The sequence below is a fragment of the Rhodohalobacter barkolensis genome (assembly GCF_002834295.1).
Lineage (GTDB): Bacteria > Bacteroidota > Rhodothermia > Balneolales > Balneolaceae > Rhodohalobacter > Rhodohalobacter barkolensis.
Window position 1 is genome coordinate 1,672,472 of record NZ_PISP01000001.1, and the last position, 57,671, is coordinate 1,730,142.

Consider the following 57,671-nt stretch of genomic DNA (forward strand, 5'->3'; position numbering starts at 1 on the left):
CAACGTATATTTTTTAAAAAAAACTGATCCAACAATGTCTCGAAATCTGCTCTCTCTCCTTTTCATCTTTTTATTTACATTTTTCTCTTCTCATGTGGTCTACGCTCAGGTAGGACAACCCGAAAGTTTTAAAAACGGTGTTGTCACTTCTGCCGACCAATACGCCTCAGAAGCCGGACTCGAAATTCTCCAGAAAGGCGGTAATGCTATTGATGCAGCCGTTGCCGTACAATTTGCATTAGCGGTCACACTTCCCAGGGCAGGAAACATCGGCGGTGGTGGCTTTATGGTGCTTCACACTCAGAACGGAGAAGTCAATACGTTAGACTTTCGGGAGAAAGCACCTTCCAGGGCATCCAGAGATATGTACCTGGACGAGGACGGAAACTATCTCAGTGAAAAAAGTAAAATCGGAGGCCTCGCCTCAGGAGTGCCGGGTACAGTTGATGGCATGATTACCGCCCTAGAAAGATACGGCACCTTTGCTCTCGAAGTTGTGATGGAACCGGCCATTCGGTTAGCTGAAGAAGGCTACACATTGACGCATTCTCAGGCCAGGTCGTTAAACAGTGCAGCGGATCGATTGCGTGAATTTGAGGGCTCCAGAGAGATCTTTATTAAACCTGACGGATCACCCTGGAATGCCGGAGATCAATTTGTACAAAGAGACCTTGCCGAAACATTGAAAAGAATCGCTAATATGGGAAGGCGGGGATTCTACTCAGGTTTAACGGGAAGAATGATTGTGGATGAAATGAGGCGTGCCGGTGGTATTATAACCCTGAGAGATCTGCGCGACTACAAAAGTGTATGGCGGGATCCCATTAAAGCTGAGTTCATGGATTATGAACTCTTTATGATGCCTCCGCCCAGCAGCGGTGGTATTGTGTTCAAACAGGTTCTGGAGATGCTTCACGAATTAAATATCGAAGAGTACAGCCTCAATTCTGCCGACTATGTTCACCGCTTGGCCGAATCATTCAGAAGATCATTTGCAGATAGAAATTATTGGCTTGGAGATCCTGATTATGCAAACGTTCCTATGGAAGAACTTCAAAACAACCGGTATCTGACCAACCGAATTTCAAACTTTGACCCAAAAAATGCCTCTTCCAGTGAAGATATTTCCCATGGAGAATTCAACGAATATGAAGAAAGTGATGAAACCACTCACTTTAATGTAGCCGATCAATATGGAAATGTTGTAGCTGTGAATACCACGCTTAACGGTTCATTTGGAAGTTTTGTTACCGTTAGCGGGGCCGGTTTTTTGATGAATAATGAAATGGATGATTTTTCTGCCAAACCGGGCGAACCCAATATGTTTGGCCTGATTGGTGCTGAAGCCAACTCAATTGAGCCCGGTAAACGAATGCTCAGCAGTATGAGCCCGACTATCGCAATCAAGGATGGCAAGCCTGTTTTTGCGGGTGGAGGTGCAGGCGGACCCCGAATCATTACGGCAACCCTTCAAAACTTCCTGAATATTGCCCTTTTTGATATGAATGCTCTTGAAGCCATTTCAGCACCCCGAATACATCACCAGTGGCTGCCCGATCAACTGTATGTAGAAGGGCTCTACTTCTCTGAAGATACCATACATAATTTGACTGAATATGGACATCAGGTGCAAAAGATTGGGAACATTGCCCTTACCCATTTAATCCTGATCGACCCCGAAGGCCTGATGCAAGGTGCAGCAGACAGCCGGAGCTACGGAAGTGTAGCAGGTTATTAACCCGGAGATTTATGATGTCTCAGTTTCTACTTTCTGCTTCTTCAGTTCCGGACTTGCAGCATTAGTAGCTTCCAAAGGGTGAATTGGAAACAGGATCGCTATGGAGTTTTTCTGATCATCCAGAATCATTTCTCCCTTGATCTGCTTGGTTAAAGAACGAACCAGTTTCATGCTCAATTCCGTTTTGTTCTCCCAATCAAAAAGATAAGGTGGAAGCTGTCCATTTTCGCGTACCACAATATAGAACTGCTCATCATCAGCATAGAGATCAATACTGATAACGCCTTCTACATCTGATACATGAACGTGTTCGTACACCTGGCTTAGTATTTCATTGATTACCATACAGACCGGTACTGCACGCTCCAGATCCATCAGCAGGTCACCGGCATAGAGTGAGATATCCGCTCCTGTACTTTCATGTCTGTAATCCTGCTCTAACCTGTTCGACAGTTTGATGACGTATGACTTAAGATTCAAAGAGTTATGATTTCCAGACTGAGAGAGTAGTTCGTGCAGAAGTGAAATAGCCCGAATCCTGGATTTTGACCCTCTCAGGGTTTCAACCATAGATTCATCACCGGTCCGTTTCAGCTGCAGTTCAAAAAGTGCAAGTATAATCCCAAGATTGTTCTGAACCCGTCCGTGAATTTCGTTTAGCAGCAGGTCTCTTTCAGAGAGAGCTTTTTTAAGATCTTTCTCCCGTTTCTTTAATGCTGATGTCTGTTTATCAACTTCATCACTGAGGCTGTTATTCCAGGACGAGACGAGATAAATTCCGGTTAGTCCAACTGTCAGAATTATTCCAATAGATATCCAGAATATCAGCTGATAGGATTCCGTTGCCAGGAATATTTTTTCCACGGCTATGGTTTCAGAATTCACTACGGCTTCAGCTATACCCCGGTTTCCTAAAATTCTTCCTCCCACTACAAACATCAAAACTACCACTACCACAGAAGAAATTGCACCATAAATCCAACCGAGCGTTACCTGCTCTTTGGGTGCTGCTTTCATCAGTTTGTTGCGGTGTCGCAGTACGAATGGTGAGAAAAGAAATAGTAAGGGACCCACTATCAGAATTGATTGAAAAAATGCGCCGGTCCACCACCCGTTCCAAATTTTTACAGTCAAAACTGCATTCAATCCCTGATCCAAACTCCACACAAATGAACCCAGCGAACTGGCCATTGCAGCAACAAGTGACACAACTGTAAAAAAGGCAACGCTCTTTATACTTCTTAAATCAATTGAAACCGGTACACAATGGTAAGCAAGGGCGTAAATACCGAGCCCCAGTACAAATGAAAAAGCAAACAGCAGAGACCACTGGATAGGCATTTGAGTAGAAAAAGCGATCACAAAGGAAGAAAGAAATACTGGGATAAATCCCCATTCAAAACCCATCCAAAAAAGTAAAAGGGACCCAATAATTAACGGAGGATAGATTAGAAAGAATTTGATGATGTTGACTTGATCAACATTGGCAGAAACCCAGCTTTCCGGAACCATAGCCAATACAGAATAGATGGAGAGTCCGATTAATACGACCCACCCTAAAATGGAAATGATTACTTTTAATTTGTTCTCCTGGAGCTTGCCCAGTAACTGATCCAATGCAAGCGGACTCCAATAACGGTTCTCATTTTCCGGTCTCTGTACATCCATGTGGTCCCTTAATCTTAATTACGTAATATTAGAATGTTCTAATATAGAGATTAATTCTCTTTCCCTAATGAGGGTCTCGAAAATTCTAATTTTACAGCCCAACTAAAAATCTGGCTTGAAGGAGGTAACGTAAAAGCTTGCTGTACAGACCTATATGAGATGGGTCGGCAAAAAAAGGGCTATCAAATAAGCTTAGCAATCATAGATATGGCGATGGCAATGACCAGAATTGAAAAACCCAACTGTACCCTGTCGGCCGAGGCTTTTTTATTTAGCTTCACTCCAAAAAATCCGCCTACGAATGCTCCCATCACAAGTGGCAAGCTTGTCCCAAAATCTACATAACCCAGGGTAAATGATGTGATTCCTTCAGGAGCATTTGAGGCCAATGCATATTGTAACCATCCGGAAAGTGAAATCAATACAATGGCCAGCGAGGAGATACTCACCGCTTTCGCAATGGATAAACGGTACCACAGGTTCATAATGGGAACAAGTACAATGCCTCCACCCACACCTGCAAGGGCAGCTATCAATCCTCCCAAACCCCCGGCTCCCAACTGCTTTAACCACCCTGTTTTTTTTGCTTTCAGCTGAAGAGTTACATTAGACTTACTTCTTCTGTAAAACAGAATGGATACAAAGACCAACAGAATTACAAAAAATGAAACAAAGACATCTTCTGTGTAATAACTGCTCGTAACGATTTCTTTACCAAAATAGACGCCCAGAGAACCGAACAACCCGATAATAATTCCCTCTCTCCAATAGGAATTTTTATTGTTCTTCTGCTGAATACTACTGCTTACCGCAGCCGTAAACGTACAGAAAAGTGAGCTACCTACTGTCCAGGATACAGGAGAACTTACTCCCAATGATGTAAATAGAAAGAATAGAATTGGAGAGAATAGCAATCCGCCGCCTACTCCAAAAAAACCGGCCATCACACCGGCAACCAAACCCAGTAGCAGTAGTAGAATAAACATTTACAGCTCTATTTTACCAGTCATATAGGTCACAGCTGAACCCCCAATTTCAACTCTGTCACCTAACATTTTACACTGAATTGCACCGCCTCGTTTAGACAGTTGCCGGGCTTTCAAATTGTTCTTAGATAAACGTTTTGCCCAAAATGGAGTGAGTACGGTATGTGCGGAGCCTGTCACCGGGTCTTCGGGCACTCCAACGGCAGGTGCAAAAAACCGGCTTACAAAATCTTCGTTTTCTCCGGGTGCAGTTACAATAATCCCCCTCGCTTCCATCCTTTCCAGAATCAGCAGGTCCGGCTTCATTTTGGCTACCGTCTCCTCATCGTTCACCAAAATCAGGAGATCCACATTCATACCGGTATAGATCGGAATGGTACCGAGGGCATCCGGTATAAGTTTAGGAACCGGAATTGGTTTAGGAGGCTGAGAAGGGAAATTCATCCAATAGAGTCCCTCTCTTTTTTCTACAGTTAGTAAACCACTTTTTGACGCAAACCGAATTGTTTTCTCTTTAAACCCCTGATGATTAAACAGAACGTGAGCTGTTGCGAGTGTAGCATGTCCGCACAGGTCCACTTCGGTAGTGGGTGTAAACCAACGTATTTTAAAAGACCCATCACTCTCAGGAGTATAAAATGCTGTTTCTGATAAGTTATTTTCTGACGCTATGGCCTGCATTGTATCAACACCCGGCCATTTTTCAAGCGGAACAACGGCTGCAGGGTTACCGGAAAATACTTGATCTGTAAAGGCGTCAATCTGAAAAATTTTCATCTGTAGACTAATTTTTTAGAAAATGTACAAAATTGATCTGAGTAATCCATTTAACAGATCCTTTGGAATTTTACATTCAGATTGCCAAAATCCCCTACTGAAGTGCCTCTAAACGTTTTTTTGCCCGTTTTTTAGCCTCTTCGCTATTATCATGATTTAACACAATTTCATAAAAGTGTTCAGCTTGTGACACATCATTCAGTCTTTCGCTCGTTCTGCCCGCATGATATGCTGAAAGTGCCTGAATGGGGCGCTTATCTGGATTTGGCAGTTGCTGGCCAATCCGGTAAGATTGAGTAAACGATTCAATGGCATTCTGCATATCACCTGTCTGATATTGAGAAATTCCCTTCCAATAGTAAATCTCTTCGAGTAAAATCATGTTTTCCGGGAGGGAGTCATCATTCATGTACTCAATCGATTCCGTAGAAAAAACAATGAGCTCCTCATACCGTTTCAACTCGTGTAATGTTCGTACATAAAGTCGGCGGAAATAGCTGTTACTCGGATATTGATCCACCAGTTGTCTGAAATAGAGAAGTGCCTTTTCATAATCACCTTCATAGTTTAACAGTATGTTGCCTAAAAAATAGGTCGCTTCCGGTCTTGCAAAAACTCCCTCTTCAGAGGCAACTTGCAGAAGCTCCAGGCCCTCCTCTCGATTACCATCCGGCAAGAACCAGGATACAGCCCTGACAGCAGGATAATTCTCGGGTATATAAGCAGCGTAGTATCGCTTCATTCCTTCTGCAAAATCGTTATCAGGCAGTGATGGTAAAACTTCCATAAGCCGGGAGTAGGCCTGATAAGCCCTTCTTCCAATATTTGCGGCGGTAAGCCACTCTTCTCGATTTGAGTGGTGACGCGCAGTGTATCCATTGGCAATTGCCCGGATAATTAGCGCATCGGGATGATCCCGATGGTTTCGAAGAAGTTGAGAAGCTTCATAATCTGCCCGCCTCATCACATGAAAAAATTCATCATCATACTGCTCATTGTGCAGGTCGTTTAAAACCGACCACCAGAGCTCCATCCCGTTCCACAAAGTCCAGAGCGGATGGTCGGGGAACTGCTCCATCCATGGATTTAAAATCTCTCTTGCACTATCGGGGTTCCGATTATAAAGGGAATCAATTGCAGTCTGGGCATCCCCTTTAAATTCTTCATTTTCAATTAAGATGGGAGTCTGTGCCTCTATTATATGTGGACTTATCCCAACCAGGAGGAAGGTCACGGCTACAAAACAGTGGCGACAATTCATACGCATAGAGAAGATCGTTACAGCTATTTAAGGGTCTCTAAAAACCACCCTTCTGTTAAATCCAGCGCTTCATTAAATGCATCCGGAAAGTTCTCTTCTTCAAACGGATGCGATACATTAAACGTATGGCCTGCTTTTTCTATTAAGCGTACTTCCTTCTCATCCGATGGACATGCACGATACAACTTCTCGGAGTCGCTGAAAGGAACAGCTTCATCCTCTTTGCCCGCGATAAATAGCGCAGGAATGTGAATTTCCTCCACCCTCTTGATAGCCATCAATCTGTCGGCATTTGCCAGTGCATCTTCGTACACCACCTTACCAATTTTCATGATTTGATTAGTGCGAGAATTTTTAATCTCCGTATATCCACGGCTTTTCCAATCCTCTATCATCTGATCACTCCAGCGCGCATTGTAATCGGCAACTGCACTCCAAGTTACAAGACTCATAATTTCGCTGTACTCTGCAGCTGCAGCTATAGCTGTATGCCCGCCGCGTGAGTGCCCGAAAATCCCCATCCGATCAGAATCGAGCTGTGCTTTATCCGATGCAATCTCTTTACTTTTTACGGCTTCAATAACTCGTCCTATGTCGTCCAAATCCTGACTCAGAGTCTCTCTTTCAAAGAGATCTAACTGATCGAAATCGAGCATGTTCTCTCCCACTCCGTTCAGGGAAAAATTCATAGCTAGTACAGCAAACCCGGCTCTCGAAAGTTCCTCGCATGCATCAGGAAATGCGCCCCAGTCCTTAAATCCCTTGAAACCGTGTACAAATATGATAAGCGGCTGCACTGTAGCCACCGATACTGAGGGCGTGTAAAGATCGTAGTAAATCGGCAGATTTTCACTGGATGGTATAGATCCCGATTCTTTTATCACGCTGTTCGTTTTCACGCTCCCTCTCTGTTAAAGTCGAGCGTATCCAGCTTAACCAGTCTTCGAAGGTCATTAATCTCTTTCTGTTTCAAATATCGCCAGCGACCAATTCTCATGTCTTTATCATTCAAGCCGGCATATCTGATTCGTTTCAGTCTAACTACATCCGCTCCAAAAAATGAAATCATTCTGCGGATCAGGTGATTTCTTCCCTCAAATACCGTGATGGTTATAATGTTAGGTTTATAGTTACTTCTTTTGATCTGATGCGGTTTGATAAAACCATCCTCCAGCTCAATTCCATTAACCATCTGCGTCAACTCATCATCTGTCAGTATCCGGTCGCTTTCTACTTCGTAGGTTTTCTTTACCTGATAGCTTGGATGCATCAGGCGATGAGCCAGATCACCATCATTGGTCAGTATAATAAGCCCCATGGTATTCCTGTCTAAGCGGCCTACCGGGTACACACGATATCCTGTGGCATCTTCTACTGCATCCAGTACGGTATTTCGATCTTTCTCATCATCCGTAGTGCTGATGGTATCTTTTCCTTTATTCAGGAGAATGTAAACAAAAGGTTCAAGTGATACTCTCTGGCCTTCTACTTCTATTTTGTCGTCCGTAGAAACTTTTGTCCCCAGCTCAGTTACCACTTTACCGTTGATCTTCACTTTACCATTTTCGATATATTCATCAGCATCTCTTCTGGAACAGAATCCGGCGTGTGCTATGTATTTATTCAGCCGAATCTCATCCCTCAGGTATTTTCCCTGATTGGCGCGATTCGACATTTCCGGGGAAGAATCGGCTTTTTGGGCCTTGCGTGGTTTTCTAGGCTTTCTGTTACGGTTCGTGTCCCGATTTGAATCTCGGCTTTTTTTATCGGGTCTTGATGGACGTTTCTTCTTCATTTTGCTCTAATTATAAATTAATCTGCATCTAAAAATCTCTTAGACTTGAATGTATTTTTATGACAATCTAATTGTGTGAAAACGGTTATGTGCTAAATATACTTATCTCCTCTGACTACTTTCACTGGGTTCGCATATACGATAACTGCATAGTTTTCGAAATAGTGCTCAGCAATTTGATCAATAATTTTATTACCCACTTCTCTACTTACCACAGTCTCGATTTTAACATTTTTACCCTCAAAGTCACTTACTCGTGTTCCACGTGATCCTTCCCCTTCAACATCGGTAATTGTATATCCTTTGCCACCATTATCCCTGATCAGATCTACTAAATCATCTCTTAAAATTCTCTCCGTTACAATTGTAACCAGAAACAGTTCTGTTAACTTCATATTAACCTCCAAACCAAGTTGCGATTAAGTAGTAAAGTGGAATACCCAGGGTAATGTTAAAAGGAAAAGTTATTCCAAGTGATGCTGTAAGGTAAAGCGTAGGACTTGCTTTTGGTAACGCAATTCTGACAGCAGCCGGCGCAGCAATGTAGCTTCCGCTTGAAACCATTGCAGCAAAAACAGAACTGCCGGCTATGCTTAAGCCCGACCAAAGGCCTACAATGATTGCTAAAATTCCAAATAGGATAGGTACCACTATACCAAATCCCAACAAGAATAATCCCGCTTTCTTCAGATCTCCGAGCCTGCGAGCTGTAATCATTCCCAATTCTAATAGAAACAGTACTAAAGCCCCTTGAAAACCACCCACAAAAAATGGGGCCACCGGCTCAAAACTAACCGGACCGGCAAGATACCCAATAACCAATCCTCCCAAAAGTAAGATAATACTACTTCCGGTAACCACTTCATGAAGTGCTTTTTTAATAGATCCGGATCCTGAATTGATAATTTGAGGTATCATCAAAGCTACAATAATACCCGGAACCTCTAAAAGTGCCACCAAAGCGGGAAGAAAACCTTCCGGTGATTCCCCTAAACTTTCGGCATAACTAATGGCGGCAATGAAGGTTACGGCCGATACAGATCCGTAGTGAGCAGCGATTCCGGCCGCATTTGAGATATCGAACTTACCCATATATCTCAAAACTGCAAAAGCTATAAGCGGAGTTATAATACCTAAGGCAATTGTTGCTACAACCGGCCAGATAAAATCCGAAAATGCCGTTGTACTAAGTTCTACCCCTCCTTTTAAACCGATCGCTAGCAGCAAATAAATCGATAATGCCTTGTAAATAGGTTGGGGAAATTCTAAATCACTTTTTACGACTTTTGCAATAATTCCCAAAACAAAAGCCATCACAATAGGTGATGTGAAATTTGATAGCAGAGATTCCATTAACAGTCAGTAGTTATTTTAATTTCAAAAGAGTCGAATCTAAATAAAATAACAGGAAATATTAAGTGATTTGTGATCTCCCGTGTAAAATGAAGATATAACATATCTAACCTATGATTGCGTGGATATCTTTCGTTTTTGAGAATTGTATAAAACTTCTGGCCACCGGGCTCAGTTTTTTACCTTTGGGATATACCAATTTCCAGTTATTTACATAGGGCAGTCCTTCGACGTCGAGCACGGAAATTTTGCCCATCTTTTCTTCGTTTATCAGGCTGTATCGCGAAACTAATGAGATTCCGATTCCTGCCATAATTGCCTGTTTTACAGCTTCGTTAGTACTCAGCTCCATCACAATTTCTGGGTTAATATTTTCCTGATTAAACAGGTTTTCCATTACCAACCGTGTTCCGGATCCAGTTTCACGAATCAAAAAATCAAACTCTTCGAGCTCTTTCCATTGAATATTTTTTTTGTTGGCAATATCATGTTTAGGTGAGGCTGCCAGCACCAAAGGATTTGACAGAAATTCGACATACTCAAGAGACATTTCATCGGGGAGCTGAGAAAAAACAGCCAGATCGCAACTATTTTCTTTTAGTAGAGATGTAACCTCAATTCTATCTGTTACTTTTAATGAGATTTGAACTTGCGGAAACTCATTTCTAAACTCTCCAAGAATATACGGCATGAAATATTTTGCCGTCGATACTGCCACAATACTCAATTTACCTTTCATCACCCCTTTCAACTCCGTTAGAGCCATATCTAAATTTTTTAGCTCATTTGTGATTTTCTTATGCGAGTTGTAGAGTTCAATGCCTGCCTCGGTCAAATGGAGCTGTTTGCCAATAACCTCAACAAGGTCAATTTCGAAATGCTCCTGTAATTTTTTCACCTGTATTGAAACGGCCGGTTGACTCATAAATAACTCTTTTGCCGCTTTGGTGAAGCTCCGATTTTTTGCCACGGATGCAAAAACGTCCAACTGGTGAAGCGTGTAAGACATAAACAATAGATTATGATTATTATCATTTATGTTAATTATTATTTATGAAAAAAGCACTCTATTTTTTCACCGCAAATCTAACAATCGAACAAAAAATAATGAGCACGACAAAAACAATTACTGTTGCACACGGAGACGGTATTGGCCCTGAAATAATGGAGGCTACCTTAAAAATTCTGGATGCTGCTAATGCCAATTTAGATTACGAATCAATTGAGATTGGTGAAAAGGTTTACAGAAAAGGCATAAAATCGGGCATTGAAGATCAAAACTGGGATATCATCTCAAAGAATAATGTTCTACTCAAAGCCCCCATTACTACTCCCCAGGGAGGCGGTGTGAAAAGCCTAAATGTTACTTTACGAAAAACACTCGGTCTATTTGCAAATGTGAGGCCTTGCAGGGCATATCATCCATTTGTTAAAACCAAACATCCGGATATGGATGTTGTAGTTATTCGTGAAAATGAAGAGGACACCTACGGAGGTATTGAGCACAGGCAAACATATGAAGTGTATCAATGCCTGAAATTAATCACCCTTCCCGGCACAGAAAGAATTGTCCGTTACGCATTTGAGTATGCGAAATCGAATGGCCGACGCAAAATAACCTGTTTCACAAAAGACAACATTATGAAATTGACAGATGGTCTGTTTCACGATGTGTTTAAAACAGTTGCCCAAGAGTATCCCGACATCGAGTCTGAAAATTTAATCATTGATATTGGAACAGCCAGGCTTGCAGACACTCCCGAAAAGTTTGACGTGGTGGTGATGCCAAACTTATATGGGGATATTGTATCAGACATTACAGCACAGATTTCCGGATCAGTGGGCATGGTAGGGTCAGCTAACATTGGAACAAAAACAGCTATGTTTGAAGCCATTCACGGGTCAGCGCCGGACATTGCCGGCCAAAATATTGCAAATCCATCAGCGCTTATTCAGGCCGCAGTAATGATGCTAAGACATATTGGCCGGTTTTCTCAAGCTGATAATATTCATAATGCCTGGCTTAGAACTCTTGAAGATGGAGTACACACACCGGATATTTATAGTGCTGAGAGTAAAAAGAAAGTAACAACACAGGAATTTACTCAGGCTGTTATTGACAGATTAGACCAAAAACCGGTTACCCTTGCCAGTGTTTCCACATCAGGGGACGTTAAAGTTAAGATGCCGGAATTAAAAATCAGCAGATCTGAAAACAGGCCTTCGGCAACTCAAAAGAGAACTCTTTCAGGAGTGGATGTTTTTGTTTATTGGGAACCGGATAATGTCAATTTACTAGCGCAAAGGCTTAAAGGTGTAGTTGGTAACGAATTTGAGCTGACGATGATTACAAATCGAGGTACGAAAGTATGGCCTAATGCTAACCCGGAAACATTTTGCACTGACCACTGGCGATGCAGGTTTAAATCTAAAAATGGCAAAACAACTCAGTTTAAAGTTGTTGATCTCCAAAAAAGATTGACAAAGCATGCCGTTGATATCATCAAAACTGAAAACCTCTATCTATTCGACAATGAACCGGCCTTCTCATCCGGACAGGGTGAGTCATAACTGGTAGTTAACAATTAGTCTGCCATCTCTTTTGATACAGGATCGATTTCCACTTTCAGTTCCATGAAACTGACTAAAGATTTGATTAAATTTGAAGTCTAGTTATTCATTAATAAGTAAAGATGGCAGACAACTTTTATCCCAACGCAGTATCCATTTCCCACCTCCAGAACATTGTATCAGAAAAGCTCTCCGAGAAAAATCTAAACTCAAAAAATACATTATGGGCAACCTCGGTTTGCAGTGATGAAGTTAATCAGAGCCTTCATCGGTTAGACGAAAATTTTGAAACCTTCGGACCATTTATTCTGGGAGGCATTTCAGGTATTCCTTTTGCCGGTAAAACCGGGTTTAAAGCTTTTTCAAGCCACATTCCTGATAGTGGAGGTGCTCTGATCATTTATGGCCCACATGTTGGAATTTCTCAGGAAGGAGAAATTGGCAAGGTACACCGTGCCGGCCAGAGACTGAATACTTCCAGTTGCGGCTCTATTATCGGGGCGCTTAAAAGCCTAAAAAATGATGATGATGAGCAGCAAACACCACAGTATGATTATCAACAAGAGGAGGTGAAAAATCTACTTCGGAAACATTGGGACAAGGTTTCCAGATCCGAGAATCCCGTCATAACCGCTACTGAAATTACTTATGATGAGATTAAACATGAAATCACAGAGATTATAACGTCCTGTACTTCCTGTTTGGAAGGAAAACCGCTACTTGCTATTGGCGGGATATTGATCAATACCGACCCATCCGAAGATGATCTTTTCGATATCAGGGATATCGATTGGTTTTAACTATTTACGGATCATCGAAAAGTTCAAAAGAAAACCTGCTAAAAAGCTAAAAATGAAATTTTAGCTTTCTCCCTCTTCGTTCTTTTTTTTCGGAACCGGATCATATCCGGAAGTTCCCCATGGATGACATCTCGAAATACGTTTCAGTCCCAGCCAAAAACCTTTCAGCGCACCCCACTCTTCAATCGCTTCAATTGTGTACGATGAACAAGTAGGCATATGCCTGCAGCTGGGCCCAAGAAATGGTGATAAAATAGCCTGATATAGTTTAATTAGACCAATCAGAACCCATTTAATCGCTTTTTTAATATTATGAAGCATCAATTTCGTAGGTGGTATTTCCGCTTTTATCATCTTTTAAGCGGATGCCTATTTCAAGCAGATCATCACGGATCTTATCTGAAGTTGCAAAATCTTTCTTTTCTCTTGCTTCAGCACGAATTTCAATCAGCAATTGTACCAATTCGTCAGTTCGGCCACTATCGGATGATTGAGCAGCCTTTAACCCCATCACTTGATAAACGAACTCATTCATTGTTTTAGAGAGAGTGGTAAAAGCTGTTAGGGATATTTCAGATTTATCAATCTGTCCGTTATGCAGGGCGTTCACCTTACTGCTTAAATCAAATAGAGCAGCCAGTGCCAATGCGGTATTAAAATCATCGTCCATGGATGAATGACAACGCTTGCAGGCATCTAAAATTTCTTGATCAATTTTACCGTCGGTACCATTCTTTGGCGGCTCCATTTTGTTTAACAGATCCATTGAGTTCATCAACCTGTGATAGCCTTTTTCGGCTGCAGCAAGTGCCTCATTGGAAAAATCAATTTTACTTCGATAGTGACTCTGCAACATCAAAAAGCGAACTACCATGGGATCGTACGCTTTCTCCAGCTTTTCGTGCTCTCCATTAAATAGCTGCTCCAGATTGATAAAATTTCCCGCGCTCTTACTCATTTTGGCGCCATCTATTGTCACCATATTGTTATGCATCCAGTAGTTCACCGGATCGTGTCCGTGAGCCCCCCGGCACTGCGCAATCTCTGCTTCATGATGTGGAAACTGTAAGTCAAGCCCTCCTCCATGGATATCAAATTTCTCGCCCAGATACTTAGTACTCATGGTTGTACACTCCAGATGCCACCCAGGGAAACCAACACTCCACGGTGAACGCCATCTCATGATATGCTCCGGAGTCGCTTTTTTCCAAAGCGCAAAATCGTGCGGACTTTTCTTTTCATCCATCCCTTCCGTATCTCTGCTGCCGGACTGAAGATCCTCTAATACTTTACCGGAAAGTGTTCCATAGTCATTGCTCTCTCTGTACTTCTCGAGATCAAAATAGACGCTTCCGTTTACCTCATAGGCTAACCCATTATCCAGTATTTTCTCGATCAGTTCTATCTGTTCAATGATATGTCCCGATGCAGTCGGTTCGATACTTGGACGAATACAGTTCAAAGCCGTCATCCCTTCGTGATAGCGAATGGTATAGGTCTGTACCACCTCCATCGGTTCAATCTCTTCTAACCTAGCCTTTTTGGCAATTTTATCCTCACCCTGTTCAGCCTCTTCATTCTCCAGGTGTCCCACATCCGTAATATTGCGAACATACCTCACTTTATATCCCAGATACTTGAGGTATCGATAAACTACATCGAACGTAATCGCTGCACGTGCATGCCCCAAATGCGGGTCGCCGTATACTGTGGGTCCGCAAACGTACAACCCGACAAAAGGAGGATTAATAGGTTCAAACAGCTCCTTTTTTCGGGATAAACTGTTGTACAGATGCAGATTTGATTGCTCCTTTTGTGCCATTGTAATATTCTGAATTCCTGAATTTGTTGATTTATCCGAGAACATAAACTGAACCTGAAAAATCAGGCCAGTTCTGTCTGAGTTTTGATATAATCAATAAATCGCTGCTGGATCATCTCTTTTTTAAACTGACCTCTGTACTCGGTCGTAACTGTACTGCTCTCTCTGTCCTGAATACCACGTGTAGAAACACAAAAGTGCTTGCTTTCAATAAAAACCGCTACATCTTTTGACTCCAACGCAGTTTCAAGTTCATCTGCAATTTGCAGAGTCAGCCTTTCCTGTACCTGAGGACGCCGGGCGTAGTAATCTACAATTCGATTAATTTTGGAGAGCCCAATCACTTTACCGGTACTGTGGTATGCTACATGAGCTTTTCCGATGAAGGGCAAAAAGTGGTGTTCACAAAAAGAGGTTACATTTATATTCTTCACCACAACCATATCACCATACTCATACTTATTGCCAAACTTTCTGGCTTCAGGACGATTTTTGGGATTTAAACCCTGAAAAATTTCTTTAACGTACATTTTTGCAACCCGATGTGGTGTACCGCTCAGGCTTTCATCATTCAGGTCTAAACCCAAAGCGTGCATAATGTGAGCGAAGTGCTTTTCAATCTCTTCAATTTTTTCGCTATCCGTTAAATCAAAAGCGCCTTCTCTAAGTGGAGTTTTTACAGAAGTTGAAATATGATCATCTCCTATTTCGTCTGCTTCTGCGTGATTCAATTCCAATGAATCAACTACATTTTTTTCTTTACTCATTGATTAAAAATCTGTGTATAAAATATGTTTTTAAGAGCATTAAAGTTACGGGATCCTGCTTCAATATCATAATAGATGAATGGATTGGAAGCCATAGCCAAAAGCTATCTTACCTATTCAAATCAAGCCTTTTCTTTCTTAAAGGTATTGATAATCGCACCGTCAAGCAGAGATTTTAGTTGTCGCCCGCTTAACGAGTGATGAACCGTAAATTGGTTACCCTTGGTTTCATTTTGAACCGTTATAGTCTTACCTGACTTCAGCTGATCTCTGAAATTCTCAATTTTAAGTATATCCCCCTGATCAATGGAGTCGTAATCTTCATCATTTTCGAACTCCAGGGGTGCAATCCCAAAGTTTGCGAGATTCTGCCAGCCAATACGCGCATAGCTTTTTGCAATCACTGCGCGCTGACCCAGATATCTAGGTGCAATCGCAGCATGTTCGCGACTGGAACCCTGGGCGTAATTTTCTCCGGCAATAACTACATGCCCTCCATATTCGTCATTTGCCTCTATCGCCCGATCATAAAACGTCTCATCTACAACCGTAAACGAAAACTTACTGATCTCCGGAATATTGCTTCTATAAGGCAATACTTCAGCGCCGGCCTTCAGAATTTCATCCGTTGAAATATCATCTTCCATCTTCAGTAGAACAGGCACTACAAAATCAGATAGTTCATCAAAGTCAGGCATTGTTGAAATATTTGGCCCTTTCTTCAATTCTTTCTTCTCACCATTACCCGAAGGACCCATCAACATTTCTTTGTTTATGATATAATCTTCAGGATCACTATATGCAGGCCACTTCATATCATACAGCTTCTCAAGTTTTCTGGGATCGGTAATTTTTCCGGTTAAAGCGGAGGCCGCCGCCGTTTCCGGGCTTACCAGAAATACTGAATCCTCTTTGGTACCGGATCGATCCGGAAAGTTACGCGGAACGGTCCTCAAACTGTTTTGTCCGCTTGCAGGAGCCTGTCCCATCCCGATACAGCCGTTACACCCTGCCTGGTGGATCCTTGCTCCCGACTGAACCAAATGGAGCATCACACCGGTTTTAACCATATTTTCTATAATCTGCCGTGATGTGGGATTTACGTCCAGGCTTACATCTTCATGAACACGCTTTCCTTTAACAATTTCAGAAGTGATCCAAAAATCACGAAATCCCGGATTTGCTGAAGAGCCGATATAGGATTGATAAATCGGTTTGCCTTCCACTTCAGTTACCGGCACAACATTTCCGGGGCTGCTCGGCAGGGCTATCATGGGTTGCAGTTCATCCATAATAAGTTCTTCGTACTCATCATAGGTCGCACCTTCATCAGCTTTCAATTCGGTCCATTGATCTTCCCTGTTATTTTGCTTCATAAATCGTCGAACTTCTTCATCTGATGGAAATACAGACGTTGTAGCTCCCATTTCCGTACCCATATTCGCAATTACATGACGATCCATTGTGCTGAGTTCTTTAAGACCCTCTCCAAAATATTCAATCACAAATCCACGCGCACCTTTCACATCATATCGTCTCAGCAATTCAAGAACCAGATCTTTAGCACTTACCCAGTTGGGCATCTTCCCTTTCAATTCTACGCCCAACACTTTCGGCATTTTTAAGTACATCGGTTCACCTGCAATGGCAAAGGCTACATCCAGTCCACCGGCCCCCAGCGCAAACATTCCCATACACCCCGATGCCGGAGTGTGACTATCTGATCCGGCCAGAGTTTTTCCGGGTGTTGCAAAATGCTCTGTATGCACAGGATGGCTTACCCCGTTTCCCGGACGGGAGTACCAGATACCGAATCTGTCTGCTGCAGATTTCAGAAAAACATGATCATCAGGATTTTTATTATCTGTCTGAAGTAAATTGTGATCTACATATTGGCACGATAGTTCTGTTTTAGCCTTATCCAATCCCATGGCTTCCAGTTCAAGCATCACCAAAGTACCGGTTGCATCCTGCGTCAGCGTTTGATCAATTTTTATTCCAATCTCCGTCCCCGGCGTTAACTCGCCCTCTACCAGGTGAGATTTGATCAGCTTTTGTGTGACATTGAGTGCTTCAGACATAAAAAAGTGTTTTTAATTAACCGTTTGCATACTATAAGGTTATCAGCGAAAATTTCGTTCAAAGAGCTGTTTTCCAAACTCTTAGCAGTCATCTGATCCATAAAAAACTGTTAACTCTGATTTTATGAGTTTGTTAGGAATTTTCGGCATTTTTTCCGTTTATTGAATAAACTGATCATCTGCAGATATGACGTATCGTGAACTCATAGACCAACTTGCCGAATCTACCGGCCAGTCTAAAGCTCAGACCAAGAAGCTTCTTGAAGATGCTATCTCTGTATTGTCCGACCAATTATCCAAAGACAAAGGTGTATCAATACCCGAATTAGGAACCTTTAGTACCAAAGTTAAAGAGGTACAGAAGGTGTATAGCCCCCACTACAAAAAGTATATGCTCGTCCCCCCAAAGAGAGTTGTTGAATTTAGTCCCTCTGCAGGTCTTAAAGATGAACTAAAGTTCTCGGGCCAAGACAATGAGTGAAAAAATCACCTTTCGGGAGCTGGTAGAACTTATCGCGGAGCAGTCTAAGCAGAGTCAAACATCTACCAACAGTTTTATTGGCGAACTGGTTAATATTATTGAATCCGGTCTCAGGCAGAGCGGTTCAGTCAGTATATCCGGTTTTGGTAAGTTTGAACTGCGTTGGATGAATGAACGGCCGGGAGTTAATCCTCAAACCGGGGAAGAAATTACAATTCCGGGTCAAAATAAAGTCGTTTTCAAGCCTTATAAAGCTCTTAGGGAGGACGTGAATCGACCCTATGCCAAGATGGAACCTCAGGTACTGGATGAATCTCCGGAAGATTCTGAGGAAAAGGATGAGTCCGGCAAAGATAAAACGTCTGATGTTGATTCACCATCTGCCAAAGCGTCGTCAGAAGATGGGGATGATTTTTTGATAGAGCGGCCCAATCCGTCTAAGAATAAATCTGAAATTGAGCCGGTAGATAAAGAGGAAGAAAAAAAATCTGAACAGGAGAAATTCAACCCTTTTCCTGTCGGAACCGGTAGCCAAACATCTGAAACGGCGGGTTCTGAAAAAAAAGATACCGTTAAAAGTAAGTTACCGGCCAATCAAAAAACTCCGGCGTTAACGCCCGGTCAAAGAACGAATTTATCTAAGAAAGTTCAGGACTCCGGAAATTTCAACTGGACCTATGCAGCCGCAGCCGTAATCGTTGCACTTGCTATTTTTATTATTTTCTTACTCTCCCGACAAGTAACAACAAACGATTCTCCTGAATTGGCATCTCAACCTGAACAGATCACGGCCCCGGTTACTCCGGAACAGGATCAAAGCGTTGAAGAGTCGGAGCCACCACCTGTTGAAACTGAATCTGAGTCTGAGTCTGAACCTGATCCGACAACAGAAACGGAACTTTATTCTGTTGATCAGGGAGAGTCGTTATGGAGTATAGCCGAAGGTGAGCTGGGCAATCCTTATTTGTGGCCGATGATTTATGGCCTCAACCTCGAAGAAATTGAAAATCCTAATATTATACCCGCATCGGCAGAACTGACCGTACCGGTTATTTCTGACCCCGACAACCTATCAGAATCACAGCTTGAACAGGTTGCTGAGGGATATTTGTCGGTCTATCAATGGACCAAAGCCAATAATCCGGATGAAGCAAAATATTTTCTCTGGGCGGTTGGTGTCTTCTCTCCGGATAAGCTCGATCTCGCAGCTTCAAGCGTTGATCAGGCAGATCTCAATTTTGCAAAAACGAGATAAACCAAATTAACAATCCTAAATTTGAGGAAACTATGATACGTCATATCGTAATGTGGAAACTACAAGATGAAGCAGCTGGCGCTACTAAAGAAAAGAACGCTGAAAAGATGAAACTCATCCTGGAAGGCCTTCGAACCAATATCGATGAAATTAAAGATGTTGAAGTAGGCATTCAGATTAACCAGGATGACCCGGATGCACTTGATGTGGTTCTGATCTGTGATTTTGAAACGGATTTAGACTTTCAGATGTACACCAGAAATGCGCACCATAAAAAAGCTGTGGATTTCATAAAAAAAGTGGCCGAAAGCCGGTATACTGTCGACTATAAGGTGGATCTGTAGGTTCTACAAAATTGTGGACACCAAGCCATTTGTAATACCCGACATCCCTCTTAAAAAGCATCTTAAAAGAGAACTCTTACATGCAACAGAGTTAATAAGGGCTGAATTACTGTGTTCTGTCCGGAAACATCGAACAGATATTGTTGAATCCACTCACCTTACACGAAAACGCCTGAAGCTTTTTCGGGCGTTTTTCAAACTACTGAAAGAGTGTGGTGATCGTAAGGAGTTAAAAGAACTGAATACGACATTCAGAAAATGGGGTCAATCCTTATCAGAATTACGGGATGTTCATGTTCACAAGCTGTTCATTGAAGAGGTTATTGCAAACCCATCAGAAGTAATCTCCACAAATTTACTCCAGGAGATTCGAGAGATAGCTCGCCAACAAGTTGACCAAATGGAGCAGCGGTTAGTGGCAGAGGGAGATCTTTTCAAAAATATGGAACGGCAAATTGACAACTATTCATTGATCCATACGTTTATTGAATCCAATCAATTTGATGCTGCGTGTATTTTGAAAGGATTTAAAGTTTCATTTCAGAAAAGCCATCAAGCATTTATTGAAGCCGAATCATCCAAACTTTCTGAGCCTTTTCACGAATGGAGGAAACGGTTAAAAGATGTACAATATCAGCTGGATCTGCTGCGATCTCATCAGAAACATATAAATGTATCCGTTTCAGATGTTGAGCAAATTTGTGAAATTCTTGGGAAGGATCAGGATCTGAATAATTTTATTCATTGGATGGATAAACTGAACCTGAATACCAAATCAGTAAAAGATTGGGTTCTTTCTCTGAGAAAATCTCAGCATGGTTTAAAGCATCAGCTTATTGCTGAAGGCAACAGATTTTATAAACACTCATCCATTTAATTCTTTTACATGATGGATTCTGATGAACCTCATAAAATCCCCATCAATGGCGTTCTGGATCTGCACTATTTTGCCCCTGAAGATCTATCCACTCTCATTGATGAATATATTCGTGCATGTCTTGAAAAACAGATCTACGAAGTTCGTTTTATTCACGGAAAAGGAATAGGAAATATCAGACGCAGCGTTCACGCCTTGTTGGAGAGAAATCCTCATGTAACCGATTATCAGCTTGCCAATGAATCCGGTGGCGGCTGGGGTGCCACAATTGCGAATTTGGAGCCTTGATTTGCGGGAATTCACAAATGAGGTGTCGTCTCTGCGGGACTTGCCAGACTTTTCTGATTCATTTTTCTACCCATGTTTTGTCCCTGACGGGACAAGGGATTGGTAATTAAATTCACACTCGGTAGTAAATTTCTCGACTTCCAAAGCAGAACTAAGCTGTTATTTTTAAGGATGGTCATTAGATCAAAACCCAGATTTAACGTCCCTTTGGGGACGTAACATGGGTAGAAAAGAATAACCCCACCCTTTAATCAGTGCCGTAAGGCACGACACATTGCACCGGATGTAATTAAGCACAGAAAACACAAAACAAAAAAAGAGGCCCGAAGGCCTCTTTTTGTAAACATAGATTGTCTCTGAACCCTTAGTTTAGGAATTGATCAAAAGTAAGTGAGATGTAGTAGATCGCTCCCAAATTCGGCCCGCCGTAGTTCAGGAAGTGGCGGTTATTGAAGATGTTGGAACCGCCGGCTTTTACTACAGTTTTCATGTCCGGAATTCTGTAAGAAACCTGAGCGTCAAATGTGCTTACATCCGGTACATGACCGCTGGCAAATGATGATGTCCAATCAAATGCTTCCTGCCATCTCCAGGTCAGATTAAATCCTAACTGCTCGGTTAATCTTCGGTTACCAAACGAAACATTTACTTTATGCTCCGGAGTATTGTAATCAAAGATAAACTCATCTTCACGGGCCGTAATCAACTCGTTCCAGTTGTAGTTACCGGTAAGCAGGAAACTGTTTGGCAGATTTAAATCAAAACCAAAAACTGCACCCTGCGATTTTACAGTCTCATCTACATTTGTATAGAGCTGGAATGTATTTGAAGCATCACCAGATAGCAGTGATGGCGCATAAATCTGATTATCAGGGTTTGTTGGATTTTGCAGATCAATTGGGCCCGCAGCTCTTCTTACTCTAAATTGAGCAATAAAATCCTCGTAAATATTGTAGTAGTAAGCTGCATCAATGAGTAGACGATTTCCAATCAAACCTTTATATCCAATTTCGTAAGACTGAATTTGTTCAGGCTTAACCGGGTCGAAGGTTGTGTATGGCTCCAGTTCCAACAGTGCTGCCGGATTTCCTGACAACAGACCATCGGTAAATCGCTCCACAGACTCGAGTGTGAAAGCATTGTTTGTAACATCATACTTGTCAGCCAGATAAGGGAGACCGCCTAATAATCTGGCAGTCAATACATTGAGGTCAATATACTGTCCCTGGGTGGTTGGATTTCTGAAACCTGTCTGAAAAGAAGCACGCACATTATGGCCGTCAGCTACTTTAATCACTGAAGAAATTCGAGGGTTGAACTGTCCATCGAAGTTCTCATTTTTGTCGTAACGAAGAGAACCGGTCAATCTCAGGCGATCTTCAAACAGAGACTTTGCGGCTTGAACATACCCGCCATATTCACTGATATCTACCCCTCCGTCACCGTCATCAAAAATGGTTCCATTCGATCGAAGCTGATATTGACGGTAACTGAATCCAATCTGAACATCCGCAAAATCGATCTCGTTTTTGAAGTCGTACTGTCCTTCTGCATGGAGAAATCTTGATTTGTCATCAAATCGAGCTCCATCCGGAACTGTACCTTCTAAAGCTGCATCTCGGGCCGCTTCAAACTGTTGTGTGCCCGGCATGAATCGGTTTGCGTCCACGGCATTTCTTGCCGAACTATGCAAGCTTGCTAAAATATTTGGATCTGATAATAAAGCTTGCACTACTGCAGGATCATAACTTGTGTTTTGCTGAGTTACAGCATACGTTTGTGCTAGGCCTTGTATAAAAGCTCCACCATAGTTAGCATACCAGTCTTGAGTTCCCAGATATGCATCGTTAACAGAAAAACCGACAAAATCTGCAATATAGGAATCACCTGAGTCTTCAAAGGTTCCGTATGCTCGAACCATAAAATTATCTCCGTCCAGCTGAAGTTTATGCTGCTGAATGCTAAAGTCCTTCAGGCTGTATCGCTGAGCACCACTATAAATAGAAGTACCGTAACCGTAGTTCATGGCATAGCTCGCTTCTACGTTGTCTGAAATGCGGTAATGCAGTGAAGTGTTAAATTTCAGGTTCTCCGCATCATGGTCAACCAGGTACTCCTCTCTGTACCCGGTTCTTGCTACAGGTTGTGATGGAAGACTTTGTGCGAACTGAACTGCATCTTGTTGTGAAAAACCTGCTTGAACTAATCCTTGAGATACTGCCTGAACAAAATCCTGATTAAAACTTAACAGACCAATGTTAAACGTTCCATCATCTCCATAGAGATGAACTCCATCTAGAGCTGGATTTTGGCCGGGATTACCGGCAAAATTCAAGTCAGAATTTTTATCACTGTAATTAATGCCTCTCCAATCATCGGCCTGGCTGTACGAGAAGTTCAGTTTGTAGGCAAAACGATCGCCCACAGTATCTGCCCATCGGATGGAAGATTCAAACATATGGCGCGGATTATTCGGCTCTCCTATGTCTCCATCGCTATCGATATGGTTTATACCATTTCGTACAAATACGCTTAACCCCGGATATCGGAACGGGCTTTTGCTGTTCACAAGAAGAATTCCGTTAAAAGCATTGGGGCCATAAAGTGCAGAGGACGCACCGGGAATAAATTCCAGGCTTTCCACGTCCAGTTCAGACGGACCGTTCAGGTTACCGATCGGGAAGTTCAGCGCCGGTGCCTGTGTGTCCATTCCATCGGTCAGCTGTACCATTCGGGTGTTCCCTGTTGAGTTAAACCCGCGAGCATTAATAATCTGGAAGTTGATACTGCTGGTTGTAACGTCAACTCCTTTCAGATTTGCAATTCCTTTGTAGTAGTTATCAGAAGCAGTCTGATTGATGGCAATAACATCCATTCTTTCAATCGATACGGGCGCTTCCATAATGCTCTCTTCCACTCTGGAAGCAGAGACTACAACATCAGATCCGAGAAACGTCTGCTCTTCAAGTTCAATTCGTAGATCAGTAACGTTCTCCTGGTTAATTTCTATCTCTTGGGTACGATATCCTACAATGGATACAACGAGTGTGATTGGCGGGTTTTCATTAACCCGAAGTGTAAACTCACCATCCGGATCGGTGGCTACTCCCACTACCCGTCCCTTCACTGTAACGTTGACACCGGCAAGAGCTTCACCTGAGCTTGCGTCAACGACCTGTCCGGAAATTGTAATTTGTTGTTCTGATAGAACTTCACTATTTGAAGTGCCAGATGCATTTGAATGCTCAGCTGTAACCAATCCCGCGATCAGCATAACAGAGAACAAACGAAATGCACAATTCCGTATCCAATCTTTCATAAAATTCAGATTTAATTAATGATTATGGGGTTTGCGAAAATATACGCATCGAAGGTAAACCGTTTCCCGATGTTTTGTCAACTATAAATAAAACTCAATTTTTGGCATTTGCAAGCGCTTCCAAAATAATTTTTACTTATTGTAATTCGTATCATCTGTTAGCACAAATAAAAATCATTTTCTTTTTTGTAAAAACAACCAACTGAATCAAAATGCAACAATATATGATACCGAAATATTTAATCTATACACTTTTTTCTCTTTTTTTAATCATCACTGGTTGTGGCACATCTCAGCAAATTCCAAACCAGGAATCTGCGAATACGATTACAGTTGATGCTACCGGAGAAGTCCTTGCCCCTGCCGATGAAATTATTTTCAACATAAATATAACCCGATTTGATGAAGAAGCTTCCGAAGCATTTAACAATCATAAAGAACTTGAACAGTTTCTTACAGAGCTGATCATAGATCAAAACATTGATGAAGAGCATATCAATGCCAATCCAATCAGCATTTCATCCCGACGTCACTCTCAAAACCCCGGTTTTGAAACTCGTCAAAATGTAGCTATTCGATTACAGGATTTATCCCAATTTGAATCAATGCAAATCACACTTGTTGAAAATGGATTCGACAATTTTTCAGCTAATTTCTCAACCACTTCAATAGAAGAAGCTCATCAGGAGGCACTTACCAAAGCAGTAGATGAGGCAAAGAAAAAGGCTGAATCTCTGGCCAGCTCATCCGGAAAAGAGTTGGGCGAGGTTTATAATATCGAATATACTTCCTCCTCCGGAATTGTATATAGAGATATGGCGATGATGAGTGCGGAATCGTATGGAGGATCTTTGATTGAAATGCAGCGTACCATACCGGTTCGCGAAAATGTTCGTGTGCGGTTTAGAATCCACTGAAAGTGATATTTACCAATATCAGATTCGATTTTAGGCGGAAAGATTGCGAACTTTCCGCTTATGGCTAAACAAATGCAACTTTTTCCTGAAAACAGCTCTCATAAAATTGGTTTTGAGAGTATCCGAAACGCCTCTCTTCGCAAAAGCTTTACACCTTACGGACGCGAAGAGATCGAAGCACTATCCCCATCCGCTGACCGTAAAACCGTTGAACGAAGATTATCCGAATCTCAAGAGTGGATTAAGATTTTACAGAGTGGTTCCAACCATCCCCTTACGGTGGTTGAAGATGTTCGGGAAATTCTGAAAGACAGCCGTTTAAAAGGCACCGTTCTCCCGCTTGATGATTTCCCCGTCATACTGCAGAATGCTCGTTTAGCCCGCCTGATTGTAAGCTTTTTTAAGCGACAGGAATTTGAAACGCCCGCACTGCAAAAAATCTCCGATCGCCTGATTAATTTAAAACCGCTGGAAGAAGCGATTCAGCGAGTGATTACAGACCGGGGTGAGTTGCGGGATGACGCAAGCAGTGAGCTACAGAAAATCCGGGGTAAACTTAACAGGGAGCGCAGCAAACTTCGAAATACGGTTCAACAGGTGATGAAACGTCTTGCCAAGGATGGCATGACCTCCGACGAAGGTGCCACCATTCGGAGCGGGCGTATGGTTATACCGGTTCAGGCCGAATATAAACGTAAGGTGGAGGGGTTTGTGCATGATGTCTCCTCTACCGGTCAAACCGTTTACATAGAACCTGTTCAAGCTCTGCAAATCAACAACGAAATCAGGCAGCTGGAGTCTGAAGAGAAACGTGAAATTGAACGGATAATTCGAAACCTGACGGATGTAGTTCGAAAATACAGCGAAGAGCTGCAACTCAACTGCACCTATATTGGTGAACTGGATGCCATTCACTGTATTGTAAGTCTTGGCCTGGATCTGGACGGAACAATTCCTGTTTTATCGGATGGAAATCACATTAATCTGATTCGGGCAAAAAATCCAAATTTACTGCTTAAAAACCGCACTATTGACGAATCTGAACCCGTCGTCCCCCTCGATCTGAACCTGACTGAAGATGAACTGGGTCTTGTCATAACGGGACCAAATGCCGGTGGTAAATCGGTAGCGATGAAAACCACAGGTTTACTCTGCATGATGCTGCAGGCCGGTTTTCCTATACCGGTTCAACCCGATTCGGAACTGCCCGTGTTAAGCGGACTCTTTGTGGATATCGGTGACGATCAATCCATCGAAAATGATTTAAGTACATTTTCATCCCGTCTGAATTGGATGAAGACAACATTAGAGAGAATGGATTCCGGTTCACTTGTTTTAATTGATGAGGCGGGTGCCGGTACAGATCCTGAGGAGGGCGGTGCACTGTTTCAGGCTTTTGTTGAAGAAGTGATCAATATGGGATCAAGGGTTATTGTAACGACTCACCACGGCTCTTTAAAAGTATTTGCTCATGAACATGATCTGGTTGTAAATGGTGCAATGGAGTTCAATCAGGAGAGCCTCTCTCCCACCTACCGGTTTAAAAAGGGAGTCCCCGGCAGCAGCTATGCGTTTGAAATAGCCGATCGCATGAATCTTCCGGGAATGTTGATGAATCGAGCACGATCACTGCTCGGACAACAGCGGGATACCATGGGCGACTTGTTAATCAATCTTGAAAAGCAGGGGCAGGAGGCAGAGGAGCTGCGCCTGGATTATCAGAAAAAATTAAGGGAGGCTGAAAAGCAGGAAAGAGTTTTTAGAGAGAAGTCAGAACAGATCGATAATAAACGCAATGGCATCATCGAAAAGGCGTATAAAGATGCCGAACAAATCATGAAAGATGCCAATCGGCGTATAGAAGAGGCCGTTGAAAAAGTGGTGAGTGAAGGTCGTGATGATAAAGATAAGATTCGTGAGGCGCGTTCTGATATAGAGAGCGCTAAAAAAGAGATCCACACATTCCGGGATGAATTTGAAACAGAGAATGAAGAGCCGGTCCGGAGTGAAGAAAAACCTACCTTAGGTGATTATGTCATTATTGGAGACGGAAACACATCGGGTGAGCTGGTTGAATTGTCAGGAAAACAGGCCACAGTTTTGGTTAACGGAATGAAAATAAAATCAAAACTGAACAAGCTTACTAAAACATCCCCACCGAAAAAGAAAAAAAGTAGCTCAAGATCCTACGGCAGCTCTCAGGATATTGATCTGTCTGTAAAACCAAGGCTTGATTTGCGTGGCAAACGAGGGGACGAAGCGATCAAAGAACTTACTATTTACCTGGATAAAGCGATTGCACGAAATTTACAGCAGGTTGAAATTGTACACGGAAAAGGTGAGGGAATTTTGCACAAATTAGTCCACGAATATCTCGAAAAACGTGATGGCGTTAAATCCTTCGATATTGCACCGTGGGAAAGCGGAGGAAGCGGCTGTACGATTGCAAACCTGAGGTAGTTAATTTTCAGTAAGGACTTGTAAACCGATTCACATCGTCATTTCTCAACTTACGATGTTTTGTATTCCGGCCGGTTACCCTTTTTCTCCACATCTTAAAACTGGATGGTTTGAGCTCTTTTCTCATTAACTCAATCACCTCTTTTTCCTGTAACCCAAATTGAAATTCAATGGCATCAAAAGGAGTGCGGTCTTCCCACGCCATTTCAATAATTCTGCTGATTTTATCCTGAGACAGTTCTTCCATTTTTATAGAAAGAATCAAAAAGAGAAGTAAATCATTTCACATGAAGAAAAAAATCGACTTCAGGAATAAGTGAAATTTCATTGTTCAAATAAAGAAAATATGCATTTAGAAAGATTTGCAAAACCGCTGATACCAACCCTTAAGAAAAATCTATAGATCCTTCACTTGCGTTCGGGATGGCCCTGACGTCATACTTTCAGATGTTTGTTTTTTCAAGCTTTTTGTATTGATTCTCAAATCACCTTCTAATACCGAAGCGGAATAATTTTTCGACTCCCGTCTGGTGCAACTGTAATAATCAACAGATTGCCATAATCCGATTCATCAAATTTGTCCGGATAATATTCATACCCGAGAAGTGCGTTTGCGAAGAAGGGAGTCGTATTGGAATGGCCGCTAATTAACACGGTTTCGCCGGTATGTTTATCCAGCCAAAGCCTTGAATTTTCATCGGGCTCTCCGGCGTCGTAATTTTCAATTTCTAATTCGTTTTTCTCTGCAACCATTCTCACGGTTTCCATGGTTCTGATGCGGGCGGTCGAGTAAACAGCGTCAAAATCAACATTTTGAAGCATCTCGGCCAGTCGTTCAGCTCTGGCATAACCTTCCGGAGATAGATCAGGATCTGCGCTATCATCCATCTTCTCAGCATGACGTACAAGAATAAATGTTGTGATATCGGCATTTGACTGAGCGTAAACAGTCAGGCTCATGCAGGTGCTTAAAATTATGAGCAGTAGAATTGATTTTAATTTCATTATTTTTTCGTTGTATAGTTAAGGAATCACAATATATTGACAGCAAGTTTACAGCTATTCACGATGTACAAGCTAAAATCGAAAAATTATGCGTCATCTTCTCGTTCTTTTTACGGCACTCATTACAATTTCATGCACTATGGAACAGTCTGAAACATTTGACCTGCAGGGACATCGCGGTGCACGCGGCCTGCTTCCCGAAAACACAATTCCCGGTTTTCTGAAAGCCGTTGAACTTGGCGTTAACACAGTCGAATTTGACGTGGTTGTTACCGGTGACGGTAAACTTTTGGTATCTCACGAGCCTTGGTTCAATCATCTTTTCAGTACTAAACCGGATGGTACTCCTGTCACGGAAGAAGAAGCGATGAGTTTCAATATTTTTGAAATGACCTATGATGAAACCCAACAGTTTGATGTGGGTAAACGCGGAAATCCAAACTTTCCGGAACAGCAGCCGATGGAAGTCACCAAACCTCTTATGACAGACGCCATCCGCGCAGTAGAGGAGTTTGCGAAAGAAAATAATTTACCTCCACTTCATTACAATATCGAAACCAAGAGCCGGCCTGAATGGTATGGAGAATATGTACCGGGACCGGATCGATTTGCCCGTATGCTTTATGAAGAGCTGAATGATTTAGATGTGCTGGATAGGGTCATCATTCAATCTTTTGACCCGTCTACACTTATTGCTTTCAAACAACTTGAACCCAATGTAAGACTGGCCATGCTGGTAAGTCAAAATGAGCCGGTTGATATCTACTTAAATATTCTAGGATTTACACCCGATATCTGGAGTCCGGATTACAGGTTGCTCAATGCTGATAATGTTCAGGAGTTTCATTCCAAAGGGATGAAAGTGATTCCATGGACGGTCAACAGTGTAGATCAAATGAGATCGCTAATGGAAATTGGGGTAGATGGTTTTATAACAGATTACCCGGATAGTGCAGCTGTATTATTTTAAACATTCTGCAATCCGCAGAATGTTTAAATCTCATTTAATACTTTGGCAATGGAATCCCAGGATCCTTTTGCTAAATAATCCGGTTTGAGGCCCTCTTTTTCCATCAATTCAGTTGTTCCCAGACTTCCTGCAACTACAGTTTTCGATAATAAATCAAGATCTGGAAATGCTGTCTTTACCCGAACGTATGAAGAACGATTGTGAAGCAAGATCACCTCTACGGGGCTTTTCCCAACTTCAGCTTTATAATCTTTTAGTGTCTCTTCATCCAACGGCACCTCTTCGCACACCGAAAATTCTGCCACCGGCATCTGCAGTTCTTTCAGCAAGCCCGGCATCTCCTCAGTTTTATTTTCTGTTGTTGGGTAGAGTGTACTTCCCTCCTTTGAGATTCGAAGCATAAATTCCAGGATATCAATTGGCTTGGCCGGTTCCCGGGGTTGAATAGCGGGGATATCATGACTTTCCAAAAATTTTGCTGTAGGCTTGTCTAATACAATATTAACGCACCCTCGCACTTGCTCTTCAGTAGAATTTTGCTTCATCCATTCTACAAAATATTTTGCGTTCCGAAGATTTCCATGAATGATAAATGCAAATTCACCCATGTGATTCCGAATCTCTCCCGACTCCTCCTCATCCACACGGTATTGGAAATTTTCCAGTGGCAGATGGAGAAACTTTTTCTCTTTTATTAATTCCAGCTCAAAAAATGGAGCTGATGTATCTTTGTCTGCAGTAAAAAGAATCATGAAAAAAACGTACTAAATTAAAAGGTATAGCCTATTCCGATGTATATCTGGGTTGATTCATCAGAGAATCCAATATCTCCCCGCATGATAAAATCAGGATTATATATTGATATCGCACCTCCAAACCCATAGGTACTCTTCCAGTTATCGAAAAAACGGTTGCTGTCATTATTAGAAAAAACTCTTCCGCTATCCCAAAAGAGTTGTCCTCCAAGCCGAATCTCATCTTCAAACAGGGAAAACAGCCAGGACCGCGCCTCGAGAATATGGAGGATAGAGCTGTCACCTAAAAATCGATCTTTATAGTAGCCGCGAAGTCCGTATTTATCAGCAAGGGATGAGCGTTTCCAAAATGGAGCATCCCCCATCAAATGGGTACCCTCTATTTTCTGGGCTATTACAATTTTTGGTAAAACTTCTACATAGTTTCGAAGCTGAAGGTGAACCTTGGCATAATTGAATTCACTGCCAGTGTAAGGCCCGCTAAACTCAATTCCTGCCTCATAACGATATCCCTCTGTGGGATTGAATTCACTGTCGCGATCTTCGGCAATCACACCAAACCCAAAACTGTTCAGTAATTGTCTATTATCGCCCACGGGTTGTTCTGTGGCAAAAAGAGATTCCTCTGCCTGGTCTGAAGCATCCAAATATGAAAAGCCAAATTGGATAAATCCATCAAAATTCCCTTCGAATCCATATTCAGCTACTGTTTTTCTGTAGCGTGCTACCACTTCAATCACCCGCTTTTCAAAAAAGTAGTAGTCTTGGTCATACAGTTGACTGGAAAATTCAGTTTCATTTCCAATTCCGAAGTAATTTGCACGTTTATAGCGTTCTGCAATGACGGAATATTCACTGCGAATATCGCGACCAAAAAGACGTGTTCTTTCGTAATTGAGTTCACTAATTAAATCGGCTTTGGTGGATATTGTAAAGTCAGCTTTTAGATTGCTCAAAAATGGTGAACGGCCGTCACCATAATTAAAGCGCTGAAGCACAACTCCTCCGATTAATCCGGTATCACTACTGTATCCCAATACCGGCACCAGTGAGTAGTGCACACCTCCCTGCCTGTCATCTTCATCGGGAACTGAGAGAATTTGAGCTTCAATAACACTTGCAGAAAAAAAGTAAGCAAGTAACAGAAGGCAGATAAAACGGGGTACCTTTTTTGTTAAATAAAAATTTATTGAACTACTCTGCATCTTTAAATATAACCTCGCCATTTATCACATCTATCAATTCTATATCATCATCGTTAAATTCATTGAAATCAATAGTATCTTCCGGTGCATATACCACTTTCTCAACTCCATAAATTGTAACCGGGCTGCCCTCAACTGCTTGTACAGCTTTTTCAGATATTCTTATTCGGGTCGCAAAGCCGTTAAACACTACACCTTTATGTTTATTATCAATGACGATAGATGTTTCGTCATTTAAGCCCAATCCAAAGTATTCATCAACATTATTTTCTTCGGTAATTCTGGCTAAAAAACTAATCAGCCGCCCCAGCCTATCTCTTTCAGAAAAATGGCTGTCGGTAATGGTGTTCGTTAAAGGATGGAGATCGAACAGTCCTTCTGATAAACTGATATATTCATGAAAAGGATCGGATAGAGCTTCACCTGACTGTACACTTCCTGAGCACCCATCGTATATAGTACTTCCTTGTATAGCAAGACCTGCGCTGCCGCCACCCAAACCTCCGCCCCGCTCAATGAGTTGATTTATCGCTTTATACAGGCTCGATCCTCTCCAGTTTACATACACACACTGATTTCCACCTGCAAAGTAGACAGCCTCACTCTGATTAATTATCTCAACAATGTCGGTACTGTTAGCTTCTTCATTTGATTGAACCGTGGCAGTTGTACATGAGTTGATCTCTTCGAGTTCCATCAACAGATCGCACTCCGGAGTAGCTGAACTGCCGGAAGCATAAGACCCGGCGAGTACAACAACATCAACAGGCGAATCAGCCAACGTTTCTAAAAAAAATTTGTATGAAGAAATTGACGGCATACCCTTGCCCATAAGATATATCGCCGGGCCATTCAAATCTGGATTTACGGGTTGATCATTACCGGATTGAACAATATTTGCAGGTGAATCAGGTGAGGGAGGAGGGGAAATTGTATCATCCGAGCACGCCGATATAACCAGAAATAGAATAAACAGACAAGTTGTTATATATTTTTGGCAAATCATGGATCAAATATAACAATCTGTTGCCACTGATATGCATAATAAAAAACCCCTTCAGAGATACTCCAAAGGGGTTTTGAAAATTCGAAAGTGTCACTTTAAACGCTACAGTGCATTTTCCATATGTTCAAAGTCATATCCTTCCGCTTTACTCATTTCCTGAGCTACTAGAGTAAGCAATATGCCATAAATTACCTTCGAACCTACATCAGCAATTGTATATGTAATGTGTCGAGCTACAACCAGAGTCTCACTCAATACAGGCTCCAGTCCGCCGAAAGTTAGGTAAGGCATCAGGTACGCGCCAGGATATAGCATCCAGGTAAATAGGAAAAGCTTCCAGATTGTACCCAAGTATTTTTGTGCTTTTGGAGGTGCACCTTCCTGGCCTTCAGAAATTACTTTTTTCATCAGGTATAGAATATGGAAGAAGAAAAGCGTTGATATTGTACCCCAGATGAAGAATAGAGTCGGATCTGTAACTTCGTAAAATTGGCCAACATAGCCGGTAAGAATCATAGCAGTACCGGAGAACCAAAATCCATTTCGAACTGAACTGAAGTCACTTTTGGTCAGAGTAACAACAAACAGAATTTGAAATAGAAGCATTGGAACATCAATCAGCCAGTTCAAATAACGGTAGCCATTATTAAACAGGTCGGCTCCTTCATCCAACATATAACGAGCAGAATCTGCATCATATGAAAGCATACCTGTCCAGTTTTGCTGTTGTACAAGCAGCAGCAAGAATGCTGAAATCATTACAACTACAGAGAGAACAGATGAGATTCTGTATTTCGGTTTTACGGTTTTGATGGTCAATACAAAGTAGAGCAACCCTGCTAACATAATCGCGTAGCCGAGAGTAAGAACGTGGGCCGACATTTGGTAGGCCATTTCTGTAAACCCGGATTCCATCGCGACATAGTTTTCAAAGGTCGAATTCCCTAAAGAACTAATTAAATCCATGACGATATAAGGTTAATTAAAGTTTATGTAAGCCCTTTTTTAGACTTACCTCGAATCAACACCCCGGAAATAGAGAACGTTCAATTGAAAAATCGATTTGTCCAGATTATTTCCATCGAATAGGATCCAGTCCATAAAAGTTCTGAAGAAGTGTATAGAGTTTTTTATTCTCCTGAAGTAATTTTTGAGGTTTTTGAAAGAATAGCTCTGTTGCTACCGAAAAAAATTCTGCCGGATTGGTAGCCCCATATTTATCTAAAAAAGTGTGTCCCCTTCTAAATTTTAACCTTTTGTAAGCTTTTGCGATAATTTGTGTCCACTCATCATCTCTCATAACATCTCCATCATCATCAATACCGGCAGTAAGGCCATAACGATCATCCAGAAAGTGAGAAAATTCGTGATAAATCAGATTTTGTCCGCTATCTCTTTCTTCACCATAAAGCTGGTTTTCGATATCTTTCCACGACAGTACGATAATGCCGGCCTGCCAATATTCTCCTGCTCTTGACTCAAATCCCTCTTCCACAATTCCTCCATCGTTATATTGGTGAACAGGAGCAACATAATCGTCGGGATACACTAATATGGATTGCAAATCTCCATAATAGTCTGCCTTTTCCTCAAGTATCAATATTGCTGCATACGCTGCAATGATCACACTCTTTTCCATTGTCATCTCCAGTCCGCCACAACCTTCAAAGTGCTTTTCGTCTAACAGAACAACCACTCTTTTATGCAGCAACGCCCTGTATTTTTCCGGCAGCAGCTGATAGACAGGAACTTTTCTCTTTAAAATCCTGAGCAGATCTTCAGGTATGGGTCTGCCGGTAATCCATTTTCTTTTCAGGAATCTAAACACAGTCTGTTTTACTTTTTACAATTTCTAAAAATTCTGCTGATATCTGTACATCCACCATTGGCTGTGATGCAGTAAGATACATTAATCCAATCTTTTCCCGAATCGATCGCCATTTATTGAAAAACATGTTGGAGAGTGTTCTACAAATCTCCTACATTTCATGAAATAAAAAGATGGGATGGACTACTTTACAATCACATATCAACAATTCAGTAACAGCTTGATTGCTGAAGATATTGTTATAAGTCCCCACGCCTACCCGTCTACATAAGTACATCTTCCCTTTTTCATCTATTCCTTACAGCGAATAGATCAGACTTACCGTTTTACTAATACCAATCAAAAATCAGAGTACCATCATGAGTAAACACAAGAAACGTTCATGGGCTGAACCCTATAAAATCAAAATGGTTGAACCGGTGAAAATGACCACCCGCGAGGAGCGTCAAAAAGCTATTGAAGAGGCCGGATTCAATACTTTCCTGTTACGATCAGAAGAAGTCTACATCGACCTGCTTACTGATAGCGGAACATCTGCAATGAGTGACCGGCAATGGGCCGGAATGATGATGGGCGATGAAGCCTACGCCGGTAGCCGGAATTTTTATCATCTCGAAGACGCCGTTCGGAAATACTACGGCTATAAGCATATTGTGCCCACTCACCAGGGCCGAGCAGCCGAGCATATTATCTCCCAGCTAATGATCAAAGAGGGAGATTTCATTCCCGGAAATATGTATTTCACAACTACAAAACTGCACCAGGAACTGGCCGGCGGTACATTTGTGGACGTTATTATTGACGAAGCGCACGATCCCGAAAGCGAGCATCCGTTTAAGGCAGATATCGATCTGAATAAACTGGAAGAGCTGATTAAAGAGAAAGGCGCTGACCGTATCCCATATGTCTCAATAGCCACTACAGTAAATATGGCCGGCGGACAACCCATTTCATTGAGTAACCTAAAAGAAGTTCGGAAGCTCACAGAAAAATACGACATCCCTATTGTTCACGATATGACACGTGTTGCTGAAAATGCATACTTCATCAAAGATCGTGAGCCCGGTTACGCCGATAAATCTATCCCGGAGATTGTTAAAGAGATCTGTTCGTTAACTGATGCCGCCACCATGAGTTCAAAAAAAGATGCATTGGTAAACATAGGTGGATTTTTAGCAGTAAATGATGAAGAACTATTTGACAAAGCCCGAAACATGGTTGTGATTTATGAAGGACTTCACACCTATGGCGGAATGGCCGGACGCGATATGGAAGCACTTGCCATCGGTATTTCCGAATCTGTAGATTATGATCACATTCGTGCACGGGTAGGACAGGTGATCTATCTTGGTGAGAAACTGATTCAAATGGGAGTTCCTGTGGTTAAACCGATTGGAAGCCACGGTGTATTCCTGGACGCCAAAAAAATTCTGCCTCACCTGAGTCAGGATCAACTTCCTGCTCAGTCGTTAGCATCGGCGATCTATCTCGATTCGGGTGTTCGATCGATGGAACGCGGAGTCGTTTCTGCAGGACGAAATCCTGAAACGGGTGAACATAACTATCCGAAACTGGAACTGGTGCGCCTAACCATTCCGCGCCGGGTTTATACTCAAGCCCATATGGATGTGGTTGCTGAGTCTGTTGAAGCGGTATATGAAAACGCGAAAGATATCAAAGGACTCAAGTTTGTGTATGAGCCGGAGTATCTGCGGTTCTTCCAATCCAGATTTGAAGTGCTTTAAGTCACTAATTCTCTTAAATAAACCCTCCAAGGGTTCTGAACCCTTGGAGGGTTTTTTAATTCCACACTCAAAATTGCAAAACATGTGCCGTGCCTACGGCACTTTCTCATCTCTTATCTTTCAATGTTCCCCACATTGAAATGTGGGGCTAATGTATAATTCGTGTCTAACGACACTTGTAATAGCCAAAACAATTTTATTTTATTTACTGGGGTCTTTTCAATAGCTAAAACAATTGTAACAGTAACAATCTGCTTATCACTAATACGGAGTTAATGTCAAAACCAAATGGCGTAGCCATGACCAAACTCATAGCCACAGGTTTCAACCTGTGGTAAATAAATATCAAATCCACACCAAATACCGTAGGTATGAGGCACATTAACCTCGAGAAGAAATGAATAAAACGAGATCAAACTAAATCTTTACGAAATTCAGCTATTTAAGTAGCCAAATTTGAATTTTAAGATATTCAGGATTTTGAAAACCTTGGAGGTTTTTTTAATAAAGTCAACTCTTCTTATTCCTTCTCCACCGTCAATAACCCCTCGACTTCCAAAAACTCCATGGTTTCCACAGCGTGACGCATATGTGGGATGACAATACTCCCTCCAACAATCATGGCTACATTCATCGCATCGACCAGCTCATCTTTTGTGAATCCGGCTTTGGCACACTGCTCCAGGTGATAATCGATACAGTCGTTGCAACGCAGAACAGCCGAAGCCACCAAACCCAATAACTCTTTTGTCTCTCCTGTTAATGCACCATCACGATAGGTATTACTATCCAGATTGAAGAACCTTTTGACTCCCAGATGATCCAGATCCATTATTTTGTCGTTCATCTCTGAACGTTTCTCACGAAAATCTTCTAGTCTGTTTGTTTTTTTTGACATATTCTAATTGATTAAAGCAAATAGTACATTGAATTATCTAATGACGGCAATTTACAAATTTTCAACTCGTGTTTTTTAGACAGAAAACTTACAGACATAAACTGGTGGCAATGGGCGATAGTCTCGCCCAGGGATTCAAAAATGGCGGGATCTACCGAACAGATCTCAGCTTTCCGGCACTATTGAGTCGTGCAATGGGTGATTATTCTCAAATGGATCTGCCATCCTTTTCTGCTCAGGCCGGGATCCCAATCAACATGGAAGTACTTGTTCGGGGTCTTGAAGAAAATATTGGAGATGATATTAATCTGCTCAACTCCGTTCAGGCGGGGCATCATATCTATTCAACCCTGAAACGAATAAAATCTTACTGGGAAGGTCAGGTTATCTCCCTCAAAAATGAGGACCAGCAGACACCTTACCACAATCAGGCTATCTGGGGATTTTCAATCAGCGACTGCTGGCTGCTGAACGAAAAGTTCTGCCGGGAATATATTCGAAATAATAAAACTCAGTATTCGGTATTCAACGTACTGCCTGATCAGGGGATGTATACTACTGCCCGATTAGTACTGAACCCAACGTTTGACAACAAATTTGAGAATCACACTCAGGTTGATAATATCAGAGAACTAAGTGATAATGGAGGAATTGAAAACCTTATCGCCTGCTTAGGCCATAACAACGTAGTAGGTGCTGTTACAAAACTGAAAATTGAGTATTCAACAGAGAGCGATATCAATGTACCTTTTAATGAGAGAAGGTGTACAGTCTTTCGGCCGGAGCATTTTGAGCAGGAGTTGAAAACGTTATACAGCAAACTGAGTGAGATGAATATCAAGCGGGTGTTTGTGCCAACAATCCCATATGTCACCATTCCGCCGGCCATTCGCGGGGTTAACAGTGACTTGTACGTGCCTATAGACGGATATTTTGATTACTACGCCAGATTCTGGATTTGGGATGAGGATTTTGACCCTGATAAACACCCCCATCTTACCAGGGATGACGCCATTGAACTGGATGAAATTGTAGATCAATATAATCACACTATCAAAAAGCTGGCGGATGAGCATGGCTTTGTTGTTGTTCCGGTTGCGCGACATGTTCAGTCAGCAGCTCGTCGGCGACATCTTCCCGAAACGATCTCACCGTTTCCCGACGGGTTTATCAAGGCATTGAAGAATAACCCAAAAACCTCATTCATGGTGAATGAAAATGGAGAACCCAATATCACAACAGACTACCTTCGGATTAATGAAAAAACCGGAAAAGTAGAAAAGGGTGGTATCTTTAGTCTCGACGGGCTCCATCCCTCCACCATCGGTTACGGTTTGATTGCCAATATCTACAAAATGAGTATGGAAAAGCACGGTGTGAAATTTGAACATGATATTGATTGGGATTTTGTGATCGAAAATGAAACATTGGTCACCGATCCGCCAAAATTACTCCACAATCTCAGACTGTTGCTGCGATTCCTTGCCCTTGGCAGACAAGAGAAGCTTATGATGTTTGGAAAAGGACTTCTCCAGGAGATGGTGGAAGTATTTTCAAGCAGTCCAAAAGTAGAAGAAGAGCATCAATAATTTACACTGCCTGCAAGTTGATCAGCCAGTTTTAAACCGTTTTTGATACAGTCCGGTACCGAAATACCGTTTTTGAAATTTCCTGCTAATATTAAACCCTCATTATTCTCTTCAATTTCGCGTATTGTATCCAGAATCTCATCGTATCCCACATGATACCCGGGTATCGACTGAGGCCAGTAGATGTGATCTTTAAACTCAGGAGTTCCGTTTAAACCGATCAGATCTTTCAACTCTTCAAGAACGGTTTCGAGAAGCTTCTCACTCTCCTGCACCGCTAACTTGGGCTGACGACCGCCTCCTATGAATATCGTTACCAAGTGAGAGTTTTCGGGAGCGCGACCATCAAACAGGGTTGATGAAAAGAGTGCTCCCAAAATTTTACGATTCTCCTTTTCAGGCACTAAAAATCCAAAGCCATCCAGCTCATGTTCAATGTCTTCCTTTTTAAAACCTAATAACATGACCGACAGCGGTGGATACTTTACCTTATTCAAGACGTTTAACTTTTCACCGCTGACAGGTATCAGTTGTTTATTCAACTTGTATAGAGGGGTATTCAATATTACATGATCATACGGACCAAATTGCCCCATACTGCTATGAACCGTCCACTGTTCATCCTGTTTTGTAACCGACTGAATTTCATGATTCAGATAGAGATGATGGATCTGATCTGCAATAGTTCGCGGAAGTTGCTGCATTCCTTTTTCAAATGAGATCAATTCCCGATCTATTCTGCCACTCTCTTTTCTTTTTTTGGCGCCTGCAAATGTACCCCAGATCAGCGATCCATACTCTTGCTCCAAATCATCCATAAACGGAAATGCGTGGCGAAGGGAGAGATATTCGGGTCTGTTTGCGTATATACCGGCTACAAATGGATTAATTGCATAGTCGAGCACATCACTTCCTAAACGCCTTTCTACAAAATCTGCCACTGTTTGATCACGATCGCTGCTTTTTGATATAAACGGTTCGGCCAAAATTCTGAATTTTCCCGTCAAACTGAACAGTGGTGTTTTTATTGCAGACTTCAAAGATGACGGCAATGGCTCCAATGCGCCATTCTTAACAATAAATCTTTTTTCAGCCTGAGGATTAGCAATCTGCTTCTCCCCATTTAAGCCCAATTCAGTAATGAACTCAGCAATCAATCTGTCTTTCAGCAGAAGTGTGTTTGGCCCATATTCAACCTGCCACTCATCCTGTTTTACTGTTTTAATGGCACCTCCCGGTTCGGCCTTTCGCTCAAAAAGTTCTACTTCCACACCAAATTTTTGGAGTTTCCATGCTGCTACAAGTCCTGTAATCCCTGCACCGACAATCGCTACTTTTTTAATGTTTTTAGTCATAAAAATCTGAGGGCAAAATCCTCACTATTTATTTTTCTTCTATTCTGCTTACCTAGTAATGCACAGACGAGTAATACAGTTCAAAAATATACTACAGAAACCAATGATTAAGTAATCTTAGACCGGATTACAATTTTTGGTTGCTCCGTCTCAAATCAGCAATATTTCACGCTTTACAAACTAAGTAAGTGCCGAACAACTTCAGATACAAAGTTACACAGATATTAACAGAATTCTGAGAACTGACTGTTGTGTAATTGGAAGAGGAAGGATTTGGCTGGCCCGACTCCATCTTCAGCACCTGTAGATTATTACTTCCATAATATGGGTCGAGTGAGTTCGGCTAAAGCGCGCAAAGATTATTCGCAAATAAAGTATGGTCCATACAGAACCGGTGGGGCTATAAATGTTATTACAAATTCATATTCTACGAAACATAAAATGTGATATAAATACAGACCTCTTTGTAAACACAAGAAATGTTTTCAACGAAACCTACATTGTATCGGATTGTCCTGCCGCTGTTAGCCCCGGATTACCCGGAACTTTCATGTGCAGACTGCGGGTTAACCATAGTTAAATTTTCAATTCTTAAGTCTAAAAAAGCAGACCTTTTATGGGGTCTGCTTTTTTCGTTTAATCACCTTTTCAATTCTGCCTTGGAGTGATTACATTCACATCCCATTTAAATTAATGTGAAACATGACTATTTCAGTATTAGGTTGTGGATGGCTTGGATTTCCTCTCGCTCAAAAATTAATGAGTGAAGGATTTAACCTGAAAGGCTCCACTACATCAGAGAAGAAGTTTAAAGAGATTAAAAATTCAGGAATTGAACCTTATCTATTATCCTTGCCGGATCAAATTGAAGATTCGAGCTCAAAAAGTTTTTGGGATGCAGACATCCTGTTTCTAAATATCCCGCCTCAACGCGGGAGTGATTCCGTGGAAAAGGATTATCCGGATTTGATAAAAATTATTACCCAAAAAGCTAAATCTGAAGATATAAAGTGGATCATATTTGCCAGTTCCACTTCTGTCTATAGTTCTGAAGGTGGTGTAACACATGAAAATGAAGCAAAAATGGGTAACGCTTCGCGCCCATCCGGAGAAGCAGTACTTGCAGCCGAGGAAGTACTAAAAAATTCCGGGATGGACTCAACAATTATTCGATTTGGCGGACTCTATGGATATGGCAGGCATCCCGTAAAATACCTGGCAGGAAAAAAAGATCTTTCTGGAGCTTCAAAACCTGTAAACCTCATCCATCAAACAGATTGTTTAAATATTATCCATGAAGTGATTAAACAGGATAAGAAAAACGAAGTTTATAATGCTGTTTCGGATGGGCACCCTCCACGAAAAGAGTTTTATAAGTCAGCAGCTCAGCATTTTAATTTAACTGAACCTGGTTTTTCGAGTGAAAATGGAGATAAGCAGTATCGGGTGATTTCGAATAATAAGTTAAAGCATGAACTGGGATATACATTTTCGTACCCAAACCCGATGGATCACACGCCGTAGAAATACTACTTATATACGACAAAAATATCTGATGCAACGTTTGCGCCGATAGCAACTTCAATCTCTCCTTCAACTGAGATGTGTACCGGCCCGTCAAACGGTTCTCTCTTCAGGATTTCAATCATAACTCCCGGAATCAGATTACGTTCTTCGAGATACCGAAGCAGATCAGGACTTTGATTTTTCACTCTTCGAATAACGCACGGAGTATTCTCTTTAATCTCCATCAAAGAGAACAGATGAACCTTTGGCATTTTACCATCTTTACCCGGAATGGGATCCCCATGAGGATCAAATTGAGGATTGTTAAGCAGTTCAGCAATCCGGTCCTCAAACTGTTCCGATATATGGTGCTCCAGCTTTTCAGCCTCATCATGCACCTCATCCCATGAGTACCCCATCATTTCTGTCAAATAAAGCTCCAATAATCGATGGTGCCGAATTATTTCAAGCGCTATTTTTTCTCCCGCCTCTGTTAATCTGGAGCCGTAATACGACTCATATTTCACAAGTCCCATTTTCGACAACCGTTTCACCATATTTGTAACCGAAGCTCCGGCTACATTCATCTCTTCGGAGAGACGGGAATTGGATACACCGCTCTCGTCCTCATTTTCGAGTTTATAAATGGCTTTTAAATAATCTTCAACAGATTGACTACGGGACATAACTGCAAGTGGGTTTCAACTAAATAATTAGTTTTGATACTCTTGAAAGGTCTGTACCCGGTACTGATCACTTCCAACAAAATTCAGTAAACTTGAAAACATTGGTGATTCGATAAATCCGGGTTGTGATCCAAGAATACTCCCCTCCTCATTTAAAAAGTATGTGGTTGGAACACTTTGATTTTCAAGAGCTCGGGCAAACTGTGCTTCTGTCATTTCCGTACCGTGATAATTCACCTTTTCGTCTGACTCTACATTGATTTTGACCCAAATAAAGTAGTCCGAAATAGCTTCAAGCACACTATCATCTTTATAAACTTCTGAATGCATCCTCTGACAATACGGACACCACTCAGCGTAGACATCAACTAATATTTTCTTGCCCGACTCCGAAGCCATTTTCAATGCTTCTTCAAGAGATATCGGCTTTGGCCCGTTTTCTGTATCCTGAGCCTGAGACAGTACAGGCAAGCTCATCAAACCAACCAACAGAAACGCAATGAAAAGTGTGGATTTGAAATAATTCATTCTAAAAACTTATGGGTTTACTTCTTTTTGATAATTACTACCGTCATGTCATCGTGCTGATTGGCACCATCGCCAAACGTATTCAGGTCTTCAACTATTTTACTCAATATCATTTCTGCATTCGCCTCATGGTAGGTTTCAATCAACTTCTTCAATCTGTTATCACCGTAATATTTATTCAGATTATTCGTAGCCTCAACTACTCCATCTGTATAGAGAATCAGAATATCATTTTGATTAAAATCGATTGATAGTTCAGAGATATTCTTTTTGAAAATCTCATCTCCGGTGATTCCTAATCCAATTCCCTGGGGCGTAAATGTATGCAATTTTTTATCCCTGTGATTAAAATAAAGCAGAGGATTATGCCCGGCTCTGGAGAAAGTAAAAAGGTTCTTTTTAACATCTACCACTCCAAATATAAGTGAAATAAAAGTTCCTTTTCGTGCATTCTTCTTAAACAGTTTATTGGCACGTCGTAACACTTCTACCGTAGATTCAAAGTTCTCACATACAGCATGAATCACACCTTTAATAAATGTCATAAAAAAGGCAGCCTGAATACCCTTCCCACTAACGTCTCCAATAGTAACGGCCAGTTGATCATCCTTCAACGGAATGAAGTCGTAGTAGTCTCCCCCTGTTTCGTATGCGGGCTTACAGACCGCTGCAATGTCCAGGTCATCAAAGTCAGGGGTACTGACCGGCAAAAATGATTGCTGCACTTTACGGGCAATTTGAAGCTCCTGCTTAATCCGTTCACTTTGAGCTAGTTCATCTACATACTCCGGAACAAAATTGGGCAACTCTTTTTCAGTTTTACCCGTGTTCAGTGAATATCCCCCATATGCAAGACCAACAACTGCAAGCAAGATATTTGTATAAAAAAGAATTGCATCTGGCGATTGATCCATCACCCACCCGGATGCTGTACTGAGATGATTAGCGAAGAAGAAAAGAGTAATGAAAACGGTTAAAAAATCGTCTCGTATGTAAATCCAACCGATAATAATTCCGGCTATGGCTAAAAGAGTAAACTCTGTATAAACCGGCCCTACTCCGGCAGCAAGAGGATTCATGACTCCAAATATGAGTCCAACAATTAAAATAAGAATTACCGATGAATCCGTTATGCTTTTTATCTTGCTCAAAAGAACCAAAAAGATTATCTGAGCAACTAAAAAGAATATAGCCAGGTTCGACAGCATCAATACAATATTTGCCAAATATCTATCATCAGAGTAGAAAGATGATTCAATGGACAGATATCCTGTTGGCATCAGAAAATATGCCAGTGCCCATACACCCGCCAAAATAAATGAATAGATAATCCCCCTTATAAAAGAGAGTCCGACAGGTTTGTTGAAAAAATGGCCGATCCGTAATAGATCAATTGTTTGAAGTTTTTCAACCCAGTTTTGACGAGTTATGGAATCCGATATAGCGGTAATGAGAAAATAGATCAATGATGTAAAAGCAGCCGTAACACCCGCCATAATCATTATCATTGAGATGAAGCTGAAATCTATACTACCCGAATTGTTAAAATGCTCAAAAGTAATTTGTGACAGGGCAACCAGCGGGAAAATAAACCCGGCTAAAACGGCAACCAATATTGCAGCTTTTGTATCAATCAATCTCATTCTGAAGCGGATTATAAACAGAATAAGAATCCAGAATACCAGCAAAAGTAGAACCCCTCCCCTGATACCCGATGTTATCGTATCCCAGGAAAATCCTGTTGTTTCAACAGACTGTACGTTAGGATTCAGCGAGAGAAGTGCTCCCGTTGGCAAAACGGTAACACTCAAGTCAATTTTTTGCCTGATGATATTATCTTCGATTGAATACACTACTCTTGCCGCGTCTGTCATCTCCAGCGAAGCCTTTTCAATCTGTTTCAACTGAAGATCAGTTTCTGACCATCCGGAGTTCATTAGGTGATAGAGAGCCATTTTCTCAGCCACATCCGTACCCATCTGAGTGAGATTACCGTGCTCTTCCTCCGGATCAATTACGGTTTCTGCTGACGAAAACTGAAATTGTATTCTGTTAAACAACGTGCTGTCAATCGATTCAGGAGATATTTGAGGGTGATCGATATCTAAAGCATAGGAGAGTACTTCTGCGTTAAAAAAGTTTTCAGGTATGATGTTATCCGAATTGATAAGTGATCTCAATTCCCCCTGTTCATTGAGTGTCAATTCTATACTTTTGAATTGCCCCGGCCCCATGGCAAAGGCATCCGAATCTACCTTTTCTATCAAAAATTCAGAACTCCAGAAAAAAACCGGAAATTTTTGCCTGTTTTGCTCATCTGAATAGAAATCCTGAAAATTGGTCTGATTCTGTATTGAATCCAATAGCGACGATTGAACACGAAAAGATGAAATTGGTTCTACACCCACTTGATATCCTAATGATTGGAGAGTCTCCTGAGCGAGGACAGAAGCCCTTTCCTCCCCCAAACTGTTATCCGCTACACTTAACGGATGCTGATTGCCATACAACCAGAAAAAAGTAAGCGCAGCCAGAATACCCGCTGCCAGAAGTAAAAGATCTTTTTTTGTTGTATCGGGATACAAATTTAAAGCAGGTTAAGTAGTTATTGATTAAGAGTTCAGATCCGTTAATTTACATCGCAATTTATGAAACAAAGTTTCAAAATATTTTGTGTTTATAAAAAACTTAAATAAATCATTTTATGTGCCTTACAGTATTCGCCTATAAAACCGATGCACCCTATCCATTTATATTGGCGACTAACCGTGATGAATTTTTTGAACGCCCCACACGTCCGGCTCAATTTTGGGAAACTCATCCAAAACTGCTGGCCGGCAAAGATCTGAAAGCCGGCGGAACATGGATGGGAATAACCTTAGATAACAAATTTGCAGCATTAACAAACTACCGGGATATCAACAACATCAAGGAAAATGCACCCAGCAGAGGACACATTGTTTCCGATTATTTGACAAGTGACGCAACTCCGCGGGAGTACTTTGAACTCTTGAAACCGAAAGCATCATCCTATAACGGCTTCAATTTACTGTTTGGAACCACGGATGATTTATATTATTTCAACAATCAGCATATCAAACTTAAAAAGGTTGAACCCGGATATCACACCCTCAGTAACGCCTTTATAGACAGTGGATGGCCAAAATCGAAGAAGGCTCTCAGCGATTTCAAATCAACGATAAAAAATTCCCCGGAAAAAACTGATCGCTATTTTGAATTTCTCCAGAACACTGAACTATTTCCGGACCACCTGCTCCCATCAACCGGCTTACCCTTGGAAAAAGAACGGATGGTCTCATCTGTCTTCATTCTATCAAAAGACTATGGAACCCGATCTTCCACACTGCTATTTTCTGATCCGGACAGCGAAACTACATTTATCGAAAAGAGCTATAAACCCGGTAGTATAGACGTTGAAAAGGCTGTGAAATTTTCCATTTAACCCTGTAATCGCAACCTGATAGTCCGTAATAAATAGTTATATTCATCTATTATTTAAACAGAACCTCCACACTCTGATATGATACAATCTGCCACCGGAGACAAAGTAAGTTGCTTGGTTGTAACTGCCAATCGAAAAGACCTTTTGAGAAGGTCTCTCCTCTCGCTAAAAAATCAGACTCATAAAAATATTGAGTTAGTTGTAATAGATAACGGTGAGGAGACCGTTGATGAGTTGATGGAGATGTTTCCTGAGGAGCAGGTCAATTACACCTTTATTCAGCCCTCACCTGACAACATCCTGGGGGATCTTCGGAATATTTCTTTGGAAAAAGCCACCGGCGACTACATGATCTGCTGGGATGATGATGATTGGTTTCATCCAAAAAGAATTGAAACTCAACTGAATGTATTAAAGAGTGGCTTTGATGCCTGCTGTCTGGAAGGAAATATTTTTCATATCGACACACCCGACCTGATCAACCATCCCTACATTGGGCGATTATCTGATGGTTCACCCAGTTCAATTATGCATCGCAGAGATGATGAAATCCGGTACCCTTCTCTTCGGCGTGGAGAGGATACAGTGTATCTTAATCAATGGATTGAAAAGCATCGATACAAAATGCTTGATCTCTCTTATGCCTATCTCTTTGTGAGGGTATTCCACGGCTCAAACGTATCGGGGAAAAAACATTTTCTAAGAAGACTCAAAAACTCTCCAAAAAACTGGGTTCAGTTTATGTGGCACGCCAAAGTGAAAGGCAACTTATTGGGTCATCCAAAATTTGACCTGACCGAGAAAGAAAAGGAAGCCTTTGAAATGTTCATTCAGGATTCAAAAAAACTGGGTCTCCTTTGATTTACCGGTTCTATTTAAATGATTAACTCCATCAAAAATATTTCAAAATCATTTAATGACCGATTTAAAGCTTTTCGGAAATCTCCGAATGGAAAAAGGTTCATTAAATATCTGACCTATTTCGCTCAGTTTGCCATTGTAGCCATTATTGCGCTGCAGCTTACAGATATTGGCTGGGGCAATATTTATAACTCTCTGCCCACAACTCCCTGGTTCTACGTTCTATTTCTGTTTATCTATTTTCTATTGCCCTTTTCCGAGGTCTTGGCTTATAAGCTGACATGGGGAATTCCGTATTGGAGGAGTCTTTCAATATTTATTAAAAAGCGAATATTCAACAAGGATGTGATGGGCTATTCCGGAGAGATTGTTTTAATGCAGTGGGCCATTCAATACACTGAAAAATCAAAAAAACAGATTTTTAAGGATGTAAGGGATATGAACATCATATCCTCAGCGGCATCCACCATTGTTGCTTTTGGTTTGTTGGGCATTCTGTTCTTTACCGGAAAAATTAAAGCGCTTGATCAGCTTATTCAGCGAGATCTGTTTTCTGAAACATCATCATTGGATTACTTGATTGGTGGTGTAATCTTACTGATCCTGATTGGGGTTATCATGCGGTTCCGAAAATACATTTTCAGTATGCCTGCCGGTTTATCCTTTAAAGTATTTTCTATTCACTCCGTACGAATGATTGTACTTTATGCCGCTCAAATACTGCAGTGGCACCTTGTATTACCGGATATCAGCCTTGAAATCTGGTTTACGTTTTTGAGTGTAAATATCATTATTAGCAGAATCCCAATCATTCCGAGTCAGGATCTTGTGGCTACCGGAACCAATATCGAGATCGCCAAAATTTTGCAGGTTCCTGTGGCACCGGTCACGGGTATATTTCTGGTGCATGATGTGCTCGGAAAAGTAATGAACTTCGTTCTCTATCTCCTGCTCACTATTACGGGTAAGAAAGGGAAATCTGAAATTACGTTGTAAATTTCAGCGATCTACTTTGATAACTTACTCCAAACATGATCTGCAAAATCATAAAATGGCTGCTTTTGATGATACCAGCCGAAATGCAGGCAATATGGTGTTACTTTCATGTAGTCTCCTTTTCCGGGTACCAGCGAAAATATTGAGATCAGAAGATTACGAAACCATTTGGAGCGGATCGCTTTAAAATCATACACAAATCGGTCGTTATAAAGTGTACACTCTACCGTTTCAAACTCTTCATCATGGTTGGTATAATCATCAATAAAGTCCAGCTGCGGACTCTCGTATCCATTCAGCCACGGTAAAATTGGAATATTGAGCTTCGACAGCGCCATTCCCAAACTCCACTCACACGTCTCCTGAGTTCTCCCCGTTTCACTCTTACGGCTTCTGAAATGAGTCTCTTCACGCTTTGAGAGAAAGTGTGAAGCTGTATCACATACCTGTTTGGCAATATCTTTCTCAGCTGCATACATCAATCCGGTCTGAACTCGGTTGAGGTAGGTTAATCCAAACTTATCCAATGTTTTCTTTCGTCGTTGAAAAATGACATCTGCCACAATTCCAATTCCCTTGGGCCCGCCAAAAAAACCATCCGCTATGTGGTTGCCAGTAATTGTAAATCTGTATGTACTGAGTTTATCCCACAGTGGATTTGGATCTTTACACCAGATGATATCACTATCCATATATAGGTTTTTTTCATATGGCATGAATTGGTAAACATTGTGTTTAAAACCTGTAATAGACCGATTCTCATCCGGCAAGAAATGAATCTGATCAAACATCTCCTCCAATCCGCTCTTCTCTAAAGTCTGAATATGTTGATTGGAACAGTAAATCGTAACAGGTCTCTCTTGATCGTACCGTCTTAGTGTGTGTACACTCGCAACAACATGCTGAAGATATTTTTCATCTCCATAGGAAGAATACACATAACCTTCTTTCTTACTTTTTGATCCAGTCATTTGATGTTTTACTAATTATCCCAATCTGAAATTCTTCTTCTATTCTCTGGGATATTACTTGATTCAAATCATTCTTATCGCTTTACAAGCGAATAATTTATAAAGGTCCTCATCAAAATTGTCTTATGAAAGATCTTTATATTATGAAATTATTAATACTGAAATTTACAATTTCTAAGTAACGTGCAGTAATAGTACAGATGGGCTCTAAAAATCATTCATCAGATGAGGTAGACGCTGTTATTACATGGGTTGATGGAAGTGATCCGGCTCATGCCGCCAAGCGTGCAAACACCTTAAAAAAATCCGGGAAAGGTTCACCAAACAAATTACCTACAGGCCATTATAGTACTCGATTTCTTGACAACGGTGAACTTTTCTACTGTGTGGCCTCATTGCGAAAAAATGCTCCTTGGATTCGAAATATCTTCATCGTTACCGATAACCAGGTTCCCGATTTTATAAATCCACAGATTCAGCAACAAAGTGGTATCCGTATTGTAGATCACAAAGAAATTTTCAAATCCTATGAATGGGCACTTCCTACTTTTAACAGTCTGACAATAGAAACGGCAGTTTGGAGAATTCCGGATCTTTCAGAGAACTTTATCTATCTAAATGATGATTTTATTCTCTGCTCACCTGTATCCAAAGATGATTTCTTCCAAGACGGGAACGTAATTCTTCGCGGAAAATGGAAAACGATGACCCACTATGGGCCTACGAGGTTGAAATTAAATAATCTGTTCAGCCGGTTTGTTAAAAAGTTTTTGGGGATTACACGATCGCTAAATCTATTGACACAGATCAGATCCGCCAGACTGGCCGATTTTAAAGAAAAGTATTTCTACACGCCGCATGTACCCCACCCGATTCGTAAGCAAACAGTAAAGGGTTATTACCAGAACCATCCAAAAATATTTGAAGAAAATATTAAATACTCTTTCAGAGATACCAATCAACACACTATTCAATATCTTGCCAATCACTTGGAAATAAAAAATGGCTCGGCAATTCTAAAACCAAATAATAATGCTGTTTTGATAAATGGTGAGATGGACCTCAAATACTCAATACATAGAAAAATCAAACAGATAAGTAATGAAGAAGTAAAATTTTTATGTATTCAGGGATTTGAAGCAATGGATTGGGAAATCCAAAACAGACTTCAACAACTGTTTGAAAAAATGTTTCCATCAATCAAAAAGTGCAAATCAACCAAAGTCTAAAAAAAATTCTCAGGTATCCTGCCACATGATCAATCTGAAAATATTCAACCTATTGTAACTTGGGTTAATGGTTTTGATTCTTACATGCATTTAACGTTATAAATTTCTTCAGAGAGAATAATCCGGTTCCGGCCTTTCCTTACAAAATATTACTGCATAACTGTTATTTAAACGTGGTCAGATTTAATCATGGATAATGCTATGGGAATTTAAAAGAGTTTTTGTTGGAAAATATCTGCGCCCCCTCGACAATGAAAATTAAATTGACTATTGTATTATAGATAATAATAGACAGGGAAAGCACAAATAGAAATTAATACTTAAAATTCGGGGCTACTTTTTTCATCAACGCCAGAAAAGAAAATTTAAACTAGCGTTTAAAATGAACATACTATTCTATGCATCTACGTTTGGGGCAGATTTATGGAGTTTTGCTCATTATCTGAATGAGAAACCGAATGTAAAAACGAAAGTTTTGCTAGATGACCCCGATCTATTTCGGAAGCAAGGGATTGCAAAACTTTTTCCAGTAGATGCTATCCTGGAAAAAAAGTCTTTAAAAAACTCTTTTTTCAAATCCAATGGCTTTAAACCGGATGTTACCATAATGGATAACACATTACCTTTGAGAGCTCCTTCCCCATACGGATTCATGTTGTGGCACGGCTTTGGATGGAAAGGCCCGAATGATGTTCAGGAGTTTAAATGGCTCCATCGCTCAATAAAATCTACATGGGGCAGCGCTAAAGTCCCAAACAAAAATTTCAGGTGGCAATGTTTTGGGCCGTGGGATTTTAAGCATAGAACAGAAATAAGCGGTTTCCATCCGGATAATTGTCGAATATTGGGATCAGCATCGCATGATATTCTTCGATCTCCTCAACCAAAAGAAATAATGCAGCCTTTCTATCCATTTGATGTAGTTGGGAGAAAAACTGTACTCATTGCTCCAACATGGCATTACGGGGAAGTTTTTGCGCATTGGGGAAGTGACAAAGATCTGTTTGAAAAATTATTCAACAGATTGCAGGATTATAATGCTAATGTAATACTTCGACTACACGATTCCTTTCGGTACGATAGTAGCTATGTTCAATTTTTAGATCAATTATCTGAAAATCATCCTAACGTATATCTTAAATTCAAGGATAAAAATCCAGACAACCTCCTCGACATGATGGTATCAGACACACTGATCACAAATTATAGCAGTATAGCTAATTTGTATTATGCCACAGGTCGGCCAACGATTCATATTTATCCGGTTAAAAGTGAGGATGAAGAATTTTTATGGCGAAAACGCACGATCATAGGGATGCGAAAGAAAACTGTCAACTCAGTAAAATATATATGGAAACTCCCTCCGGAAGAACACGGAGGACTCATGGCATCAAATTTCGAAATGTTACTTGAACAGATTGATCAAGCGTTGACGAATCCAGAATGTTGCAAAGAGAAATCAAAAGATTTTTTAGATAAGTATATGCTTGGAGCTGATGGGAAAAACAGAGACCGGATTTGGAAGTCAATTCAAGAAGTGGTGATTTCCTGAAACACTATGTTTTTGTGTGACGGTACTCTCGATAAAGTGTCTATTAAACAATTAAACCGTATGGGATTACATTATGCCTAATCATTTTATTGAACCGCACAAAGGTAAACTATTAGTTTTAACCCCCGGAATGGGAGCAGTAGCCACAACATTTATGGCCGGTGTTATTTCAGCTCGTAAAAATTTATCCAAACCATTTGGATCATTGACACAGCTCCAGACAATACGGCTTGGAGCTCGTTCAAATCAAAGAAATCCACTTATCAAAGACTTTATTGATCTTGCAGGGCTTGATGATATTGTATTTGGAGGATGGGATGTTATTTCTGATAACGCCTATGAGGCAGCTAAAAGAGCTGATGTCCTGAAGCCACAGGATCTGGAGCCTTTGAAAGATGAGCTTGGAAGTGTTCAACCCATGAAAGCAGCATTCAATCAGAAATATGTAAAGCTGCTAAAAGGCGAAAATATAAAACCCCTAACAAATAAATGGGAATTAGCGGAAGCTCTCCGAGAAGATATCAGAAATAAGATTTCAGAAACCGGTGCTTCTCGTGCAGTTATGATATGGTGTGGATCTACTGAAGTTCATCTGCATCCATCGGCTTGTCATCAAAGCATCGAGGCTTTTGAAAAAGGGCTGAAAAATAGTGATGAAGCCATAGCCCCCTCACAGCTGTATGCTTATGCAGCTATAAAAGAAGGTGTTCCTTATGCAAATGGGGCTCCCAACTTATCAGCAGATTTCCCCGCTCTGGAGCAATTAGCTGAACAAGAAAAAGTACCTATCGCAGGTAAAGATTTTAAAACGGGCCAAACTCTCATGAAAACTATACTTGCTCCGGGATTTAAAACTAGGATGCTTGGTATTCGCGGTTGGTTTTCAACGAATATTTTAGGAAACAGAGATGGCGAAGTATTAGATGATCCTGATAGTTTTAAATCCAAAGAAGTCTCTAAAACCGGTGTACTTGATTCAATTCTTCAACCCGATGAATATCCGGATCTATATAAGGATCTTTATCATAAAGTGAGGATCAATTACTATCCGCCACGGGGTGATGCCAAAGAGGGCTGGGATAATATCGATATATTTGGATGGATGGGTTACGATATGCAGATCAAAGTAGATTTCTTATGTAGAGATTCAATTCTAGCTGCACCTATTGTTCTTGATCTGGCCTTATTTTTGGATTTTGCCAAACGAGCCGGAAAATCAGGAATACAGGAATGGTTATCCTTCTATTTCAAGAGTCCGCAGGTTAATACCGGCCATATTCCCGAACATGATATTTTTATTCAACACTTAAGGCTAAAAAACTCACTCCGTGTACTTGGAGGTGAAGAACCAATTACTCACCTTTCTGAGAATTTTTAAGTAGAAGTTGCAGGTTGATCTGATGCCAAAAGTTAAAACAAATACAACAGGACTTATCCTGGCAGCAGGATATGGCTCTCGGTTAGCGGGTGTCAGCCCTGTCACTTCTTTCAAACCCCTAACGCCCGTAAATGGTAAAGCTCTCATTCTCCGTACTATTGAAAATCTGGAATTAGCCGGTTGTACAGAGATCGTAATTGTACTTGGATACGGGTACAAAAAAATAAAAAAAGCAATTCAGGATAAATACCTAGGGCAGATTCCACTTTTCTTTGTATTTAATGAGAAGTACGATTTGAGCAATGGTGTTTCCATACTTTCTGCACGAGATTATTTAAGCAACCGTTTTATAATGACGATGGCCGATCATATTTTTGAGGATTCGCTGATGAAAATTGCAAGCGATTTAGAAATTGAGGAAGGTGAAGCAGCGCTCTTAGTGGATTATAAAATCGATTCAATCTTTGACATGGATGATGCGACAAAGGTATTGTCTAAAGATGGAAAAGTTGAATCCATTGGTAAGCAGATCAAAGAATTCAATTGTGTGGATACCGGTCTTTTTGTTTGTACTTCGGGATTACTTGACGCACTTCAAAAACGTTATCAAGAATATGGTGACACTTCAATTTCTGATGGAGTGCAGGATCTGGCACGTTCCGGTAAAATGTTCGCTGTTGATATAGAAGAAGGTATCTGGCAAGATGTGGATACCCCGGAAATGCTTGCACAAGCAGAAAAACTCCTGATTAATTAATCAAACCAAAAAGTATTTACAAAGAATTTCAAATACGCATTACGAGGTAGAATTCATCTTTCTGTTCAATATATTGCCAGTCACTGGAAATGCAATATGGATCTGCAATTCTTAGACTATCCGCTACTTATGTTTTGATAATTGGTACCATAATCTTCACATTCTCAATTCATAAAAAGAATCAAACAGATTAGTAATGATGAAGTAAATTTTTTATCTATTCATGGCTTTGAAGTAGTGGGTTGGAAAATCCAAAATAGACTTCAAAAATTGCTTGAGAATATGTTTCCTTCTATCAAACCGTGACAACGATATAGTAACTAAATAAGAGCCTGAATAATCTTTTTCCAAAATCATGTCTCATAATCAAACAGATACTATAGACGCTGTGGTAACATGGGTAGATGGCAATGATCCTATACATCAAAAGAAGCGCATTAATGCACTTCGAGAATCCAAACTGATTTCAACAGATCATTTAACAACCGGGGAGCAAAAAACCCGCTTTATAGATAATGGTGAACTTAAGTTCTGTATCACCTCCATTCGAAAATTTGCTCCATGGGTTAGATATATCTACCTCGTTACCGACAACCAAACCCCCGACTTTTTAGAAGAAGAGTTCATAGATAAGTACAAGGTTAACGTCGTGGATCATAAAGAGATTTTTCAATCTTACGAGAGTGCTCTTCCCACGTTTAACAGTAGAACTATCGAGACTGCAATTTGGCGCATTCCCGGTTTAGCGGAAAAATTCATCTATTTTAATGATGATTTTGTTCTGACTTCTCCTTTACAAAAAGATCATTTTTTCAATAACGGTAACGTTGTTATCCGGGGCAGATTGCGCAGAATGGGGAGTTACGGAAAATGGAGAATGCATTTAAATCATATCTATAGCAAGACCATAAAAAAGTTTCTGGGCATCACTTATTCAATGCATCTGTTGTATCAGATTCGATCTGCCCAGTTGGCAGGTTTCGACAATAAATACTACTATGTTCCACACGTACCGCACCCGGTGCGAAAGTCAACAATAGCTACGTTTTTTGAGGAAAATCCAGACTTATTTGAAAAAAATATTCAGTACAAATTCAGAGATACAGATCAATTTTCTGCGATGTACCTCGCTTATCACCTTGAAATTGCAAACAAAAATGCTGAGTTAGTTTCCCCGGATAAAGCACTCATGATTAATGGAGAGATGGATTTCTCCGGAATGCTTAACCGCAAAATCAAAGCTATTAAGGATGAGAAAAATGCTTTTCTATGTATTCAAGGAATGGAAAAAGTTAATTCCAAACAAAAAAAGCACTTAATGAGAACATTAAGTGCTTTAACGGAAATGGATTAAATAACCTGTTTACGCCCGGGCCGCTCTGCGTCTTAAACTTTCAAGAAGGGCATCAAAACCCCGCTGCCGGATGATACTTTGAAATTGGCGATTGTATGATTCAGCAGTAGATACATCATCAATACTCATATCTATAATTTGCCACGTTCCATCCTGGAGCTCCATATCATAATCTACTGAGGTTCGTACGTTCTCCAACTGAGCTGTTGTTTTCACCTCAGCATTTCCATTATCCACTGTGATATCGTTATATGTAACTTCCGCCCGATAGATATCCAGTCTGTTTAAAGAGTTATCTCTTATGATGGTGGAAAATAGTGAGACGAATTCTTCCCTTTCTTCTTCAGAAACTTCATTGTAAGTATCACCCAATGCTGTTTCAGACATCGTCCTGAAATCAATGACATCATTAATGATGTCTTTCAGTCTGTCCCGCTGTTCCTGGGTGTATTCGCTTCCCTTTGGACCCAATAACTCTTTAATCTCTTCATCTCTTTCGTCGAGCATGGCTCGAATTTCGTCTGCTCCATTCTGGGCTAAACCTACGTTCAGAAACAGAACCATAGAGATGAATATTGTGATGATATATTTCATTTTTTTACCCTGTGTTAATTTACGCTCAATTGTTGTACTGAAATTCCTGACACTCTGTAGAGAGCTGCAACCTTCTTATTCAAATCGAACACATTTTGTTTCAACTCAACCCTTAATTCTAACTCTTTCTGCATAGCGTTCAGAAGTTCTTCCACATCTCCGAACCCGATATCATAATTTAGCTGTTCGTGACGCACCCAATTTCGTGCCGTAGAAAGTGCCTCTTCTATCTGATTTACTTTCACATCAGCAACGGAGGCTTCTCTATACTTTTCGTTCAAATCTAAATAGATCCCATCCATCAGAGCACTTTTTAAATCTTGTACTCGATTATATTCTATATCTGCACGTTCCAGCTGATTTCTAATCGATCTGAAATTTAAATTCTGCCGAATACCGAATCCAACGGCTGCTGAAGAGTAATTCGTATTATTGATAATAAATGGATTTGTTTGTCTAGGCCTGTTTGGAGTATTCGCATAGCTTCCTGAAATCCCCAAAAACAATGCAGGATATTGTTGAGCCTTTACAGCGTCTTTACTTTTATCCATGGCTTCAATCCCTGCATCTACTCCTTTTAATTCAGGACGGTTAGACACAGCCATCTGCTGGTAGTAATCATATGATTGTAAATCATGAGCTACCGGATCCAAAAAACTCTCTTCCGGTTCGTATACTATTCCCTGTTCATCCCCCATTACATAGTCCCAAATACGGGTAATGGATGAAACACTCTGTTTTACCTCTTCTCTCTGTACCTCAAATTCTGTCTTGAAAATTTCAAATTTAAAAACATCAGCCTCTTTTAAATCCGGATCTCCCTCTTCCTGCATATTTTCAATCTGTCTCTCAATCTGAGCAACCTGATCTTCTGCATCAACTAAAATTCGTTCTACTTCCTGAGCTAAAAGATAGCTGTAATAAAGTTCAAAAAGTTGAACCTCTGCTTCTGCAGTAACGGCACTAAACTGAAACTCCGCTGCACGCGCACCTGCTTCAGCTGCGGCAATTGCGTTGTTAATAGCTCCCCAACTGTACACCGGCTGAATGGCACTAATCTCTGCCCGGGTAAAAATACCCCAGTCTTCCCAGTCATTCTCTAAATTGGGATCCAGGTAATACTCTCCCTTTGACAGACCTTCTACTTCACTTTTAACTCCGGGTACTACACCGTGCTGAGAGTTAAACTCAATTCTTGGTAATATTCTCTGGTTTTTAACCTGCTGAACGCGATTTTCTGACATATCAACTGAATTCCTCTCATAAGCAACCTGACCGGATCTCTCCAAACCACGATCTATAAATTTCTGTAGATTTACTTTTAATGTATCCTGTGCCTGGACAGTAGTAAAATTTAGAAGAGGTACCAGTAAGCTTAAAAATAAAATTCGTTGCACGTTATCTAATTACGTTTCTGTTTTTCAGCTTTGTCATCAACGAACGACTATAAGATTTATTTACCTGTTCGCAGATATTAACAACACTTTACGGTTAATCGGTTCAATATAAAAAAAGCCTCTTTAATTCAATTAAAGAGGCTTTAAATTTAAAGCGGAGGGAGAGGGATTCGAACCCCCGGAGACTTGCGCCTCAACGGTTTTCAAGACCGCCGCATTCGACCACTCTGCCATCCCTCCGTTTTATGCATCTTCAAGTGCCGCAGCACCCGATACAATTTCGGAAATTTCAGTCGTAATTGCACTTTGTCGAGCCTGATTATACTTAAGTTTAAGCTCGTCTTTAAGCTCTTTAGCATTTTCAGTGGCGTTATCCATAGCTGTCATTCGAGCACCTTGCTCAGATGCGTTGGATTCCAACACGGCTCGCCATAGTTGCATATTCAGGTGCACGGGTAATAATTGATTCAAAATCGCTTGCCC

The 57,671-nt window shown here is 41.1% G+C and carries 52 protein-coding genes and 1 tRNA gene (1 of these 53 cut by a window edge); 22 read left to right on the forward strand and 31 right to left on the reverse strand.

The genetic code is table 11. The features are described 5' to 3' along the window. Positions 1-34: 34 nt before the first annotated feature. Entirely contained in the window at positions 35-1,738 is a 1,704-nt protein-coding gene (gene ggt, locus CWD77_RS07050; RefSeq protein WP_101072775.1) for a gamma-glutamyltransferase, read from the forward strand. A 9-nt stretch (positions 1,739-1,747) separates the two neighbouring features. Here the strand turns inward: ggt and CWD77_RS07055 are convergent, their stop codons facing one another. From CWD77_RS07055 to CWD77_RS07095, 9 genes are all read right to left on the reverse strand, one after another. After that, positions 1,748-3,406: a histidine kinase dimerization/phosphoacceptor domain -containing protein gene (locus CWD77_RS07055; RefSeq protein WP_101072776.1), complete on the reverse strand. Its 1,659-nt coding sequence runs from the start codon at positions 3,404-3,406 to the stop codon at positions 1,748-1,750. Positions 3,407-3,588: 182 nt separating this feature from the next. Then, on the reverse strand, positions 3,589-4,392 hold the full coding sequence (locus CWD77_RS07060; RefSeq protein ID WP_101072777.1) for a sulfite exporter TauE/SafE family protein: 804 nt from the start codon (positions 4,390-4,392) through the stop codon (positions 3,589-3,591). Beyond that, positions 4,393-5,169, reverse strand: a complete 777-nt coding sequence (locus tag CWD77_RS07065) for a PhzF family phenazine biosynthesis protein (RefSeq protein WP_101072778.1) — start codon at positions 5,167-5,169, stop codon at positions 4,393-4,395. A 94-nt stretch (positions 5,170-5,263) separates the two neighbouring features. After that, the gene (locus CWD77_RS07070) at positions 5,264-6,430 is read right to left on the reverse strand and encodes a tetratricopeptide repeat protein (protein WP_165779095.1); all 1,167 of its coding nucleotides are present in this window, start codon (positions 6,428-6,430) and stop codon (positions 5,264-5,266) included. A gap of 23 nt (positions 6,431-6,453) precedes the next feature. Then, entirely contained in the window at positions 6,454-7,329 is an 876-nt protein-coding gene (locus CWD77_RS07075) for an alpha/beta hydrolase family protein (RefSeq protein WP_101072780.1), read from the reverse strand. Then, entirely contained in the window at positions 7,326-8,225 is a 900-nt protein-coding gene (locus tag CWD77_RS07080; RefSeq protein WP_240596694.1) for a pseudouridine synthase, read from the reverse strand. Before CWD77_RS07080 ends, CWD77_RS07075 begins: the two co-directional genes overlap by 4 nt. Before the next feature lie 92 nt (positions 8,226-8,317). After that, complete coding sequence (locus CWD77_RS07085) at positions 8,318-8,620, reverse strand: DUF3240 family protein (RefSeq protein ID WP_101072781.1); 303 nt, start codon at positions 8,618-8,620, stop codon at positions 8,318-8,320. A gap of 1 nt (position 8,621) precedes the next feature. Beyond that, the gene (locus CWD77_RS07090; protein WP_101072782.1) at positions 8,622-9,578 is read right to left on the reverse strand and encodes a sodium-dependent bicarbonate transport family permease; all 957 of its coding nucleotides are present in this window, start codon (positions 9,576-9,578) and stop codon (positions 8,622-8,624) included. Between the two features lie 106 nt (positions 9,579-9,684). Continuing rightward, positions 9,685-10,587, reverse strand: coding sequence for a LysR family transcriptional regulator (locus CWD77_RS07095; RefSeq protein WP_101072783.1), 903 nt, complete (start codon positions 10,585-10,587; stop codon positions 9,685-9,687). Between the two features lie 98 nt (positions 10,588-10,685). On the opposite strand from CWD77_RS07095, the gene CWD77_RS07100 reads away from it, so the two are divergent. Together CWD77_RS07100 and CWD77_RS07105 are read left to right on the forward strand one after the other, a co-directional pair. Beyond that, positions 10,686-12,149: an NADP-dependent isocitrate dehydrogenase gene (locus CWD77_RS07100; RefSeq protein WP_101072974.1), complete on the forward strand. Its 1,464-nt coding sequence runs from the start codon at positions 10,686-10,688 to the stop codon at positions 12,147-12,149. Between the two features lie 122 nt (positions 12,150-12,271). Then, positions 12,272-12,949, forward strand: coding sequence for a hypothetical protein (locus CWD77_RS07105; protein WP_101072784.1), 678 nt, complete (start codon positions 12,272-12,274; stop codon positions 12,947-12,949). 60 nt (positions 12,950-13,009) lie between these two features. Here the strand turns inward: CWD77_RS07105 and yidD are convergent, their stop codons facing one another. From yidD to CWD77_RS07125, 4 genes are all read right to left on the reverse strand, one after another. Further along, positions 13,010-13,303, reverse strand: a complete 294-nt coding sequence (yidD, locus tag CWD77_RS07110; RefSeq protein ID WP_338063799.1) for a membrane protein insertion efficiency factor YidD — start codon at positions 13,301-13,303, stop codon at positions 13,010-13,012. Continuing rightward, complete coding sequence (cysS, locus tag CWD77_RS07115) at positions 13,260-14,771, reverse strand: cysteine--tRNA ligase (RefSeq protein WP_101072976.1); 1,512 nt, start codon at positions 14,769-14,771, stop codon at positions 13,260-13,262. Before cysS ends, yidD begins: the two co-directional genes overlap by 44 nt. A gap of 62 nt (positions 14,772-14,833) precedes the next feature. Next, positions 14,834-15,538 (reverse strand): GTP cyclohydrolase I FolE, encoded by a 705-nt coding sequence (gene folE, locus CWD77_RS07120; RefSeq protein ID WP_101072785.1) that lies wholly within the window; start codon positions 15,536-15,538, stop codon positions 14,834-14,836. 122 nt (positions 15,539-15,660) lie between these two features. Next, positions 15,661-17,619 carry an aconitate hydratase gene (locus tag CWD77_RS07125; RefSeq protein ID WP_101072786.1) on the reverse strand — a complete coding sequence of 653 codons (1,959 nt, stop codon included), beginning with the start codon at positions 17,617-17,619 and terminating at the stop codon, positions 15,661-15,663. A gap of 187 nt (positions 17,620-17,806) precedes the next feature. Between CWD77_RS07125 and CWD77_RS07130 the strand changes: the two genes are divergently transcribed. The 5 genes from CWD77_RS07130 to CWD77_RS07150 are packed head-to-tail and all read left to right on the forward strand — an operon-like array spanning position 17,807 to position 20,864. Continuing rightward, positions 17,807-18,100 (forward strand): HU family DNA-binding protein, encoded by a 294-nt coding sequence (locus tag CWD77_RS07130; RefSeq protein ID WP_101072787.1) that lies wholly within the window; start codon positions 17,807-17,809, stop codon positions 18,098-18,100. Next, a complete protein-coding gene (locus CWD77_RS07135; RefSeq protein ID WP_101072788.1) occupies positions 18,093-19,355 on the forward strand; it encodes an HU family DNA-binding protein in 1,263 nt (420 codons plus the stop codon). Before CWD77_RS07130 ends, CWD77_RS07135 begins: the two co-directional genes overlap by 8 nt. A gap of 32 nt (positions 19,356-19,387) precedes the next feature. Beyond that, a complete protein-coding gene (locus CWD77_RS07140; protein ID WP_101072789.1) occupies positions 19,388-19,699 on the forward strand; it encodes a Dabb family protein in 312 nt (103 codons plus the stop codon). A gap of 13 nt (positions 19,700-19,712) precedes the next feature. Beyond that, a complete protein-coding gene (locus CWD77_RS07145) occupies positions 19,713-20,576 on the forward strand; it encodes a CHAD domain-containing protein (RefSeq protein WP_165779096.1) in 864 nt (287 codons plus the stop codon). Positions 20,577-20,585: 9 nt separating this feature from the next. Next, positions 20,586-20,864: a Smr/MutS family protein gene (locus tag CWD77_RS07150; protein WP_240596696.1), complete on the forward strand. Its 279-nt coding sequence runs from the start codon at positions 20,586-20,588 to the stop codon at positions 20,862-20,864. Positions 20,865-21,228: 364 nt separating this feature from the next. Here the strand turns inward: CWD77_RS07150 and CWD77_RS07155 are convergent, their stop codons facing one another. After that, positions 21,229-24,183, reverse strand: a complete 2,955-nt coding sequence (locus CWD77_RS07155) for a TonB-dependent receptor (protein ID WP_206017963.1) — start codon at positions 24,181-24,183, stop codon at positions 21,229-21,231. A 224-nt stretch (positions 24,184-24,407) separates the two neighbouring features. On the opposite strand from CWD77_RS07155, the gene CWD77_RS07160 reads away from it, so the two are divergent. Next, positions 24,408-25,100 carry an SIMPL domain-containing protein gene (locus tag CWD77_RS07160; RefSeq protein ID WP_165779097.1) on the forward strand — a complete coding sequence of 231 codons (693 nt, stop codon included), beginning with the start codon at positions 24,408-24,410 and terminating at the stop codon, positions 25,098-25,100. 60 nt (positions 25,101-25,160) lie between these two features. Next, on the forward strand, positions 25,161-27,560 hold the full coding sequence (locus CWD77_RS07165; RefSeq protein WP_240596698.1) for an endonuclease MutS2: 2,400 nt from the start codon (positions 25,161-25,163) through the stop codon (positions 27,558-27,560). 7 nt (positions 27,561-27,567) lie between these two features. Here the strand turns inward: CWD77_RS07165 and CWD77_RS07170 are convergent, their stop codons facing one another. Together CWD77_RS07170 and CWD77_RS07175 are read right to left on the reverse strand one after the other, a co-directional pair. Further along, positions 27,568-27,807, reverse strand: a complete 240-nt coding sequence (locus CWD77_RS07170; RefSeq protein ID WP_101072793.1) for a TIGR03643 family protein — start codon at positions 27,805-27,807, stop codon at positions 27,568-27,570. Between the two features lie 245 nt (positions 27,808-28,052). Next, positions 28,053-28,565, reverse strand: coding sequence for a phosphoglycerate mutase family protein (locus CWD77_RS07175; protein WP_101072794.1), 513 nt, complete (start codon positions 28,563-28,565; stop codon positions 28,053-28,055). A gap of 88 nt (positions 28,566-28,653) precedes the next feature. Between CWD77_RS07175 and CWD77_RS07180 the strand changes: the two genes are divergently transcribed. Continuing rightward, positions 28,654-29,535, forward strand: a complete 882-nt coding sequence (locus tag CWD77_RS07180; protein ID WP_101072795.1) for a glycerophosphodiester phosphodiesterase family protein — start codon at positions 28,654-28,656, stop codon at positions 29,533-29,535. 23 nt (positions 29,536-29,558) lie between these two features. On the opposite strand, the gene CWD77_RS07185 is transcribed toward CWD77_RS07180, so the two are convergent. From CWD77_RS07185 to CWD77_RS07205, 5 genes are all read right to left on the reverse strand, one after another. Continuing rightward, entirely contained in the window at positions 29,559-30,287 is a 729-nt protein-coding gene (locus CWD77_RS07185) for a hypothetical protein (RefSeq protein WP_101072796.1), read from the reverse strand. 17 nt (positions 30,288-30,304) lie between these two features. Further along, positions 30,305-31,516 carry a BamA/TamA family outer membrane protein gene (locus CWD77_RS07190; RefSeq protein WP_101072797.1) on the reverse strand — a complete coding sequence of 404 codons (1,212 nt, stop codon included), beginning with the start codon at positions 31,514-31,516 and terminating at the stop codon, positions 30,305-30,307. Next, the gene (locus tag CWD77_RS07195) at positions 31,485-32,501 is read right to left on the reverse strand and encodes a Type 1 glutamine amidotransferase-like domain-containing protein (protein ID WP_101072798.1); all 1,017 of its coding nucleotides are present in this window, start codon (positions 32,499-32,501) and stop codon (positions 31,485-31,487) included. Before CWD77_RS07195 ends, CWD77_RS07190 begins: the two co-directional genes overlap by 32 nt. A 102-nt stretch (positions 32,502-32,603) precedes the next feature. Continuing rightward, positions 32,604-33,467, reverse strand: a complete 864-nt coding sequence (locus CWD77_RS07200) for a bacteriorhodopsin (protein WP_101072799.1) — start codon at positions 33,465-33,467, stop codon at positions 32,604-32,606. Between the two features lie 106 nt (positions 33,468-33,573). Continuing rightward, positions 33,574-34,329: a M90 family metallopeptidase gene (locus tag CWD77_RS07205; RefSeq protein ID WP_101072800.1), complete on the reverse strand. Its 756-nt coding sequence runs from the start codon at positions 34,327-34,329 to the stop codon at positions 33,574-33,576. Between the two features lie 359 nt (positions 34,330-34,688). On the opposite strand from CWD77_RS07205, the gene CWD77_RS07210 reads away from it, so the two are divergent. Next, positions 34,689-36,074: a tyrosine phenol-lyase gene (locus tag CWD77_RS07210; RefSeq protein WP_101072801.1), complete on the forward strand. Its 1,386-nt coding sequence runs from the start codon at positions 34,689-34,691 to the stop codon at positions 36,072-36,074. A 520-nt stretch (positions 36,075-36,594) separates the two neighbouring features. On the opposite strand, the gene CWD77_RS07215 is transcribed toward CWD77_RS07210, so the two are convergent. Beyond that, the gene (locus CWD77_RS07215; RefSeq protein WP_101072802.1) at positions 36,595-36,972 is read right to left on the reverse strand and encodes a carboxymuconolactone decarboxylase family protein; all 378 of its coding nucleotides are present in this window, start codon (positions 36,970-36,972) and stop codon (positions 36,595-36,597) included. Positions 36,973-37,082: 110 nt separating this feature from the next. Here CWD77_RS07215 and CWD77_RS07220 point away from each other — a divergent pair, with 110 nt between their 5' ends. Next, complete coding sequence (locus tag CWD77_RS07220; protein ID WP_240596700.1) at positions 37,083-38,561, forward strand: hypothetical protein; 1,479 nt, start codon at positions 37,083-37,085, stop codon at positions 38,559-38,561. On the opposite strand, the gene hemG is transcribed toward CWD77_RS07220, so the two are convergent. After that, positions 38,555-39,916, reverse strand: a complete 1,362-nt coding sequence (gene hemG / locus CWD77_RS07225) for a protoporphyrinogen oxidase (protein ID WP_101072804.1) — start codon at positions 39,914-39,916, stop codon at positions 38,555-38,557. The genes CWD77_RS07220 and hemG overlap by 7 nt on opposite strands. Before the next feature lie 702 nt (positions 39,917-40,618). On the opposite strand from hemG, the gene CWD77_RS07230 reads away from it, so the two are divergent. After that, positions 40,619-41,440 (forward strand): NAD(P)H-binding protein, encoded by an 822-nt coding sequence (locus tag CWD77_RS07230; RefSeq protein WP_101072805.1) that lies wholly within the window; start codon positions 40,619-40,621, stop codon positions 41,438-41,440. A 5-nt stretch (positions 41,441-41,445) separates the two neighbouring features. On the opposite strand, the gene CWD77_RS07235 is transcribed toward CWD77_RS07230, so the two are convergent. Genes CWD77_RS07235 through CWD77_RS07245 form a run of 3 tightly spaced genes read right to left on the reverse strand, consistent with a single transcriptional unit; the run spans position 41,446 to position 45,221 of the window. Beyond that, a complete protein-coding gene (locus tag CWD77_RS07235; RefSeq protein ID WP_101072806.1) occupies positions 41,446-42,108 on the reverse strand; it encodes a metal-dependent transcriptional regulator in 663 nt (220 codons plus the stop codon). Between the two features lie 27 nt (positions 42,109-42,135). Next, entirely contained in the window at positions 42,136-42,636 is a 501-nt protein-coding gene (locus CWD77_RS07240; RefSeq protein WP_101072807.1) for a thioredoxin family protein, read from the reverse strand. A 17-nt stretch (positions 42,637-42,653) separates the two neighbouring features. Further along, positions 42,654-45,221, reverse strand: a complete 2,568-nt coding sequence (locus CWD77_RS07245; RefSeq protein ID WP_101072808.1) for a PP2C family protein-serine/threonine phosphatase — start codon at positions 45,219-45,221, stop codon at positions 42,654-42,656. 119 nt (positions 45,222-45,340) lie between these two features. Here CWD77_RS07245 and CWD77_RS07250 point away from each other — a divergent pair, with 119 nt between their 5' ends. The 3 genes from CWD77_RS07250 to CWD77_RS07260 all read left to right on the forward strand — a co-directional run bounded on the left by CWD77_RS07250 (position 45,341) and on the right by CWD77_RS07260 (position 47,956). Beyond that, positions 45,341-46,099 carry an NRDE family protein gene (locus tag CWD77_RS07250; protein ID WP_101072809.1) on the forward strand — a complete coding sequence of 253 codons (759 nt, stop codon included), beginning with the start codon at positions 45,341-45,343 and terminating at the stop codon, positions 46,097-46,099. A gap of 78 nt (positions 46,100-46,177) precedes the next feature. After that, positions 46,178-46,960 (forward strand): glycosyltransferase family 2 protein, encoded by a 783-nt coding sequence (locus CWD77_RS07255; RefSeq protein WP_101072810.1) that lies wholly within the window; start codon positions 46,178-46,180, stop codon positions 46,958-46,960. A gap of 18 nt (positions 46,961-46,978) precedes the next feature. Next, positions 46,979-47,956: a hypothetical protein gene (locus CWD77_RS07260; protein WP_101072811.1), complete on the forward strand. Its 978-nt coding sequence runs from the start codon at positions 46,979-46,981 to the stop codon at positions 47,954-47,956. A gap of 11 nt (positions 47,957-47,967) precedes the next feature. On the opposite strand, the gene CWD77_RS07265 is transcribed toward CWD77_RS07260, so the two are convergent. Continuing rightward, a complete protein-coding gene (locus CWD77_RS07265) occupies positions 47,968-48,927 on the reverse strand; it encodes a glycosyltransferase family protein (protein ID WP_101072812.1) in 960 nt (319 codons plus the stop codon). Positions 48,928-49,127: 200 nt separating this feature from the next. Between CWD77_RS07265 and CWD77_RS07270 the strand changes: the two genes are divergently transcribed. From CWD77_RS07270 to CWD77_RS07290, 5 genes are all read left to right on the forward strand, one after another. After that, positions 49,128-50,156: a stealth family protein gene (locus CWD77_RS07270; RefSeq protein ID WP_101072979.1), complete on the forward strand. Its 1,029-nt coding sequence runs from the start codon at positions 49,128-49,130 to the stop codon at positions 50,154-50,156. 382 nt (positions 50,157-50,538) lie between these two features. Further along, positions 50,539-51,708, forward strand: coding sequence for a CDP-glycerol glycerophosphotransferase family protein (locus CWD77_RS07275; RefSeq protein ID WP_101072813.1), 1,170 nt, complete (start codon positions 50,539-50,541; stop codon positions 51,706-51,708). A 73-nt stretch (positions 51,709-51,781) separates the two neighbouring features. Continuing rightward, the gene (locus CWD77_RS07280; RefSeq protein ID WP_101072814.1) at positions 51,782-53,086 is read left to right on the forward strand and encodes an inositol-3-phosphate synthase; all 1,305 of its coding nucleotides are present in this window, start codon (positions 51,782-51,784) and stop codon (positions 53,084-53,086) included. 22 nt (positions 53,087-53,108) lie between these two features. Continuing rightward, complete coding sequence (locus CWD77_RS07285) at positions 53,109-53,843, forward strand: phosphocholine cytidylyltransferase family protein (RefSeq protein WP_101072980.1); 735 nt, start codon at positions 53,109-53,111, stop codon at positions 53,841-53,843. Positions 53,844-54,198: 355 nt separating this feature from the next. Further along, the gene (locus tag CWD77_RS07290; RefSeq protein WP_101072981.1) at positions 54,199-55,197 is read left to right on the forward strand and encodes a stealth family protein; all 999 of its coding nucleotides are present in this window, start codon (positions 54,199-54,201) and stop codon (positions 55,195-55,197) included. A gap of 9 nt (positions 55,198-55,206) precedes the next feature. Here CWD77_RS07290 and CWD77_RS07295 read toward each other — a convergent pair whose 3' ends face one another. From CWD77_RS07295 to atpG, 4 genes are all read right to left on the reverse strand, one after another. After that, positions 55,207-55,791 (reverse strand): MlaC/ttg2D family ABC transporter substrate-binding protein, encoded by a 585-nt coding sequence (locus CWD77_RS07295; RefSeq protein ID WP_101072815.1) that lies wholly within the window; start codon positions 55,789-55,791, stop codon positions 55,207-55,209. Positions 55,792-55,805: 14 nt separating this feature from the next. After that, entirely contained in the window at positions 55,806-57,188 is a 1,383-nt protein-coding gene (locus tag CWD77_RS07300; protein ID WP_101072816.1) for a TolC family protein, read from the reverse strand. Between the two features lie 155 nt (positions 57,189-57,343). After that, positions 57,344-57,428: transfer RNA gene (locus CWD77_RS07305), tRNA-Ser, on the reverse strand. Between the two features lie 3 nt (positions 57,429-57,431). Further along, positions 57,432-57,671: the 3' end of an ATP synthase F1 subunit gamma gene (atpG, locus tag CWD77_RS07310; RefSeq protein WP_101072817.1), read on the reverse strand. It continues 651 nt past the right edge of the window; only the last 240 of its 891 coding nucleotides appear in the window; the start codon falls outside the window, past its right edge; its stop codon occupies positions 57,432-57,434.

What these genes read in the sequence shown, in the direction of transcription:
- CWD77_RS07090 (WP_101072782.1), bottom strand. Translation starts at nt 9,578, where the DNA reads ATGGAATCTCTGCTATCAAATTTCACATCACCTATTGTGATGGCTTTT.
- CWD77_RS07150 (WP_240596696.1), top strand. Translation starts at nt 20,586, where the DNA reads ATGATGGATTCTGATGAACCTCATAAAATCCCCATCAATGGCGTTCTG.
- CWD77_RS07095 (WP_101072783.1), bottom strand. Translation starts at nt 10,587, where the DNA reads ATGTCTTACACGCTTCACCAGTTGGACGTTTTTGCATCCGTGGCAAAA.
- CWD77_RS07270 (WP_101072979.1), top strand. Translation starts at nt 49,128, where the DNA reads ATGGGCTCTAAAAATCATTCATCAGATGAGGTAGACGCTGTTATTACA.
- CWD77_RS07080 (WP_240596694.1), bottom strand. Translation starts at nt 8,225, where the DNA reads ATGAAGAAGAAACGTCCATCAAGACCCGATAAAAAAAGCCGAGATTCA.
- CWD77_RS07215 (WP_101072802.1), bottom strand. Translation starts at nt 36,972, where the DNA reads ATGTCAAAAAAAACAAACAGACTAGAAGATTTTCGTGAGAAACGTTCA.
- CWD77_RS07290 (WP_101072981.1), top strand. Translation starts at nt 54,199, where the DNA reads ATGTCTCATAATCAAACAGATACTATAGACGCTGTGGTAACATGGGTA.
- CWD77_RS07085 (WP_101072781.1), bottom strand. Translation starts at nt 8,620, where the DNA reads ATGAAGTTAACAGAACTGTTTCTGGTTACAATTGTAACGGAGAGAATT.
- cysS (WP_101072976.1), bottom strand. Translation starts at nt 14,771, where the DNA reads ATGGCACAAAAGGAGCAATCAAATCTGCATCTGTACAACAGTTTATCC.
- CWD77_RS07105 (WP_101072784.1), top strand. Translation starts at nt 12,272, where the DNA reads ATGGCAGACAACTTTTATCCCAACGCAGTATCCATTTCCCACCTCCAG.
- CWD77_RS07280 (WP_101072814.1), top strand. Translation starts at nt 51,782, where the DNA reads ATGCCTAATCATTTTATTGAACCGCACAAAGGTAAACTATTAGTTTTA.
- folE (WP_101072785.1), bottom strand. Translation starts at nt 15,538, where the DNA reads ATGAGTAAAGAAAAAAATGTAGTTGATTCATTGGAATTGAATCACGCA.
- CWD77_RS07250 (WP_101072809.1), top strand. Translation starts at nt 45,341, where the DNA reads ATGTGCCTTACAGTATTCGCCTATAAAACCGATGCACCCTATCCATTT.
- CWD77_RS07165 (WP_240596698.1), top strand. Translation starts at nt 25,161, where the DNA reads ATGGCTAAACAAATGCAACTTTTTCCTGAAAACAGCTCTCATAAAATT.
- CWD77_RS07185 (WP_101072796.1), bottom strand. Translation starts at nt 30,287, where the DNA reads ATGATTCTTTTTACTGCAGACAAAGATACATCAGCTCCATTTTTTGAG.
- CWD77_RS07130 (WP_101072787.1), top strand. Translation starts at nt 17,807, where the DNA reads ATGACGTATCGTGAACTCATAGACCAACTTGCCGAATCTACCGGCCAG.
- CWD77_RS07065 (WP_101072778.1), bottom strand. Translation starts at nt 5,169, where the DNA reads ATGAAAATTTTTCAGATTGACGCCTTTACAGATCAAGTATTTTCCGGT.
- CWD77_RS07190 (WP_101072797.1), bottom strand. Translation starts at nt 31,516, where the DNA reads ATGGCGAGGTTATATTTAAAGATGCAGAGTAGTTCAATAAATTTTTAT.
- CWD77_RS07295 (WP_101072815.1), bottom strand. Translation starts at nt 55,791, where the DNA reads ATGAAATATATCATCACAATATTCATCTCTATGGTTCTGTTTCTGAAC.
- CWD77_RS07260 (WP_101072811.1), top strand. Translation starts at nt 46,979, where the DNA reads ATGATTAACTCCATCAAAAATATTTCAAAATCATTTAATGACCGATTT.
- CWD77_RS07140 (WP_101072789.1), top strand. Translation starts at nt 19,388, where the DNA reads ATGATACGTCATATCGTAATGTGGAAACTACAAGATGAAGCAGCTGGC.
- CWD77_RS07155 (WP_206017963.1), bottom strand. Translation starts at nt 24,183, where the DNA reads ATGAAAGATTGGATACGGAATTGTGCATTTCGTTTGTTCTCTGTTATG.
- yidD (WP_338063799.1), bottom strand. Translation starts at nt 13,303, where the DNA reads ATGATAAAAGCGGAAATACCACCTACGAAATTGATGCTTCATAATATT.
- ggt (WP_101072775.1), top strand. Translation starts at nt 35, where the DNA reads ATGTCTCGAAATCTGCTCTCTCTCCTTTTCATCTTTTTATTTACATTT.
- CWD77_RS07060 (WP_101072777.1), bottom strand. Translation starts at nt 4,392, where the DNA reads ATGTTTATTCTACTACTGCTACTGGGTTTGGTTGCCGGTGTGATGGCC.
- CWD77_RS07175 (WP_101072794.1), bottom strand. Translation starts at nt 28,565, where the DNA reads ATGAAATTAAAATCAATTCTACTGCTCATAATTTTAAGCACCTGCATG.
- CWD77_RS07230 (WP_101072805.1), top strand. Translation starts at nt 40,619, where the DNA reads ATGACTATTTCAGTATTAGGTTGTGGATGGCTTGGATTTCCTCTCGCT.
- CWD77_RS07070 (WP_165779095.1), bottom strand. Translation starts at nt 6,430, where the DNA reads ATGAATTGTCGCCACTGTTTTGTAGCCGTGACCTTCCTCCTGGTTGGG.
- CWD77_RS07160 (WP_165779097.1), top strand. Translation starts at nt 24,408, where the DNA reads ATGATACCGAAATATTTAATCTATACACTTTTTTCTCTTTTTTTAATC.
- CWD77_RS07135 (WP_101072788.1), top strand. Translation starts at nt 18,093, where the DNA reads ATGAGTGAAAAAATCACCTTTCGGGAGCTGGTAGAACTTATCGCGGAG.
- CWD77_RS07100 (WP_101072974.1), top strand. Translation starts at nt 10,686, where the DNA reads ATGAGCACGACAAAAACAATTACTGTTGCACACGGAGACGGTATTGGC.
- CWD77_RS07275 (WP_101072813.1), top strand. Translation starts at nt 50,539, where the DNA reads ATGAACATACTATTCTATGCATCTACGTTTGGGGCAGATTTATGGAGT.
- CWD77_RS07180 (WP_101072795.1), top strand. Translation starts at nt 28,654, where the DNA reads ATGCGTCATCTTCTCGTTCTTTTTACGGCACTCATTACAATTTCATGC.
- CWD77_RS07265 (WP_101072812.1), bottom strand. Translation starts at nt 48,927, where the DNA reads ATGACTGGATCAAAAAGTAAGAAAGAAGGTTATGTGTATTCTTCCTAT.
- hemG (WP_101072804.1), bottom strand. Translation starts at nt 39,916, where the DNA reads ATGACTAAAAACATTAAAAAAGTAGCGATTGTCGGTGCAGGGATTACA.
- CWD77_RS07055 (WP_101072776.1), bottom strand. Translation starts at nt 3,406, where the DNA reads ATGGATGTACAGAGACCGGAAAATGAGAACCGTTATTGGAGTCCGCTT.
- CWD77_RS07285 (WP_101072980.1), top strand. Translation starts at nt 53,109, where the DNA reads ATGCCAAAAGTTAAAACAAATACAACAGGACTTATCCTGGCAGCAGGA.
- CWD77_RS07200 (WP_101072799.1), bottom strand. Translation starts at nt 33,467, where the DNA reads ATGGATTTAATTAGTTCTTTAGGGAATTCGACCTTTGAAAACTATGTC.
- CWD77_RS07235 (WP_101072806.1), bottom strand. Translation starts at nt 42,108, where the DNA reads ATGTCCCGTAGTCAATCTGTTGAAGATTATTTAAAAGCCATTTATAAA.
- CWD77_RS07170 (WP_101072793.1), bottom strand. Translation starts at nt 27,807, where the DNA reads ATGGAAGAACTGTCTCAGGATAAAATCAGCAGAATTATTGAAATGGCG.
- CWD77_RS07240 (WP_101072807.1), bottom strand. Translation starts at nt 42,636, where the DNA reads ATGAATTATTTCAAATCCACACTTTTCATTGCGTTTCTGTTGGTTGGT.
- CWD77_RS07255 (WP_101072810.1), top strand. Translation starts at nt 46,178, where the DNA reads ATGATACAATCTGCCACCGGAGACAAAGTAAGTTGCTTGGTTGTAACT.
- CWD77_RS07220 (WP_240596700.1), top strand. Translation starts at nt 37,083, where the DNA reads ATGGGCGATAGTCTCGCCCAGGGATTCAAAAATGGCGGGATCTACCGA.
- CWD77_RS07195 (WP_101072798.1), bottom strand. Translation starts at nt 32,501, where the DNA reads ATGATTTGCCAAAAATATATAACAACTTGTCTGTTTATTCTATTTCTG.
- CWD77_RS07125 (WP_101072786.1), bottom strand. Translation starts at nt 17,619, where the DNA reads ATGTCTGAAGCACTCAATGTCACACAAAAGCTGATCAAATCTCACCTG.
- CWD77_RS07210 (WP_101072801.1), top strand. Translation starts at nt 34,689, where the DNA reads ATGAGTAAACACAAGAAACGTTCATGGGCTGAACCCTATAAAATCAAA.